Source organism: Acidovorax bellezanensis (assembly GCF_025421555.1).
GTDB classification, from domain to species: Bacteria; Pseudomonadota; Gammaproteobacteria; order Burkholderiales; family Burkholderiaceae_C; genus Comamonas; species Comamonas bellezanensis.
In genome coordinates this window covers 446743-504173 of record NZ_JAODYH010000004.1, presented here as the reverse complement: position 1 = coordinate 504173, position 57431 = coordinate 446743, and the positions used below count along the sequence as shown (strand labels likewise).

Here is a 57431-nt window from a genome sequence, read left to right as displayed (position 1 = left end):
GGCGTACAGTTCCAGCGTCATGCGGGTGGTGGAGCGCGCGGCGTGCAACTCCTGGCGCACGGCAAGCGGCGCCACGGGCACGGGCTTGATCAGCTCTATGCTCAGGCGCGTGAGCTGCCAGCCCGGCTCGGTCATGGCGCTTTCGGCCAGATGCACGAGCAGGGCGCTGGGCGCGCCGCCATGCTGGGCGCGCGCATCCCAGGGGCCGCGCGCCAACACGCTGGGCTGCCACAGCAAACCGTCCTGGGCATAGACGGCACTGGGCAGATCGGTGGTCTTGGGCGTCACAATCGTGGCTTGCATGTCTTGTCTCCGTTCTTGTTGCATATCCCGCCCAGGCACCGGCCTGGAAGCAGCGACGGGAGCTTTTCAAAATTCTAGGCACAACAGCGCCTTGAGGTGTTCGGATTCCGCCCCATGCCCTCCCACCGTATTACCAGCCCCTCGGTCCCCCGCAGAAAGCCCCGCCAGTCGCGCGCGCTGCACACTTCGCTGGCGCTGCAGCAGGCCTTTGTTCGGCTTTTGGTGGAGCAAGGGTATGCGAGCATTACGATCCGTGAAATCGTCGCCCTGGCCGGCACCGGCCTGGGCAGTTTCTACGAGTACTTTGCCAGCAAGCAAGATCTGGCGCGGGTCTGCCTGCATCTGCGCACCAAGACCTTGCTGGTGGCCTTGCGCGCCGCCGGGGCCGAGGCCGCGGGGCGCCCGCTGCACGACATGGTCGACGCGGTCATCGCCTCCCAGTTCGCGGCCCACAAGGGCGAGCCGCAGGAGTGGGGCGCGCACTACCTGCTCGAGCGCCATTACTCCAGCGCCGAGGCCTACCGCGCCATGTACGAGCGCTTCGTGAACGAATGGGGCACGGTGCTCGAAGCCGCGTCGGATCTGCCCGCGGACTTCCCCGCGCGCGAGGCCGCACGCGTGGTCCAGACCATGCTCTACGGCCTGTTCGCCCACACCTATATCCGCACACCGGAGCGGCCCGATGTGCCGGCGCTGGAGCGCCAGGTGCGTACGGCCATACACGCCTACCTGGACGCAATGACCGGTCGCTGACAGGCCGCGTGCCGGGCGCCAAACCATGGGAAAGCGGCTGGTAGGCGCGCGCGGCAACGCACATTATTTTTCTTGCATCCCCCCCGTGTTTACCTAGTTTCAGGGATCGACGACGGTATTTCGACTGTGTCTAATAGTTACATGTGTTTGTGAATGCCGGGAATTCACTGGCAATTTTGTACCGGGTTCCATGCGGCAGGCCTGCGATGCGCTGCGCCAGATGGTGCTGCGCCAACTGAGGGTTTGAAATGCACCAATTCACTACCATGGGCACCGACGCCCTCTATCCCATCAAGGAATGCGATCGCCCCGCCAACCCGCTCCAAGCCTGGGGCACGGCCGGCTTGCGCTGGCTGGGGCGGCAATGGCGCGGTCCGCTGTGGCGTACGCGCCGCATCCTGGCGCAAGTGCACCGCGAGACCCAGGCCCTGGGCAGGCTGGACCTGGCCGGAGTGCGCGAGCGCGCCGCGGCCGTGGGTTTCGATCTGCGCTGCAACGGCATGAACGAAGCCAGCGTCGCGCGGGCCTTCGCCCTGATCCGCCAGGCCGGGCAGCTGACGCTGGGCAAGGCGCATTTCGATGTGCAGCTGCTGGGCGGCTGGGCCATGCTGCAAGGCATGGTGGCCGAAATGAACACCGGCGAAGGCAAGACGCTGACGGCAACGCTGCCGGCGGCGACCGCGGCCATGGCGGGTTTGCCGGTGCACGTCATCACCATCAACGACTACCTGGTCGAGCGTGATGCCCAGCGCATGGCGCCGCTGTACGCCGCCCTGGGGCTCAGCGTGGCCTGGGTGAGCATGGAGATGGGCATTCCCGAGCGGCGCCAGGCCTACCAGGCCGATATCGTCTATTGCTCGCACAAGACCCTGGTCTTCGACTACCTGCGCGACCTCATCGTGCTCGACCAGGGACAGAACGAAGACCCGCTGCGGCTGGCGCGCCTGCGCGGCGGCGCGGCGGGCCTGGAGCCGCTGTGCCTGCGCGGCCTGTGCTTTGCCATTGTCGATGAAGCCGACAGCGTGCTGGTCGACGAGGCGCGCACGCCGGTGACCATTTCCGGCCAGCAGGAGGCGGACGACAGCGATGTGCCGGCACAGGCCATGGGCCAGGCCTTGACCGCGCCGCGCACCACGCTCAAAAGCATCAGCTATCAACGCTTTTTCAGGCATTACCTGCACCTGGCCGGCATGACGGGCACGGCCGCCGAGATCCGGGCCGAACTGGGCCGGGTCTACAACCTGCCGGTGGTGCGCATCCCGCCCCACCGCGAGCCGCGGCGCCTGCGCGCACCGGACCGGGTGAGCCGCAGCACCGAGGAAAAATGGCAGGCCGTGTGCGAGCGCACGCGTGAGTTGCATGCGCGCGGCGTGCCGGTGTTGATAGGCACGCGCTCGGTGGCGGCGTCCGCGCAGGTCAGCCAGGTCCTGGCCGCGGCCGGCTTGCCGGCGGTGGTGCTCAATGCCAAGCAGGATCAGGATGAAGCCACCCTGATTGCCCTGGCCGGCACCATGGGCAGCATCATGGTCGCCACCGACATGGCGGGGCGCGGCACCGACATTCCACTGACCCCGCCGGCCCGCGCGGCGGGCGGCCTGCACGTCATCCTGACCGAGCGCCATGCGTCGGCGCGCATCGACCGCCAGCTCGAAGGGCGCAGCGGCCGCCAGGGCGACCCCGGCCACACCGAAGCCATTTTGTGCCTGGAGGACGCCATCCTGGATGGCTTCAGGGACAGCCTGCGGGGGCGGCTGGGGCAGGCGCTGCTGGCGGTGGAATGGGCGGGTTGGAACTGGCTGGCCGCACGCTGGATCGACTACGCCCAGGCCTGCATGGAAAGGAAGCTGGCCCGGGAACGCCGGCAAATGGTGTCCGCGGATGAAGAATTTGCAAGCGCACCGGTCTGTTCCAGACAGGGCGGTTGACGGCCTGCGAGGCACAAGGGCAATGCGATCCTGCAGCATCCAGTTCCAGGTCGGTGGCACCGGCGCCTAGTTCAGCCATGGGCGCCAGGCCATGTGCAGGCCCAGCAGGGCCAGGCCGAGCAGAAAGCAGCGCCGAAACAGCGTTGGCGACATGGCTTGGCGCAGATGCTGGCCGGCCCACATGCCCAGCAGCGCGGGCGCCAGCAGCAGCAGCGATTCACCCGCGGCGCGCAGCGGGTAGCTGTCGTTGAGCACCAGGGCCACGGCCAGGGCCAGCGTGGACACCGTGAACGACAGGCCCATGGCCTGGATCAGCGCGTCGCGCTGCAGGCCCAGCGCCTGCAGATAGGGCACGGCCGGCACCACGAACACGCCGGTGGCGGCGCTGATGGCCCCGGTCAGCAGGCCGACCAGCGGGCCCAGCCAGCGGTGCACGCTGGCGGGAATCCGGGCCTGGGCGCCGCTCAGGCTCCACAGCGCATAGGCCAGCAGCACCCAGCCCAGGGCCGCCGTGGCCCAGCTGCCGCTGGGCGCGCCCAGCAGCAGAGCGGCCAGCAGCGTGCCGCCACAGACGCCCAGCAGCAGGCCGGCCAGGCGGCCAGTCATCGATGGCAAGCTCGGCCAGGGGCGCAGCTGCCAGATGTTGGTCACCAGGGAGGGCACGACCAGCCAGGCCGCGGCCAGGGGCGGCGCCACCAGCAAGGCCAGCAGGGCCATGGACAGCGTGGGCAGGCCCAGGCCGACCACGCCCTTGACCAGTCCGGCCAGAAAAAATACCGCGAAAGCCGCTGCCATCACCCAGGGCGCATGCCCGCCCGCGAATCCATTGCCCAGTTCCATGCTGTATTTCCTTTGGCCGGATTCTGGGCGTGGCGCCCGCGGCGCGAAATGCGGATGATGCGAAGCCAGCCTCAGGCCAGGCCGAGGGCAAAGCGTGCTACCGTGCCGCGCATGCGATTCGACCTCACCGACCTGCAGCTTTTTCTGCACGTGCACGAAGCGGGCACGATCACCGCAGGCGCGCAGCGCTCCCATCTGAGCCTGGCGGCGGCCAGCGAGCGCATACGCGGCATGGAAGACCTGCTGGGCCTGCCGCTGCTGCTGCGCACGCGCCATGGCGTGCAGCCCACGCCGGCCGGCCAGACCCTGCTGCACCACGCGCGCACGGTGCTGCAGCAGATGGAGTGCCTGCGCGGCGAGCTCAACGCCTACGGTGCCGGACTCCAGGGCCAGGTGCGCGTGCTGTGCAATACGGCGGCGCTGAGCGAATACCTGCCGCAGGCGCTGAGCAGCTTTTTGCACCGTTTCCCGGCGATTTCCGTGGACCTGGAAGAGCGGCTGAGCCACGAAATCGTCGATGCGCTGCGCGCCGGCCTGTGCGACATCGGCGTGGTCTCGGACTGGGCCGATCTGGCGGGGCTCACGACGTTTGCCTTTCGCCAGGATCCGCTGGCGCTGGTCGTGCCCCTGGACCACCGCCTGGCCGCGCAGCGCAGCATCACGCTGGCGCAGGTGCTGGACTGCGAATTCGTCGGCCTGGTCCAGGGCGCGGCCTTGCAGGAGCACATCGCCCAGCAAGCCCGCCGGCTGGGCCGGCCGCTGCACTACCGGGTGCGCGTGCGCAGTTTCGAGACCGTGTGCCGCATGGTCGGTCTGGGTATCGGCGTGGGCATCGTGCCCCAGGCGGCGGCCATACGCCATGCGCGATCGGCCCGGATCAAGCGGCTGGCGTTGAGCGATGACTGGGCGGCGCGGCAGTTGCTGCTGTGCGTGCGCCAAGGGGAGCGGCTGTCGCCCCATGCCCAGCAACTGGTGGAACATGTGCTCGCCGAGCCACGGGCCTGAATCTGGCCAGAGCTTGCGTTAGCGCAAGCATTTCAGCCGGGATGCCTGTGCTTTGCCATTGTTTGCTTGCGTCCTGGCGCACTCTTGGCTTAGATTGGGTCCTACGCCGACGTCAGAGCTCGGCCCGTTCCCCACGTGCTGCACTGGATGTCGGATGCACCACGCCCTGCGTGCCCCCTGTTTTTCTCCCCTAGAAAGGCTTTCATGCGAAGCAACACCCTCTCCACCCTGGCGCTTTCCCTGTCGCTGGTTTTTGGCGGCCTGGCCGCGGCCACCCCGGCCATGGCCAAGGACAGTGTCGCCCAGGTCCAGGCCATGGTGGCGCAGACCAAGGTCACGCTGGCCCAGGCCGTGCAGGCCGCATTGGCAGTGGTGCCGGGCAAGGCCATCGATGCCCAGCTCGACGATGACAAGGGCCAGGTGCGCTACGAAGTCGAAATCATCACCCCCCAAGGCCACAGTGTCGAAGTCTGGGTGAACGCCACCACCGGCTTGGCGGTGCAGCATGAAGACGACGGCCCGGCCAAGCGCAAGGAGCGTGAACGCCTGGAAGCGAGCAAGATCACGCTGCTGCAAGCCATTGCCGCGGCCCAGAAGCACACCCCGGGTACGGTGGTCGACGCCGAGCTGAGCAATGACTGGGGCCAGACGGCCTTCGCCGTGGACGTGCTCACGGCCAAGGGCCGGCTGATGGAAGTCAAAGTCAGTCCCGACGACGGCCGCGTGCTGCGCTCCAAGCCCGACTGAGCCCGCATCGGGCGCTTTCGCCTGATGGCCTGTGACTTCCTCCGGCCGGGAGATGTCGGTTGCCGGCCCCGTTTTCGCGATGCCGTCATCTGCACGGCCTAAGGTTTGACCACACCGGCGCAGGGCATGGGCCCGCGCGGTGCCTCGGTATGACCCCGTCCAGCCACCGCCTTGAGCGCACAGCCAGACACCAACCATGTAGCAGCCGCTGCATGGCTTCTGCGTAGTTCTTCTGAAGACGAAAGGGTGCAAGATGACGCAAGTAAAAAAAATGAGCGTGGCCCAGTTGACCATGCTGACCGTGGTCAACATGCTCGGCTCGGGCATCGTGCTGCTGCCGACCAAGCTGGCCGAAGTCGGCGCCATCTCCATTCTTTCCTGGCTGGTCACGGCCACGGGCTCGCTGGCCCTGGCCTACGCGTTTGCCCAGTGCGGCATGCTCAGCCGCAAGTCCGGCGGCATGGGCGGCTATGCGGAGTACGCGTTCGGCCGCTCGGGCAACTACCTGGTCAACTACACCTACGGCACTTCGCTGCTGATCGCCAATGTGGCCATCGCCATCACGGCCGTGGGCTACATCACCGAGCTGTTCGGCATGCACCTGAGCCCCCTGGGCGTGGGCCTGATGACGATTGCGCTGCTGTGGGTCACGACCATCGCCAACTTCGGCGGCGCCGGCGTCACGGGCAAGATCGGCGGCGTCACCGTCTGGGGCGTGATCCTGCCCGTGGTCGGTGTCTCCACCTTCGGCTGGTTCTGGTTCAGCCCCAGCACCTATGCCGCGGCCTGGAACCCGCATGGCCTGTCCATTTTTGAAGCGGCCAGCTCCTCGGTGGCGATCACGCTGTGGGCCTTTCTGGGCCTGGAGTCGGCTTGCGCCAACGCCGACGCCGTGGAGAACCCCGAGAAGAACGTGCCGATTGCCGTGCTGGGCGGCACGATTGGCGCGGCCGTGATCTACATCCTGTCGACCAACGTCATGGCCGGCATCGTCTCCAACCCGGAACTGGCGGCTTCCACCGCGCCTTTCGGCCTGGTCTTTGCGCAGATGTTCACGCCCCTGGTCGGGCAGATCATCATGGGCCTGATGGTGCTGGCCTGCATTGGCTCGCTGCTGGGCTGGCAGTTCACCATCGCCCAGGTGTTCAAGAGTTCGGCCGACACCGGCTACTTCCTGCCGATTTTCGCCAAGGTCAACAAGGCCGGCACGCCCATCGTGGCCATGATGATCCTGCTGGCGGCGCAAACCGGCCTGGCGCTGCTGACCATCAGCCCGGACCTGACCAAGCAGTTCGACACGCTGACGAATCTGGCCGTGGTCACCAACATCGTGCCTTACATCCTGTCGATGGCCGCGCTGATGACGATTCTGAAAGTCTCGGAAGTGCCGCCCAAGAAAGCCATGCTGGTGACCGTGGTCTCCTGGGTGGCGTCGGCCTTCAGCTACCTGGCGCTGTACAGCTCGGGCACCGAAGCCCTGATGCTGGGCGGCACGGCGACCATCATCGGCTTCACGCTCTACGGCTTCGTGAGCACCCGCATGCTGCGCCTGGACAAGGAGCGCGCAGCCAAGGGCCAGCCGGCCTGAGCCCCTTTTCGATTTCTGATTTTCACTACCGCAACGGAGCCTGACCATGTTTTTCAAAGCCTTGGACTACCCGATCGTCATCATCGACAGCGAGTTCGAATCTCCGCGCCTGCGCGGCACCATCATTCGCGCCCTGGCCCAGGAGCTGGAGGGCTCCAACCAGCGCATCATGGCCAACCTCACGCTGGACGATGCCCGCGTCGCGGCGCGCACCTATCTCGCGGCGTCGGCCGTGCTGATCTCCATCGACGCCGACAAGGACATGGCCCAGCAGTTCGAGCAGATCCAGGAACTGCTGGAAGAGAATCTGGCGCGCCACCCCCATTTGCCGGTGTTCTTCTACGGCGAGCGCGGCTCGGTAGAGAAAGTGCCGACCCACCTGGTGAAGTACGCGCGCGGCTACTTCTATCTGTTCGAAGACACCAAGAGCTTCATCGCCCGGCAGGTGATGCGTTCGGCCGAAGAGTACATGGAGCATTTGCTGCCGCCGTTCTTCAAGGCCCTGGTCAAGCACACGGCCCAATCCAACTACTCCTGGTACACGCCAGGACATGCGGGCGGCGTGGCGTTCACCAAGTCGTCCGTGGGCCGCGCTTTCCACCAGTTCTTCGGTGAAAACACGCTGCGCAGCGATTTGTCGATTTCCGTTCCCGAGCTGGGCTCGCTGCTCGACCATACGGGCCCGATCCGCGAGGCCGAAGCCGCGGCCGCGAAGAACTTCGGCTCCGACCACACCTTCTTCGTCACCAACGGCACGTCCACGGCCAACAAGATCGTCTGGCATGGCACGGTGGCGCGCGGTGACGTGGTGTTTGTCGACCGCAACTGCCACAAGTCGCTGCTGCATTCGCTGATCATGACCGGCGCCATTCCCGTGTACTTCGTTCCCAGCCGCAATGCCCACGGCATCATCGGCCCGATCAGCGAAGACCAGTTCTCGCCCAAGGCCATGCAGGCGCGCATCGCGCAAAGCCCGCTGGCCAGCCAGGCCATGAAGAACGGCGCCAAGCTGCGCATTGCCGTGGTGACCAATTCCACCTATGACGGCCTGTGCTACAACGCCGAAGCCATTGCCAGGAAGATTGGCGGCGCCGTCGATTTCCTGCATTTCGACGAAGCCTGGTATGCCTACGCGGCCTTCCACCCGTTCTACGAGCATTACTACGGCATGGCCAAGGGCAAGCCGCGCGAGCAGGACGCCATCGTCTTCACCACCCATTCCACCCACAAGCTGCTGGCCGCCTTCTCGCAGGCGTCCATGGTGCATGTGCGCAACAGCCGCAAACGCCAGATGGACATGGGGCGCTTCAATGAATCCTTCATGATGCACACCTCGACCAGTCCGCTGTACTCGGTGATCGCTTCCTGCGACGTGGCGTCCAAGATGATGGAAGGCCAGGCCGGCGAATCCCTGGTGCAGGAAATGCACGACGAATCCCTGGCGTTTCGCCGCGCCATGCTGCAGATCGAGGCCGATCTGGACAAGAAGGACTGGTGGTTCAAGGTCTGGCAGCCCGAACTCGTGGCCAAGAACCTGCGCAAGGCTTCGGCCCATATTCCGCCGGCCCAGGCCAAGGATTGGCAGCTGCGCCCGGACGCCAAATGGCACGGCTTTGACAAGCTCAGCGACGACTTCGTCATGATCGACCCGATCAAGGTCACGCTGACCATGCCGGGACTGGACATGGACGGCAGCATGGCCAAGCAGGGCATTCCCGCCAGCGTGGTCAGCAAATTCCTCTGGACGCGCGGCATCGTGGTGGAAAAGACTAACCTCTATTCGCTGCTGGTGCTGTTCTCCATGGGCATCACCAAGGGCAAGTGGGGCACGCTGGTGGCCGAGCTAATGAGCTTCAAGCAGCACTATGCGGCCAATACCCCGCTGACGCTGGCGCTGCCCGATCTGGTCGCGAGCTACCCGGACGTCTATGCCAAGACCGGCCTGCGCGACCTGTGCGATCAGCTGCACCAGTTCAACGTGAGCCATGCCGTGCCCAAGGTCATGCGCGAAATGTACGTGGAGCAGCCCGACATGGCGATGATTCCCGCCGAAGCCTACAACCGGCTGGTGCAAGGCCAGGTGGAGAAGGTCGAGACGTCGCAGCTCAAGGGCCGCATCGCCGCGACCATGCTCGTGCCCTACCCACCAGGCATTCCGCTGATCATGCCCGGCGAGCAGTACAACGAGAAGGCCGAAGCCATCTTCAAGTACCTGCGCATCGCCGAGGCCCAGGACGCGCAGATCCCGGGCTTTGAATCCGACATCCACGGCCGCGAAGTGGAAGTCGACGCCGCCGGCCAGCGGCGTTATCTGGTGGAAGTGCTCAAGGCCTAGGGCACCGCCTGTCGCCCAACGCCCTTCGACACCATCCACGGTCGGAGGGCGTGCGTCCCGCGCAGCTGCTTGCCGGCGGGACCGGTCTTTTTCCCTGGCCGGCACGCCGATCATGGCGGGCCGCCCAGCGCCCCAGCTTTCCCCTCCCCCGATTGACCGAGACCCTCCACAGCGCCAGGCGGCATGCCTGCGTTGGCGCGGCGATGCGCCTAGGGCCACCAAGCCTGGGTACAGCGTTGCGCAGAAAAAATTGGCGTTAGTAACGCCGCCGGGAAAAAAATCTGCATTTATTTTAATTTTGTTACAAAATACACAGTCGTTTTCTTTTTGGTTGCCAAGGCATTGTGCTAAGGGTCCATTGGGGGACTTCGCACTTTATGAACAAAACATATGGCAGCGTTTGGCACTCCTCACTTGGCACCCGGGCGACCGTTTCTGAATTCACCCGGGCCTGCGGCAAGCCCAGCGCCGTGGCCGTGGCACTGGCGCTGCTGTGCTCTTCGGTAGCCGCCCAGGGCGTCTCTTTCTGGGACGGTGGCGACTCGGCAAAGTTTGGCAACAACCTGGTCGATGGCGGCTCGGGCAGCTGGACCGCCGGCGGCAGCAACTGGACGGGCGCGGACGGAGCGAGCAATGCCCCCCTGGGGGCCACGCCAGGCTTTGTCGTGTTCAAGGGCCCTTGGGGGCCGTGGGGCCCGGGAGGACCGGGGGATCCGACACTCAAGGCGACGGTGAGCGTGGGCGGGGCAGGGGAAGCGCTGGCCGTGACGGGCATGCAGTTCGCGAGCCAAGGCTATGTGCTGCAGGGCGGCACCGTCGCGCTGTCCGGCCTGCCGGGCACACGCGCCACCATCCAGGTGGGCGACGAGAGCGCGGCCTATTACAGCGCCACCATCCACTCGGTTCTCACCGGCAGCGCAGCGCTGGAAAAGACCGGCAAGGGGGAGCTGATTCTCAGCGGCGTCAATACCTATGGTGGCGGCACGCTGGTACAGGACGGTTCCGTCGTGGCCGGCGTGACCGGGGCGCTGGGCCAGGGCCCGGTGACGGTCAACAGCAACGCCGCGCTGACCTTCCAGGGCAGCAGCAGCGCGGAAAGCCTGGCCATCGGGCTGGCCGCCAGCGCTCCCGGCGTCAATGGCGGTTTTGTGCAGTTCAAGGACGACAGCTCGGCGGGCAGCGCCCGATTCATCTCCCTGGACGGAGCCACGGTCGAGTTCAGAGACAATGCCAGCGCCGGCAGCGCACAGTTCGACAATCGCGCAGGCGGCAATACCGATTTCACCGGCCAAAGCAGTGCGGGCACGGCCCGCATCGAGAACGGGCCCGGCGGGCAGGTCAATTTCCTGGATACAGCGTCCGCCGGACATGCCACCCTGGTCAACCAGTCGGGCGGGCTGGTGGACTTCTTCGACAGCAGCACGGCCGAATCCGCCACGGTGGTCAACAATCAGGGCGGCACGGTGCGCATCGATCACCTTGCGACCCCGGGGATGGAGATCGGCGCGCTGTCGGGTGCGGGCAATGTGCGCCTGGGCAACAAGGCCTTGACCACGGGGGGCCTGGGCACGAGCACCACCATCTCCGGCGTGATCTCGGGCGTGGGCGGCTCCTTGCGCAAGACCGGCGCCGGCACCCTGACCCTCACGGGCGCCAATACCTACGGTGGCGGCACGACCGTCGCCGCCGGCACCCTGGTGGGCAGTGCCACGAGTTTTGGCACGGGCGCCATCGTCAACAACGCCACCCTGGAACTGGCGCAGGCCGGCAATGGCACGCTGAGCAACCAGCTTTCGGGCAATGGCGCCTTGATCAAGTCCGGCGACGGCACGCTGCTGTTCATCGGTGACGGCACGGGCTTTACGGGCAGCATGCAGGTCCTCGGCGGCACCCTGGCGGCGAATGGCCAATTGGGCGGCATGGTGACCGTGGGCGCCGGTGCGCGCCTGCGCGGTTCGGGCACGGTGGGCAGTGCGCACTTGCTCTCCGGCGCGGTGCTGGCCCCGGGCAACTCCATAGGCCTGCTGACAGTCGCCGGCGACCTGATCCTGGACGCGGGCGCGAGTTACGAAATCGAAGCCCAGGCCGACGGCCAGAGCGACCGGGTCCAGGTCAGCGGCAAGGCCAGCCTGGGCGGTGCCTCGGCCGTGGTGCTGGCGGCCAACGGCCAATGGAATCCGCTGACGCGCTACTCCATCCTCACCGCCGCGGGCGGGGTGACGGGCCAGTTCGGCACGCTGTCGTCCAATTTTGCCTTCCTCACGCCGACCCTGGCCTACAGTGCCCAGGAAGTCACGCTGAGCTTGCTGCGCAACGATGTGGATTTCGCCGCGGTCGGGGCAACCGCCAACCAGCGCGCTGCGGCTGCCGCGGCCCAGGGCGCGGGCACGGGTGCCTTGTACCGGACGCTGGTGCAGCTGGATGCGCCCACGGCGCGTTCGGCGTTTGATCAGTTGTCGGGGGAAATCCATGCCAGCCTGCGCACGGCGCTGATCGAGGACAGCCGGCTGGTGCGCGACGCGGCCGCAGACCGCCTGCGCCTGGCGCAAGGCGGCGTGGCGGTGAATGCCAGCCAGACGGCGCAGGCCGCGAACGGCGGCGCGGGCTGGGCCCAGGCCTATGGCAGCTGGGGCAAAACCGACAGCAACGGCAATGCGGCGCAGATGGACCGCTCGACGCGCGGCCTGCTGGTCGGCGGCGACCAGCGCTTCGGCGACTGGCGCCTGGGCGCTTTCGCGGGCGGCGGCCGCAGCAAGGTGGACTTGGATGCGCGCAATGCCTCGGCCTCGGTCAACAGCGTGCATCTGGGCCTGTATGCCGGTACGCAATGGGGCGCCCTGGGGCTGCGCTCCGGCTTGGCCTATTCGCAGCACCGCATGGACACGGCCCGGCATGTGGCGTTCACCGGCCTGCGGGATACGGCGCAGGCGGACTACGACGCCCGGTCGACGCAGCTGTTTGGCGAGCTGGGCTGGCAAATGGGAGCGGGCATGACCACGTTCGAGCCGTTTGCCAACCTGGCCTATGTGAGTCTCAAGACCGACGGCTTCCAGGAGCGCGGCGGCATCTCGGCCTTGAGCGCAAGCAGCCAGCGCACGGGCACGACCCTGACCACCCTGGGCGTGCGGGCCAGCACGCAGTGGACGGTCGGGCACACGCCGTTGACCGCCCGCGGCCTGCTGGGCTGGCGCCATGCCATGGGCGACGTGGCGTCTTCGGCCTCACTGGCCTTTGCCGGCGCCGGCGCTTTCTCGGTGACGGGCGCGGCGGTGGCCAAGAACACGGCGGTGCTGGAAATGGGCCTGGACATGGCCTTGCAGCGCGACCTGACGCTGGGCCTGGCCTACAGCGCCCAGACGGGCAGCCATTACCGCGAGCAAGGCGCAAAGCTCAACCTGCTGTGGAAGTTCTGAGCCAGCGCGGCCTGTGAGCTCCATCCGTCCGTAGTGGTCGGCCAGCACGGCCGCCACCATCTGCCCGGCCACCACGCAGACCGGAAAGCCGGCCGCGCCCAGCCGCGGCGCCGCAGTTCGGTCCGGCCTTGGTGCAGGTTGGCGCCAGTTCACGCCGCCCCTGGCGCTGCCTTCTTTCGCCGACCAGCAGGGCTGGCATAGGCGCCGCGACAGCGACCCGGCCCACCGTTGCTTGCGCCAGGTGGTGATGCAGTGCAGTAGCATGGCGCAGTGACGCGGGACCGGCGATGCCTGCCATCTGCATGTGCGATGGGCTGGCTGCGCTACCGTCAGACCCCTTTGGGACGCAAGTGCGTCGACAATGGAGGGTTGTCCAGAATGCATTGCCTGGAAGATGCCCGGCACACCTGTCGCAGCCCCCGCACGGGCCAAAATACCATGACCTTCCACTTTTTTGCTGCTCCATTCAGTCATAGCCGATGAATCTCCAGTCCGTCACCAAAATGGATTTGAGGCGCTTGATTCTTGTCCTGACGCTTGCAAGCGCGCTCATCTCACTGGCCAACACGCTCTACGCCAGCTACCAGGTACAACGCCAACAATTGATCGATGCCACGCTGGAGAGCAACCATGCCTACGCGACCAAGCTGGCCGCGAGCACCGACGACTTCTTTGCTTCGGCGATGCAGCAACTGGGCTATGGCGCCAAGGTGATGGCCAAGGATTTCTCGGACCGGCACTTCCTGAATGCCGAGGCCGAGCGGCTCCTGCTGCAGACCGACAGCTTCAACTCCATCGTCATCATCGACGGCAAGGGCGAAGTCTTGTCGACATCGCCGCAATCGCTGAATCTGGTGGGCCAGGTGCTGGAGACGCCGGGGGCCATGGCCTCCATCACCAGCCGCAAGCCGGTGATCAGCGAGCCCTATATCTCGGCCGTCGGCAACCTGATCATCTTCATTTCCCACCCGGTGTTCGACGCCAGGGGACGCTATCTGGGGGCGATTTCGGGTTCCATCTATCTCAAGCGCAAAAGCATACTCAACCGTCTGCTGGGATCGCACTACTACGAGGACGGCTCCTACCTGTACGTGGTCGACCAGAAGCGCCGATTGATCTACCACCCGGTGGTCGACCGGGTCGGCACGACGGTCGCCGGCAATACCGTGATCGACGATGTCATCGCCGGCATTGCGGGCAAGAAGCAGGTGCAAAACAGCATGGGCACGGAGATGCTGGCCGGCTACAGCATCATTCCGGCCACCGGCTGGGGCATCGTGGCCCAGCGGCCCAAGTCGGCCACGCTGGCTTCGCTCGACACGCTGACGCTGGGCGTGCTGAAGAATTCCTTGCCGGTGATGGCGATTTCGCTGCTCATCATCCTGTGGTGCGCGCGCATGATTTCCAAGCCTCTCAAGCAGTTGGCCAACGGGGCCAGGACCATGGACAACCCGTTGACGGCCCAGCAGATTCAAGGCGTCAAGTCCTGGTACTTCGAATCCGCGGAGCTCAAGAAAGCCATGCTGCTGGGCATTGGCCTGCTGCAGAAGAACATACACAAGCTGCGCCAGGATGTGCAAACCGATCCGCTGACGGGTCTGGGCAACCGCAGAACCCTGGAGCAATGCCTGCAAAATTGGGAGCAGGATGAAACGCCTTTCTCCGTGATCAGCGTAGACGTCGATTTCTTCAAGCTGATCAACGACAGCTATGGCCACGATGCGGGCGATCTGGTGCTCAAGAAGCTGGCCCAGCACATGCGGGACTGCGCACGCGCCGACGACGTGTTTTGCCGCGTTGGCGGCGAGGAGTTCCTGATCCTTTTGCCCAAGGCGGATCAGCAGGAAGCCTTGCAGGTGGCGCAGCGTCTGCGCCAGCAAATCGAGCACGCCGATATGTCGCCCGTGGGCCGCGTGACCATCTCGCTGGGCATTGCCAGCTGGCCGGCCTCATCCCACGACGTGGCCCAGGTGCTCAAGCAGGCCGATCAAATGCTCTACCTGGCCAAGCGCAACGGCCGCAACCGCGTGGAGATGGGCTGAGCGGCCTCAATCTTCCCAGGGCAGCTTGTCAGAGTGGTCCTGGGCCACGCTCTGCGGCCCGGTGAACACGGCAGGGCCCGCCGGCTTGGGCGGCACGGCTTTGGGGGCAGGCTTGGCACGCGGCAGGGCAGTGGAAGAGGGCGCGGCCCCCGCGTCGCTGCCAGGCTGCTCCAGGCCTTCGGGCCACCAGAGCTTGAACAACTGTATATCCAGGCCGTGCGGCACATACCAGCTACGTGCTTCGGGGTTCCAGCGTGCCCCCAGGCCTTTGGCCTGGTCCTTGGACGCAAACGGGACATTGAGTTGGAGTTGGACTTTGTTCATGGGCCAGGATCTTAGGGCCTGAGCGGCGGGTTTTCAGCAGTAGCAGGCGCTGGCGTGCATTCAGCAAGGCCGGTGCCCAGGATGCTGAGCGTGCTCTATACAGCGGCAGGGCGGCTGCTCCCAAGCAAGACCACAAGGTATTGATGCCCTGCCCCATGATTTGAATCCAGCTTACATGAAATATAAACCTCCTTCACACTCTTGCAGTTCTCACTTCAGCGCTGTCATGTAAGCAACATAAGAGGCCTGGTCTGCATTTTCCCTGGCGGGTAGACCTGTACCACGAATGCGTTGCATGGCGCACTTTGGGCGCCCGGCAGCACCTTCGCCACGCGAGCCTGCCAGACCCGGAAATGGCCAGACACCCGACAGTTGGCGAGTCCGGGACGATCTGGCCGGCGGCCGCCGGTGCCCGCGCCGAAAACCGCAGGCCCGGTCTTCTTTGTGCCATGTTTTCGTCATATGACGCTGGAACGTCAGCGAGAATCTGCGCCGCAGCGCGGGCTGTCACAGAGGGCGCGCAGGCCACATTCCTCACCAGCAAAGGTTTTTGTCTGGCATGCGGAACACACATCGTTGATCTACATTCAAAAGAATAGCTTGCGCACGCAGGTCAGAGATTGATACTTTTTTAAGGCAAGTGCAGAAAAAACTTGTCAACCTTGCTCTACGGCCTTATGCTTGCGTTCTCAAACATGAGATATGTTGGTTAAAGCCATGGCTAGAGCGATTCAATTCAAAACGTCTGTTGCGACCGTGCTGTCGGGATTGGATGTTTCCGCAAAAAAACTGCAGGAGTTGGTCGGTCGCGAAAAGCCCGCTGGCCAGCACCATATGAAGTACACACCCGCCGACATGCGGGCCGCACGTTACCGTGCCGCCGGCATGGCGGTGCCCACGTCCGATGCCTTGCCTTTGGGCTCGGCCAATCTTCCGCCGGTCATCGTGACCCGCATGACCAAGGGCGGCGTCGGCAAGACCAGCGTTTCCGTCAACGTGGCTTCGTCCCTGGCCATGATGGGTTTTCGGGTGCTGGTCATCGATGCCGATCCCCAGGCTTCTGCGTCCAATCTGCTGGGCGTCGACACCACGGGTTATGAAACCGATATTCGCCACATAGGCCACTTCCTGCGCAAGGCCGAAAAAGAGCCCGATGCTGAGTTGCCTTCGGCCATCAAGCACATCTATGAAGGTGGCTTCCTCGATCTGATTCCCGCGGACATCACGCTGGCCGAAACCGATGCCAGCCTGGTCGCCGTCATGGCCAGCCATGCACGCGCGCAGTTGTTTCTGAACCGGAACAGCGCGTTTCTGTCCAGCAACTATGACGTCATCGTTGTCGATACGGCGCCAGGCACGACGCCCATCGGACTCGCATTTTCTTTCGCCGCTAAAGTTTCGGGCAAGGTCTTGACCATCGTCGAGCCTGAAGGCAGCTGCTTGCGGGCGCTGGACTCATTGGCCTCGAATCTGGCGGAAATCCAGTCGGTGACTGGCGCCGAAGTGGGCATGGAAGTGGTCATCAACAAATACCACCCCAGCCTCAAGCACGTGCGCGAAAGCATGGGCTTTCTCTACTCCAAGTACGGCTCCATGCTGAATGACTCCATCATTCCGCAGTTTTCCGGGTTTGCACGGCAGTTGAATCCCAATGCACGTGAAACCGCGCCTTTGGTCGAAGTCGAACCGAGCTCCGTGGGTGCCGCCGCCATTTATGACGTGGCCAAGAGCTTGATTCGCAGCTATCGAATCACCATGCCTGGCATGCCGGCTGGAGAATAACCATGGCAAAACCGCCTCCAAAGCTTTCGGGCCTGATCAAAAGCGGGTCCGTCGTTCCGACCATCCCCCTGCATGCCTTGCCCGACATGCCGCAGGCAAAACCCGCTTCGGCGGGCATGCCCGCAAACGATGCGGACATGCAGCACGCACAGGTGACACAGGCCAAAGGTTCGGATCGCCAGCTGCAGCAAATCAGCATCCATCTGATTGACGCCAATCCGTTGGCACCGCGCGAAGTCTATACGGCCGAGATGATCCTGCAACGTGCGGAGAACCTGCGCACCCAGGGCCAGCACGATCCGATCCACGTCATTCCCAATCCCAATGCTTCTGGCCGTTTCATCATCTGCGACGGCTGGACACGGGTGCAGGCATGCCGTGAGCACAAGGTGCTGGACTCGCTGCTGGCGGAAATCCACTACGACCTGAGCCTGGAAGCCGCGGCATGGTTTGGCTACGAGCAAAACGAATGCCGGCAGCAACATTGCGACTTCGATCGCGCCATGTTCTATGAAAAACTGATCATCGCCGGAGAGTCCGCGGCCGAGATCTCGCGGCGGGCCAAGCTCTCCAAGACCTTGATGAGTTTTTATCGGGCCTACGCCAAGCTGCCCGAAGACGTGCTCGAACTGGTTCGTCAGTACCCTGACAAGTTTGGCGCCAACTCTGCCTACCAGCTGCTGAAAGTGCATGAAAAATGCGGTCAGCGCCGAGCGGTGTCGCTGGCCCACAAGTTTGCGGCCGAGGATCAGCCGCTGCGCTGGTTGTCCAACCAGGTACAGGCGCTGTTGAACCCCTCGGGTTCCAAGAGCACCAGTCCGTCCAAGCAGATCAAGTACTCCAACGGCTACTACAAGCAGCGCGGTGATATTTTCGAAATGTCCATCGCCGTGCCGGATGACAAGCGCCTGGCGTTTGCCACGGCCTTGGAAAGTCTGCTCGATACCGTGGCCGTCGTCTTGCCGGTAGAGCCGGAACCGCCACAGGATGCGGACAAGCCAGTGCGCAATGACTGAATCCCTGGATATGCATCAAGCCCTGGCAGTTCGCCAGGTGCCAGCCAGCAGACAAATTTTGTCTGCTTTTGGCGTTGCTGCGCGCCAGCGCACGGCATGCGCTGGCCAAGGCGTCCTGCGACGCTCTTCGTTCACTGTTTATACGCATAAACTCCACGCCCCATGCCTGGTGGCGGCTGATCTCGGGCGTCTGCAGCCTGTGACCAGCGTTTATACGTATAAACAGACTCGCTTTTGCCTGCTGGTGGCTGCACGCCGGCAGCAGGCCCAGGCCGAGCACCTGTCAGTCACGGTTTCCGTGCATCAACGCACATCCATCCAGGTGGCAGCCATCTCCAGCCTGGGAATGGCGCACTCGGCGCCTGCTGTTTATACGTATAAACAGGCTCTGGATCGGCAATCAGCGAATCCATGGCCCGCCCCTCCGCCGGGGCAGCGACGGCCTCCACACCGTGTTTATACGCATAAACACCAGCACACGAACCCCGCCCAGAGCGGGGTTCGGTGCGTCTGGGACCTCAAAACTGGAGACCAGCCATGACTTAAGTCCAACCACTTTCGTTCAGACAACAAAAAACCCTCAAAGCGCTAACTTTGAGGGTTCCTTGTGAATCTTGACGATTCTTCCCAAAATCCCTTGATCCGACGGAAATCGGTCAAAAGCTCCCGAATGAGCGAATAGTAAGGGAAACGAGAAGAAGTCGTCAAGGGATTTTCGTGTCCTTTGGAGACCGCGATGGAAAAACTCGCCCCTACTGTTTACCCTTCGATGATTGCGCGCGCCTGCTCAGCCCTCGATGAGTCCCCTCTTTTCCGCGACATGCCGGACGGCTACCTCCGGGTCATTTTTCGCATAATCAAGAAAATCAACCTGATTCGGCTGAATTCGCCCATCGTTGCCAGCCGTGGAACGCTGGCCAAGGAGTCGGGCAAGTCGGTGGAAACCGTGCACCGCGTGGTCAAGTGGCTGGAAGAACGCGGCCTGGTCGAACGAATCCAGACAGCACGCGCCGGCCTGCGCGGCTCCAGCTCGCCGCTTATTCCCACCCTCAAACTGCTGCACGCGCTGCTGTTGACCGACAGCAGCCATGCGGGCAAAGCTCCCGTGGTCGCGCCCGCGCAGCGCCCAGCCGCCACGCCTGCGCCCACCACCGAGGCAGACAGCCGCGCGCAATTCGTGACCTTGGGCAAGCTCAAACTGCCCGCCGATCTGGCTTGGTTGGTGCACAACCAGGGCATGCAGGGCACGGGCGTCCTGCAGTTGATGAAGCTGGCCAAACAGGCCAAGCAGCGCCTGTCGGATGTGGTCAGCGCCACCAAGCAGTATCTGGAGCCGTTGCAAGGCCGCGAACTCTACGCCTACATCCGGGCGCTGCTGAGTTCCGACAAGGACTTTGGTCAACGCGCCCAGGAAGCCGCCAGCGGTGCCTTGGAGCTGCAGCAGAAATCCTATTTGCAGGAAAAAACGGCAGCGTTCGCGGGCCGGACTTTCCAGAGCCGCGATGCCAAGCTGCTGGTCACCGTGGACGCCTCGGGCATGCTCATGGAAGAACGCGAAGGACGCCGTGCCGCACGCCCGATGTGCCAGTCCTTCATCGAAGCCATCGAAGCCGGCCGCCTGGTGGCGCGTCGCGATGCTTTGGCTTGAAAAAAATCACGGGAATTGTGGATAACTTTGGACCGACCAGACGTCACGGCTGACAGCTCTAAATCAGAGTTTTAAAACCACAATCTAAAGAAAACAACCAGCGATGCTCGGCACTTTTTTCGTCAAACCCCATGAACGCCAAATTCCGGCAGGTCATGGCAAAGCAACAGCATGGCGATGCCACTGCGCTGCAGACGTACCGAAAAATTCCGCCGACCAGGAAATGCGACAACGCCAGGCGTTTCGCTCAGTGGTGACGAGGCCTTGGATGAACGCAGGCTGAGCCGTTTTTGCAGCAGCGTGTTGTGCTCGCGCTGGCCATCCGGTGATTGCACAGCCAGCGCAGATGGAACGAGCCCGGCGCGCAATGCATGCAGCCAGGACAAGGCAGGCAGAACCGGCAGTCAGTGAGGTGCAGGGCAGAGATAGTCGCCGCTGAAGCGCAGGCCCTGCGAAGTTTGCGCCGGGTCAGCCGAAGGGAGGAGTGGGCACTGCGTGCAATGCGCTGATGGGTTCAGCGCCGCGAAGGCCCCAGCGCTTCAGAGCTGCAGCAGTTCGTGCGCCAGCAACTCGCCGAGTTCCTGCTGGCGCGCTTGCGGCAGGCGCGGAGTGATCGCGCCAAAGCTGATCGACGCCCAGTGGCTGGTGGATACCTTGAGCGCGCAGCCCACGCCGGACACGCCTTCGGTGATGGTGCTGCAGATGCTGGCGAAATTCTGCTGGCGTGTGGCGTGCACGGCCTGCATCATGCGCAGCCGATCAAAGCCGGCCTTTTCATATTCCAGCGCGTGGCGCTGCAGGATGGCCGCGATCTCCTCGTCATCGAGCGTGGCCATCAAGGCCAGTCCGCCGGCGCCAATCCCCAGCAGTCGTTTTTCGCCCACGTCCGTGGTGAACACGCGCACCGGGAAGTGGCCTTCTTCGCGGTGCAGGCACAAACAGTAATCGCCCTGGCGGACCACAAAGAACACGGTATCGCCCGAGATCCGCGCCAGCTTCTTCAGCAGGCTGCGATAGCGGTCGAGCAAAGGCATGTGGCGCATGCCGGCCGTTCCCAGTTGCACGGCCTCTATGCCCAGGCGGTAGGCCTTGCCGATTTCTTCGCGCTCGGCAAAACCTTCTTCCACCAGGCACGACAGCAGGCGGTGCACGGTGGAACGTTCCAGGCCGGATTGTTCAATGGTCTGCATCAGCGTGAGCCCCAACTCCTGGTGCTTGCCCAGCAAGCGCAACAGCTGCAAAGCGCGGCGCAGGCTTTGCGCCCCCGAGGTAATACCTAGTTTATCCATATTGTGGGAGGAATCTAAAAAAATCGATCAAATTTGGGAATTAACATCCTAGACTGGATTTCTTCCTGCCAGCCATCGATACGGAGAAATCATGGAATTTTCAACGCTTGCCATCGAAAACCACGGCGCGGTGCGCCGCATCCTGCTGGCGCGCCCCGCCCAGCGCAATGCCCAGAGCCAGCAAATGCTCGACGAGCTGATGGCCGCTTTTGATGCGGCCGGGCGTGATGACAGCGTGAACGTGGTGGTGCTGGCAGGCCAGGGCGCGCATTTTTCCGCCGGCCACGATTTGAAGCAGGCCGAGGCCGAGCGCGCCAACTTCACGGTCGAGGAGCGCTGGGCCTATGAGGAGACGCGCTACTTCGACTACTCGCTGCGCATCTGGGACTTTCCCAAGCCGACCATTGCCCAGGTGCAAGGCGCCTGCGTGGCCGGCGGTTTCATGATTGCCAATATGTGCGATCTGGTGGTGGCGTCGGAGTCGGCCTTTTTCTCCGACCCCGTAGGCCATACGCTGGGCGCGGCCGCGACCGAAGTGCTGATCCACCCCTGGGTGATGGGCGCGCGCAAGGCCAAGGAAATGCTGTTCACCGGCGGCAAGATTTCGGCCCAGGAAGCGCATGCCATGGGCATGGTCAACCGCGTGGTCAGCGATGCCGAGCTGGACGCGGCCACGCTGGCCCTGGCCCAGCAGATCGCCAAGGCGCCGCCGTTCGGCCTGCGCCTGATCAAGCGTTCGATCAACCGCACGCTGGACGCGCAAGGTCTGCGCACGGCCCTGGCCGCGCACTTCGACACCCACCAGCTGTCGCATTTGAGCGAAGGCTTTCTCACGGCCCGCGATCGCGGCCTGTCCTCCGCCATCCAGAAGAACACTGCGCCTGCCGCCTGAGCCATGACCCAGCACCGACTTGATCCCTTGCTCAACCCGGCCTCGATTGCCGTGGTGGGCGCCAGCAACAATCCCGCTCGCATCGGCGGCATGCCTCTGGCCCATTTGACGAAGTTTGGCTACCAAGGCGCCATCTACCCCATCAACCCGAAATACCCGGAAGTCTTCGGCCTGCGCTGCTGGCCGGATCTGGAAGCGCTGCCGCAGGCGCCCGATCTGGTCGTGCTGGCCCTGGCGGCGGCGGACGTCACGCCCATGCTGCGCCGCTGCGCGGCCAAGGGCGTGCGCGCGGTCATCGTCTACGCCGCGGGCTTTGCCGAAGCCGGCGCCGAAGGTGCGGCCCTGCAGGCCCAGCTCGAAGCGTTTGTCGCCACCACGGACATGGTCGTGGCCGGCCCGAATGCCATGGGCTTTGCCAACCTCAACACCCAGGCGCACACCAATTTCGCTTCGGTGTTCAACACCGCGCCCATGCAGAGCGGCCGCGGCAGCGTGAGCCTGCTGACGCAAAGCGGCAATGTCTGCGCCGCGGTGTATGCCATCGCGCGCCGCCTGGGTGTGGACTTCAGTCACTTCATCAACACCGGCAACGAAGCCTGTGTCGACTTTGCCCAGTACCTCGAATACCTGGCCCAGGACGAGGCCACGGAAGTCGGCATCGGCTACATCGAAGAGCTGCGCGACGGCCCGCGCTTCGTGGCGGCCGCGGCTGAGTTCGTGCGCCGCGACAAGCTGCTGATTCTTTACAAGGCCGGCGAGACGGAAAAAGGCTCGGAAGCCGTGCGCTCGCATACTTCGGCGCTGGCCGGCGACCAGCAGATCTACCAGGCGGCCTTTCGCCAGCTCAACATCATCCAGAGCCATGATTTCGCGCAAATGGCCCAGCTGGCCCACCTGGCCGGCTACCGCCAGCGCAGTGCCGGCAAGCGCGTGGCCATCATCACCATTTCGGGTGCGCTGGGCGCCATCCTGGCCGACAAATTCATCGGCGCGGGTCTGGACGTGCCGACCTTGCCGCAGGACTTGCAAGACACTTTGCGCGCCGGCATTCCCGATTACGGCATGGTCTCGAATCCGGTGGACGTGACCGGCAATGTGGTCAACGACCCGGGCTTTGTGCGCACCGCCATGGAAGCGCTGGCGCAAAGCGATGCGATCGACGCCGTGGTGGTCTATGCCCCGGGCTACATGCTGGACCGCATGTCGGACGATCTGTGCGCGGTCGCGGCCCGGTATGCGCGCCTGTTCGTGGCCATCGATACCGGCACGGCCGGCTCGCGCGAGCAGTTGCGCGCGGGCGGCGTGCCGGTGTTCGAAGACATAGGCGTGGCGATTTCGGCCCTGTCGCCTTTCCTGCTGTGGCAGGAGCGCCGCAAGCACAACCGCTGGCTGCAGGTGCGCGCACAAGCCATGCCGGCCCGCCTGGCCTTGCCGGCGGTGCTCGACGAGTACCGCAGCAAGCAGCTGCTGCAATCGCATGGCGTGCCCTCGGTGGCCGAGCAGGTGGCGACGACGGCGGAGCAGGCCGTGGAGGCCGCGCAGGCGCTGGGCTACCCCGTGGTGCTGAAGATTCTCAGCGTGGACATCGCCCACAAGACGGAAGCCGGCGGCGTGCGCCTGCACCTGGCCAATGCCCAGGCCGTGCGCGCGGCGTTTGAAGAAGTCATGGCATCGGCGCGCCGCTATGCGCCCGAGGCGCGCATCGAAGGCGTGCTGCTGCAGAAGATGGAAGCCGGCGTGGCCGAGCTGATCCTGGGCGCGACGCGCGATCCAGTGTTCGGCATGACGCTCACCGTGGGCCTGGGCGGCGTGCTGACCGAACTCTACAAGGACGTCAGCCACCGCGTGCTGCCCGTCGACGAGCGTATGGCCCGCGAGATGCTGGAAGAGCTCAAGTCCTTCCCGCTGCTGACGGGCTTTCGCGGCCGGCCGCTGGGCGATGTAGAGGCTGCCTGCGCCGCGATTGCCGGGTTTTCGAACGCGGTATTGGCGCTGCAGGAGCAGGTCGATGAAGTGGAAATCAACCCCTTGCTGGTAAAGGCCCAAGGCCAGGGCGCGTGCATGCTGGACGCCCTGGTTCTGCCGGCATCTGTGTGAATCGCATAGCAAAAGAGCATCAACAGGAGACAAAAATGATCAAGCAACTATTGACCGGCATGGCCCTGGCGGTCGCTGCCCTGACCGCGGGCGCCCAGGCTTTTCCGAGCCGGCCCGTGACCATCGTCGTGCCGTTCTCGCCCGGCGGCGCGGCCGACATCATGTCGCGGGTGCTGGCCGAGCGTTTGAACAAGCGCCTGGGCCAGCCGGTGATCGTGGAGAACAAGCCCGGCGGCGGCACCATGATTGCTTCGGAGTACGTGGCCAGGGCCGCGGCCGACGGCCATACGCTGCTGCTGGCGGCCTCGTCGCTGGGCATCGCTCCCAGCCTCTACGCCAAGGTCAATTACGACCCGGTCAAGGACTTCACGCCGGTCTCCCAGGTGGCTTCCGTGGTCCATGTGCTGGTGGTCCATCCCAGCCTGCCGGCGAAGAACGTGGGCGAACTGGTGGGCTGGCTCAAGGCCAACCCTAGCAAGGCCAATTACGGCTCGGTGGGCGCGGGCACGTCCACCCATCTGGAAGCGGAATTGTTCAATAGCGTGGCCGGCGTGAAGATGCAGCACATCCCCTACAAAGGCAGCGCGCCGGCCCTGACCGACATGGTCGGCGGCCAGCTGCAGGTGATGTTCGATGCCTATGCCTCGTCGGGCCCGTTCATCAAGGACGGCAAGGTGCGCCTGCTGGCCGTGACCACGGCGCAGCGCTCCAAGTCGCTGCCCGATACGCCCACGGTCGCCGAGTCCGGCCTGCCCGGCTACGAAGCCATGCCCTGGCTGGGCCTGGTCGCGCCGGCCAAGACGCCCACGCCGGTGGTCAACAAGCTGTACGCGGAGCTGCACGAAGTGCTCAAGGAACCCGAAGTGCAGACGCGCTTTCGCAGCCTGGGGCTGGACATCATCGGCAGCAAGCCCGAGGAGTTCAGCAGCTTCCTGCGCGGCGACATCGTGAAGTGGGCCAAGGTCATCAAGGACTCCGGCGCCAAGGCTGACTAGATGAGGCACCCCCTGAGCGGCTATCGCCGCTCCCCCCTCTCATCCTTCGGTGGAGGGGGGCGGCAGCCTCGGTGCGGGGCGGCCCTTCCTCGCTGCCCCCGCTCTGGGGCGCGCCAGTTTTTGAGGCCGTGGATCGTGCCAAGCAAGAAAGACAAATATGCAAGTGGGTTACTCGGCGCAGGATGAGGTGTTTCGCCTCACCTTGCGCGAATGGTTCGAAGCGGAATATCCGCGTTTCAAGGCGGCCTGGCAGGCTGGGCGTGCGGGCGCGGCGCCCGATCCCAATGATCTGGCCTGGCGCCGGGCCTGGGAAGACCATGTCTGCCAGGCCGGCTGGGCCGGACTGGGCTGGCCGCAGCAGTACGGCGGCAAGGCCTGGCCGCTCACGCGCCAGGCGATCTTCCATGAAGAGCAGGCGCTGATCGGCGCGCCGCTGGGCGTGAACATCATCGGCCACGGCATCCTGGCGCCCACGCTGATCCACTTCGCCAGCGATGCGCAGAAGGCGCGCTACCTGCCCGGCATTCTGAGCAATCGCGAGATCTGGTGCCAGGGCTATTCCGAGCCCGGCGCGGGCTCGGATCTGGCGGCGCTGTCCACCCGCGCGGTGCGCGACGGCGACCACTATGTGCTCAACGGCCACAAGGTCTGGACCTCGTTTGCGCACATTGCCGATTACTGCTTCGTGCTGGCCCGCACCGATGCCACGGCCGCGCGCCACAAAGGCATCAGCTTTTTGCTGGTGGACATGAAGAGCCCCGGCGTGCGCGTCGACCCTATCCGCCAGATGACGGGCGAGTCCGACTTCAACGAAGTGTTCTTCGAGGACGTGCGCGTGCCCGTCGATGCCCTGGTGGGCGAGGAAAACGGCGGCTGGCGGCTGGCCATGGCTGCGGCGAGCTTCGAGCGCGGCACCTATTTCATTCCGCGCCAGGTGCGCTTCACGCAGGAACTCGCGGCGCTGACCCGGCTCGCGGCGAACACGGTGCAAGACGGTCGGTGCGCGCTCGATGACCCCCATCTGCGCCGCGATCTGGCCCGGCTGGCCGTGGACAGCCATGTGCTCAAGCTCAAGTCCTATCGCGCGCTGACGAATGCGCTGCGCGGCGGCCCGCCCGGCCCTGAAGGCTCGTCGACCAAGCTGCAGTGGAGCGAGTCGCACCAGAAGCTGCTGGCCACGGCCATGGAAGTGCTGGGCGAGCGCGCCCTGGCCGGGCCCGAGCCCACGGGCAGCGACCCGGAGGCGGCGAACTGGGTACGTGACTACCTGTGGACGCGCGCCGAAACCATTTTGGCGGGCACTTCCGAAGTGCAGCGCAACATCCTTGCCGAGCAAATGCTCGGCCTGCCCAAGAACTGAGCGCCCCATGGACTTTGCTTTGAACGACGAGCAGCAGATGCTGCAGGAATCGGCCCGCCGCTTCTTTTCCGAACGCCACCCGCTGTCGCGTGCCCGCGAGGCCCTGCCCTGGAGCGACGCGGCCCAGCAGACGCTGTGGGCCGACATGGCCGCCATGGGCTGGATGGGCTTGCTGGTGCCCGAAAGCCACGACGGACTGGGCCTGGGCCTGTGCGAAGCCTTTCTGGTGGCCGAGGCCGCAGGCCAGCAATTGCTCAACCTGCCCTGGGCCAGCAGCGCCGTGCTGCTGCCGCTGTGGCTCAAGGCCTCCGATGCGCCACCGGCCGCCCTGCTGGACTGGGTACAGGCCGCCGCCCAGGGCGAGCGGGCTTTCCATTGCAGCCCCGCGAGCAGCCAGTGGCAGGACTATGCCCTGCAGGCCTCGGATGTGATCGCCGTGCAAGGCTGGCACGATGACAGCCTGCCGCTGCGCCTGGCCTTGCAGACGGGGCCACGCCAGTCCGGGCCACATCAGACCGCTCCTGGCGCGCTCGATGCCACGCAATCCATCGCCGCCCTCGCCCCTTCGGATGCCAAGGAATGGCTCACGCTGGACCTCTCGCCGCAGGCGCGCGCCCAGGCCCGGGCGGCCTACCGGCTGGCCCTGGTGGGCGAACTCATTGGCGCGGGCCAGGCGTCGCTGCAGATGGCGCGCAACTACGCCTGCGAGCGCGTGCAATTCGGCAAGCCCATAGGCAGCTACCAGGCCATCAAGCACCAGCTGGCCAACGCCTGGATGGCCATGGACAACGCCCGCCTGGCGGCCCTGTACGCGGCGGCGGCGCTCGACGGCGATCTGCCCGACTGGCGCTTTGCCTGCGCGGCCGCGGAATTGACGGCCATCGAGGGTGCGCAGCAAACGACGCGCACCAGCATCCAGGTGCTGGGCGGCATGGGCTTTACCTGGGAGCACGACGCCCACCTGTACCTCAAGCGGGTGCAGCATGTGGCCACGCGCCTGGGCGGCGCTTCCAGGGCGCTGTCGCAGCTCGAGGCCTTGGCCTGCTGAGCGCGGGTTCTACGCCGTCTTCAAGGCCTGGGCCAGGCGGGCCAGGGACTGCAGCACGGTCTCCACCGACTGCACCGCCCTGGGGTCCTGCAAGGCCCCGGTGGCGTCGAAGGCCTCGTGCGCCCGGCCGAGGGCAAACTGCTGGGGCACCACCACCATGGCAAACGCCATCTGCAGGTACTGGCGCAGGAAGTTCATGGAGCGCAGCGCCCCGCCAGCGCCCGGAGACGCGGACAGCAGGCCTGCGGGCTTGTTGGCGGTCACCGCCAGACCCGCGGGCTGCTCCTGGGTCGCGGGAATGCGCGACAGCCAATCGAAGGCGTTGATCACGAGGGGTGTCGGAAAGCCGTTGTATTCCGGGGTCACCAGCAAGACGGCGTCGCTGGCCTGAATGGCTTGCTGCAGCCGCAGCGCGCCTGCGGGTACCCCGGACAGGGCTTCCAGGTCGGCGTCATACAGCGGCAGGTTCAGCGCGCGCAGGTCCAGCAGCGTTGCTTCCTGCCCTGCCGCGCGGGCTTGCCGGGCCGCGAATTCGGCCAGTCGGCGGTTGAAGGAGCCGTCGCGTGCGCTGCCGGGAATGATGAGAATTTTCAAGGCGTCCATGCTGTGTCCTTTGAATCTGGCGGGCAGTCTACCGTGGTGCAGGCGAAAACACCGGCGGGCCTGTGCATGCCCAGCGGTGGAAATATTTTTGCAGTCCCCTGCATCCAAAGCCCGGCCTGGCGGGTAGTACCTGTAGCAGCCATTCCAGCTGCGCAGTCCCTACCCGTTTCCTTCAGGAGAATTTCCATGAAAACGCCTACGTCCCCTATCGTCGCCCCTGTCGCCTTGCTCACTTCGGCCGTGTTGCTGACGTCGGCGGCGCTGCTCACCGCCTGCAGCTCCATGGGCGGCACGTCGCAGAAGTTCGACCAGGCCAGCGTGCCCGAAAGCGTGCGCGTTCCGGCCGGGCACAAAGTGGCCTGGGAAACCACGGGGCGCGGCCTGATCACCTATGAGTGCAGGGACAAGGCCAATGCGCCGGGCATGGTGGAATGGGTGTTTGTCGGCCCCCAGGCCGACCTGTGGGACCGCGCAGGAAGGAAAGTGGGCACTTACTACGGCCCTCCAGCCACCTGGGAAGCCATGGACGGCTCCAAGGTCACGGCCACGCAATTAGCCGTCGCGCCCGCGGGCGAAGGCAACCTGCCCTACCAGCTGGTGAAGGCCAACCCCGCCATGGGCAGCGGTGCCATGCAGGGCGTAACCTATATCCAGCGCGTGGCCTTGAAAGGCGGCGTGGCACCGGCCATGGCCTGCACCATGGCCGGCAAGGGACAGCGGCAAACCGTGGGCTACCAGGCCGACTATATTTTCTGGAAAAGCTGAGCCGCACAGCGGCGCTGTCTGGCACAGTCAGGGGGTCGCAGCCCCCACTGAAAGCCGCCGTGCCCGTGCCCTTGTCCGAATTTGACTATGAAGCCACGCTGCTGGCCTGCGCTGCCGGCCAGCGCGGCGCCATGCAGCAGCTCTATGAACAGGAGTCGGCGCGCTTGTTGGGTGTGGTGCGGCGCATCGTGCGCGACAGCGCGCTGGCCGAGGACATCGTGCACGATGCCTGCGTCAGCATCTGGACGCGCGCGGCCAGTTTCGACCCGGCCCGAGGCTCGGCGCGCGGCTGGATCTACAGCGTGACCCGCAACCTGGCGCTCAACGCCCAGCGTGACGGCCAGCGCCAAGCCGACATTCCCGAAGAGACCGTGCAGGCCCTGGGCGATCAGGCTTCGCTGGTGGCGTGGCAGGAAGTCATCCACAGCAGCCAGTGGGAAGACAGCGCGGCCCGCGTAGGCCACTGCCTGGGCGAGCTCGAGCCCGTGCGCCGCGACTGCATTCTCTATGCCTATGTCGACGGCCTGTCGCAAAAAGAGATTGCCGAGCGCGTCACCGCACCGCTGGGCACGGTGAAAGCCTGGATCAAGCGCAGCTTGGCGGCCCTTCGCGAGTGCATGTCATGAACCAGAATTCCAATGCCGCTTTCGCGGACCTGGGCCCGGACGAGATCCAGGCCTTGGCGGGCGAATACGTGCTGGGCACCCTGTCCCTGACCGAGCGCCAGGCCGTCGCCGCGCAGCTGGCAACCCACGGCGCATTGCGCGCGGCCGTCGATGCCTGGGAGCGGCGCTTTCTGCCGCTGACCTCCCTGGCCGAGCCCGTCGCCCCTTCGCGCCACCTCTGGCCGCGTGTGGAGCGCAGCCTGGACAACCTGTCGGCGCTGCTCAAGACCGCGGGGCCGGCTCTGAAAAAGAAAGCCACGCCGTGGTGGCGCGACTGGCAGTCGCTGCCGCTGTGGCAGGCCTTGACGGCCGGCGGTTTTGCCGCCGCCGCCGTGCTGGCCAGCGTGCTGGTGTTCCAGGTCGCGGCGCTCAAACCCGACACCCGCTACATGGTGGTGCTGGTGGCGCCGCAGGACAAGTCGCCGGGTTGGGTGATGCAGACCAGCACGGCCAAGCATATCGAGCTGATTCCCCTGGGCCAGTTTGAAATCCCGGCCGACAAGGCGCTGGAACTGTGGACCAAGGCCGATGGCTGGAATGCGCCCATCTCGCTGGGTCTGGTCACGCCCGGCAAGCGCTTGAACGTGTCGCTCGAGCAGATCCCGGGCCTGCAGGCCAATCAGCTGTTCGAGCTGACGCTGGAGCCCAGCACCGGATCCCCCACGGGCAGGCCTACCGGGCCCATCCACTTTATCGGTCGTTCGGTGCAAGTACTCTAGCCCCGCAGCGCGGCGAAAATTTAGCGGCTAAAACGGGGAGATCCTGGCCAATGTTTAGCTAAAATCATGGTTTTGGCTGGCACTTGCCGGCATCACCATCGGGTCCATCAACCTCCCCAGAAAATGGGCGAACGCCATGAAGAAACGGCTCACCGAGGCGCAATTTCTGGTGTGCATCCACGGCCTGGAAGTGGGGCCGCAAACCCTGGAAATTGCCCATGGCGTTCTGGTGTTGGGGCAGTCACAGTCTTCGTTTGTCCAGGCCCTTGGCTTGAGCAAGGGGGCCGTGTCCCAGGCCGTGCACCGCGTGTGGAGCGTTTTCATGCGCCAGAACATTCCTGCAGGGTATGAGCGAGTGTCGGCCGTGCTGCCGGAGCATCAGGCATTCATCGTCAAGAAATGGGCCGAGAACGCACAGGCCAAGAACAACGGATCAAAAATATGAAGACCTTGGTTGTCGCCCAGCAAAAAGGCGGAGTGGGGAAAACGTCCAGTGTGGTTCACCTGGCGTTTGATTTTCTGGAGCGGGGCCTGAGCGTGGCGGTGATCGATCTCGACACCCAGGCCAATGCGTCCTATACCCTGGGGCAATACAAGATCGAAGCTAGGGCCAGCCAGTTCTTCGGCCCGGTGCCGGCCGACGGCTGGGCCGCAGCGGCGGCGGCGCAAGACGAAGGCCCGCGCCTGGTGCTGATCGAGGCCGATCCCGAATTGGCCAACGCGGTCTTTCTGCCCCTGCCCAAGGCCAAGAAGAACGTCAAAGCCAATATCGAGGCGCTGGCCGCCCAGGGCTTCGACATCTGTCTGATCGATACCGCACCCGGCCTGGGCGTGGCCCTGGTCGCCGCGCTGTATGCCGCCGACTGCGTGCTGTCGCCGATCGAACTCGAGGCCTACAGCATCCAGGGCATCAAGATGATGCTCACCACCATCATGAACGTGCGCAAGGAAAACAAGGCCTTGCAGTTCCTGGGCATGGTGCCGTCCAAGGTGGATGCGCGCAATCCGCGCCATGTGCGCCACCTGGCCGAGCTCAAGGCGGCCTACCCCCAGTTGATCGTGCCGGTCAGCATCGGCCTGCGCAGCAGTATTGCGGATGCGCTGGCTTCCGGCGTTCCGGTTTGGAAAATCAAGAAGACCGCCGCCCGCAAGGCCACGCAGGAAGTGCGTGGTCTGGCGGCTTATGTCTTTGAAAAAATGGAGATTGCGTGATGAACGTCGCAGGCAAGAAACAAAACTTTTCCTACGCACCTGTGGCCAAGCCCGCGGTTGCGCCGATGATGGGTGGACTGGGTCTGGAGGACATGGGCGACCTGTCGGCCTTGCTCGCCGGCCCTGAAGCCGCGGCTCCCAGCGGCGGCCCCCTGGCGCTGGACATGGCGCTGATCGATGAAGATCCGCACCAGCCACGGACCCAGGACAACCCCGGATTTTCCGCCCAGAGCCTGGATGAGCTGGCCGCGTCGATCGCGCTGCGCGGCGTCAAGACGCCGATTTCGGTGCGCGACAACCCCAGCGTGGAAGGTCGCTACATCATCAACCATGGTGCGCGGCGCTTTCGTGGCGCGCAGCGTGCAGGCCTGGCCCATATCCCCGGCTTCATCGACAACGATTACAACGAAGCCGACCAGGTGGTCGAGAACCTGCAGCGCAATGAACTGACGGCGCGCGAAATCGCCGATTTCATCGGCCGCGAGCTGGCCAAGGGCATGAAGAAGGGCGAGATCGCCAAGGCCATCAGCAAGTCGCCGGCCTTCATTTCCCAGCACGTGACGCTGCTGGACCTGCCCGATCCGCTGGCCCAGGTCTTCAATTCCGGCCGCGTCAGGGACGTGACCGTGGTCAACGAGCTGATGACGGCGTACAAGAAGACGCCGCAGGAAGTGACGGGCTGGCTGGGCGATGCGAGCCAGGAAATCACGCGCGGCTCGGTCAAGCTGCTGCGCGAGTTCCTCGAGGCCAAGGGCCAGCCGAATGGCGCGGAACGCGATCCGCATACCGTGGACGCGCTGACGGGCAAGACCGACGCCCAGGCGGCCCAGGCCCAGGCCCCGGCCAGCGCCGAGAAAAAAGCGGACAAGGCGATCATCAACGACAAGCTGAGGAAAGCCGTGGTCCATGTGCTGCACAACCAGCGCAGGGCCCACTTGATGCTCGACCGCCGTCCGCCCGCCGAAGGCTTTGCCTGGCTCAAGTACAGCGATGACGGCGCGGAGTTCGAAGCCAGCCTCAAAAGCGTCACGCTGGTGGCCTTGCTGGAAGGCTGAGAAAGCGCAATCGCCGCCGGGGGCTCCGGCGGCTCAGCGGACCAGCCGCCCATCAAAGACGAAAGGCCCTTGCTCCTTGGCCGTGATCAGCCGCGCATCCTGGTGCCTTGGGTTGATCAGGACGTTGAACTCCTGCGGAATGATCACCGAGGGGAGCCGATGCACGGCGCAGGCGTCGTTGCGCAGCCACTGTGACCCGTACTCGCTCGCCGCCCAGCTGTCGGGCAGCATGTCCCAGCCGGGGGGCAAGTCCCGGGCCCATGTGGTCAGGGCACGATCCCAGACGTCTTGTGGGATATGGATGGCGACAAGGGCGCGGCGAATGGGCAGGCCGTCGGCGTTGAAATGCACCACGCTTTCCAGACAGGCGAGCGCGATGGAGCTGGCTGCATAGACCACGGGCATGTCCTTGTGGTTCCAGCGTCCGCCGGTGAGTGCGGCACCCTTGCCATCCAGATCTGTCGCTTTCCAGCCGGGTCCTGACGTGGCAATCCGCCACACAGTGACGCCGGTCGCGTGCTCGCTCATGCGTAGGCCCCGGACACCATTTTGTTGAGCAAGGATTCGACCAGTTCGGCTCCTGTCGCCGTGTCCAGAAACTCGGAGGGCTTGCGGCCATTGAGGGCGGGGTTGGGCTGTTCAATCCAGTGGCCGAACCAGGTGGCCGGGACAAAGCCCTTCGGGTCGCCGTAGTCGCTGACCAGGCGCTCGACCAGGCCTATGAGGCGCATGACGCGCAGCATGCGCTCGCTTTGGTCCTGAGGCAGCATCTCATTGTTTTTGATCTTGCGGGCCACGGTCGATTTCGGCAGGCCCAGGATGGATGCATAGCGCTCGGTGGTCAGCGACAGGTCCGCGGCTACGGTGGGCACATTCTGTGCGGGAATGCCCATTTTCACCCGGTCGATACGCTCCAGAATGGGCAGTGCGAACGCGTCGGTGTAGTCCATCACCATGCGGGCGCGTCCCGCGGCCGGCCGTGTTTTGGCGGTGGGATGAAGCGGGTGGGCAGTGGTGGCCATGGCGGTCCTTTTATTCCATACGAGAATTATAAAATCTCATTTGGAATTTTAGACCCAATGGGCAAGCCCGGCACGGGTGGGCACATTGCCAGCCTGGTCATGCATGGAGCGCTCTGGCTGGCAGGCCTGCCGAAAGACCCATCCGCTGGGGCGATCGAGGGACTTGCGGCCCCCATCGCCCGCAGCATCACAGCAGGCGAAACGCCAGGATGGCCACCAGCGTGGGCGGCAGCGCCGCGATCAGCAGGCCCAGCGGGTTGATGCTGCTGTCCTCGAACTTGCCGCGCAGAATCGACACGCCCGCCGGGTTGGGTGCATTGGCGATCACCGTGAGGCCGCCGCCCGTGACGGCGCCGGCCACCAGGGCGATCTTGAATTCATCGCTCAGGCCTTCGACCAGCGAGCCCAGATAGGTCAGCGCGGCGTTGTCGGTGATGGCCGTCAGTGCCGTTGCGCCGAAGAACACGGCCGTGGAGTCCATGCCCATCAAAATGGGTTCCAGCCACCACTGCTGCTGTCCGCCCAGCACCACCAGGCCGGCCAGGAAGAAGGCCACCAGCAAGGCTTCGCGCAGGATCAACTTGTCCTGGTGGCGTTCATAGGCGGTGACAAAGCCCATGAAGAACAGAAACACGCCCATGAAGACCGCGGGGTGGTGGGCAAACACCACGACCAGCACCAGGAACATCAAGTGCACCAGCACGACGGACAGCGGCATCCTGGGCGCATCGCTGTCCGGCAGCGCGGCCATGTGGCCGAGTTCGCGGCGAAACAGCAGCATGGCGACAGCGGCGTTGGTGCACACGGCGACGGCGGCTTTCCAGCCGAAGTTGCTGACCATGAACCACATGTCCCAGTTCCACTTGCTGGCCACCATCAGCACGGGCGGCGCGGCGAACGGCGTGAGCGTGCCGCCGATGGAGATGTTGACGAACAGCACGCCGATGGTGGCGTACTGCAGGCGCTTGGAGATGGAGCGCGAGAACAAGGTGTCGCGCAGCATCAGCGCCGCCAGCGTCATCGCCGCCGGCTCGGTGATGAAGGAGCCCAGCATGGGCACGAAGGCCAGCACCAGAAAGTACATGGCCATGCCCCTGGGCAGGGGCACGCAGCGCGCGAGAAAGCGCACCAGCGAGCCGGCGAATTCCAGAATGGGCCGCGTGGCCGCGATCACCATGATGGCGAAAACGAACATGGGCTCGGTGAAATTGCGGGAGTCGAGATAGGCCGTGGCTTCCTGCGTGCCGCTGACGGCAAACATGAACACCATCAGCACCATGGCCCAGAAGCCGAAGACGACTTCGACTTCGCCGAGCAGATGCCAGATGCCGGCATGGCGCGGCTGGGTGTGCGCCAGGTGTTCGAAGAACTTGGTCGAGAAGGTGTGCAGGACGGCCACCGCAAACAGGGTGGCGCCTATGACTTGAATCCAGGTCGGTGTATTCATGGGCGTGAGTATGCGGCGAGGCGGCCCGACCTTCGCACATACCTGCCTGATCGCCGGAATTGACGATGACACCCAGCGGTCATTGTAACTGACCGTGCCGTGCTCAATCTGCCGCGCGGAAGCTGTTCACATGCCGCACAAAGCTCGCATCGAGCTCGTCCAGCGCGTTGATCCCCAGCAAGGCCATGTTGCGGTGCACCTCATCGTGCAGGATCTGGATGGCATGCCGCACGCCCGCGGCCCCGGCCACGGCCGCCGCGTAATTGAACGGCCGGCCGGCGAACACGCAACGCGCGCCCAGGGCCCGTGCTTTGAGGATGTCGCTGCCGCGGCGCATGCCGCCGTCCATCATCACCACCATGCCGGGAACGGCCTGGCAGATTTCTCGCAGCACATGCAGGGGCGAGACGGCGCAATCGGCCTGGCGGCCGCCATGGTTGGAGACGATGATGCCGTCCACGCCGGCGTCGCGGGCGATCACCGCATCCTGCCAGCGCAGCAGGCCCTTGATCACCAGATTGCCCTTCCACAGGTCCCGGATCTGCCGCAGGTGCTGCCAGTTGAGATGGTCCCTGGCCACGAAGTCGCGCTGCACGCTGGCCGAGAGAATGGGCGCACCCCGCTCGGCGCGCCAGTTCTCGAAATGCGGCATGCCGTGCTGCAGCAGCGTTCTGGCGAAGGTGCCGAAAAGCCAGGCGGGGCGGGAGATTCCGTCCCAGGCCAGGCGCAGGCTGGGGCGCAGCGGGGAGCTGAAGCCGTTGCGGATGTAATTCTCGGGATTGACCATCACCGGCAGGTCCACGGTCACGACCAGGGTCTTGAAGCCGGCGTTGCGGATGCGGTTCACCAGCTCGACCACGCGGCCCGCATCGCCGGGCAGATAGGCCTGGAACCAGGTGCGCGGCGCGGCCTTGGCGACCTCTTCCATGGGAATCAGCGAGGCGCCACTGAGCACGGCCGGGATATTGGCCGCCTGGGCGGACTGCATCAGCGCCAGATCGCCGCGGTAGGCATACATCGCACCCAGGCCCACGGGCGAGATGCCGAAGGGGCTGCTGTACTGCTCGCCGAACAACTCAATGCCTTGCTGGCGGTCCGCAACGCCTTCGAGCATGCGGGGCAGCAGCACATAGTCGCTGAAGGCGCTGCGGTTCATCTGCAGGCTGGTTTCATCGTCCGCGCCATTGCGGATGTAGCTGAACAAGGGGCGGGGCAGTTTCTGGCGCGCCAGGGCTTCCAGATCTCGCAGGGCATGGATTCGTTTCAGGAGGCGTTGGCTCATGTCGGTGCGCGGTGAAAGTGTCTATGGCGGAAATGCTACGCCGTTGTCTCGTGGAAAAATAGCGAATAAATTAGACGCTTGTTGTTTCCAATAAGCGATCGTTCAAGAAAGGCCGGCGTGACCCTCAAACAACTCGAAGCCTTCTTCTGGGCGGCCCGGTGCAGCAGTTTCGCGGTGGCGGCCGAGCGCTTGAATCTATCGACTTCCAGCCTGTCCAAGCGCATTGCGGAACTCGAAGCTTCGTTGGGGCAGCTGCTTTTCGACCGCAAGCATTACCGGGTCAGCCTGACGCCAGCGGGGGCTGCGCTGCTGCCGCGCACCCAGGTGCTGCTGGACGAAGCCGCGGCGATGCGCGAGCTGGTGCAAGGCTGTGATGTGGTGCAAGGCGAACTGCGCTTCGGGGTCGGCGAGCTGTCATCGCAAACCTGGCTGCCGCGCATGATGTCCCTGGCCGCCAAGGAGTACCCGGGCCTCCAGCTGGAGCCGGTGATAGACACCGGCGTGCAGATGGAGCAGCGGCTGGAGAGCGGGGAGCTGGATTTCGCCATCATCGCCGGGGCTTCGGCGCGCAACGCATTGCGCTCCTATGCCATAGGCAGCGCGCATTTCACCTGGGTGATCGCTCCGGGGCTCCCGGCCGAGGATTTGGCACAGGCCTTGCAGGACTGGCCCCTGGTGACCATGCCGCAGGGGGCGGGCACGCACCGTATGCTCGAGGAATGGCTGGGGCGCACGGGTGGCGTGGTGCACCGGCGCCTGAGTTGCAATACCTGGGGGGCGGTCGCCAGCCTGCTGGTCGAGGGCATAGGCCTGGGCTTTTTGCCGCAGAGCTGGGCGCAGCCACTGATCGCCCAGGGCAGCCTGATCGCGCTCGGTGCCTGGCCCGCGCTCAACGCCTTGCACTATTCCTTTCAGGTGCGTGCCGATGACCAGCGCCTGGTGCTCGCACAGGTGCAGCGTCTGCTGGAGCGCTGTGTGAATTTCGACGTCCCCATTCGCTTCTTCCAGTCCCATGAATTCCCTGGAACTTGAGTTTTTCGTGCGCGTGGCGCGCATGGGCAGCATCTCGCGCGCCGCCCTCGCGGTGGGCATGGAGCAGTCGACCATGACGCGCCACATCGCACGCCTGGAGCGGCAAGTGGGCGTGCGCCTGTTCCATCGCAGCGGCCGCGGGGTCGAGCTGACCAGTGCGGGCGTGCTGCTGCTGCAGGAGGCTCAGAGCGTGGCCGATGCGCTGGCGCGCGCGCGGCAGGTGGCCGGCGGGCTGGGGCCGCACGGGCCGGCGCGGCTGGTGGTTGCCGCCCAGCCCACGCTGGCACAGCGGGGGCTGCCCGCCATCGTCCGGGCGCTGCGCGCGCGCTTTCCACGCATGCAAATCAATTTGCGCGAAGGCCTGGGCAACCAAGTGGTGGGCTGGCTGGCCAGCGGCGAAGTGGACCTGGCGCTGCTTTATGTGCCCAAGGAGCCCGGTCTGGTGGAAGTCGATGTGCTGATGCATGAACCGCTGTATCTGGTCAGTCCGCCGGCCGCGCCCGGGGAGCGCGGCACGGTGCCAGGGACGGGGGCGGAGGCCGAAGTGACGCAGCAGCAGGTGTTGCGTCAGCCGCTGATTCTGCCCAGCACGGCGCATGGCCTCAGAGCGATCGCCGAGGCCATGGCCCAGCGCTGCGGCCTGCCGCTGCAGGTGATGATCGAATCCGACGGCTCCTCGGCCGTGACCCGGCAACTGGTGCGCGCGGGCCTGGGCAGCACCTTGCTGCCGCTGGCGGCCGTGGCCGATGAGGTGGCCCGCGGCGAGATGCGGGCCCAGCGCATAGTGCAGCCCGATATCGTGCGCGACATCGCCCTGGCCACGGCCCGCAACCGCCCGCCTCCCTTGGCGCATTGGGAAATGCAGCAGGTGATTCGCCAGGCCATGGGCGTCCTGGTGTGCCAGGGTCTGTGGCCGGGCGTGGACCAGATGGCCGCTGCGGCCGGTTGAAGCCAGGGGCATGCACCCGGTGCATATCAGAAATGCCAGCCAGGCTTGAGGGCCAGGCCCGGCCTGCGCCTAGACTCGATTTCCAGACTCTAGGACGACTGATGACTGCCACTTCCCCTCTCGCGACTCCCCCACGCAGCGCCGGGCGCGCACTGGTCGAATCACTGCAGCAACACCGGGTAGAGCGCATCTTCTGCGTGCCCGGCGAAAGCTATCTCGAAGTGCTGGATGCCTTGCACGATGCGCCCGACATCGACCTGGTCGTCGCCAAGCACGAAGGGGCGGCCGCCTGCATGGCCGAAGCCGACGGCAAGTTGACCGGCCGGCCCGGCATCTGCATGGTCACCCGCGGGCCGGGCGCGACGCACGCCAGCGTGGGCGTGCACATTGCCCAGCAGGACTCCACGCCCATGATCCTGTTCATCGGCCAGATTGCACGCAATCATGTCGGGCGCGAGGCCTTCCAGGAAGTCGACTACCAGTCCATGTTCGGCAAGCTGGCCAAGTGGGTGGTGGAAGTCACGGATGCCGAGCGCATGCCCGAGATCCTGGCACGGGCCTTCCACCTGGCGGTCTCGGGACGCCCCGGACCCGTGGTCGTGGCGCTGCCCGAGGACATGTTGCTGCAAGACTGTACGGTGCCGGTCTGCGCCGCGACGCCCGTCGAGGAAGCCACGCTGTCGGCGCAGACGCTGGAGCGGATCACGCAAGCCCTGTCCCAGGCCCAGCGTCCCTTGGTGATGGTCGGCGGCCCCGACTGGACGCCGGCCGCCCGGCAGGCCTTGCAAACCTTCGCTAGCCAATGGCAGCTGCCCGTGGCCTGCGGCTTTCGCCGCCAGGATGCCCTGGACAACAACGACGCCCACTATGTCGGCCACCTGAGCCTGGGCATGAATCCCAAGCTCATCCAGCGCATCAAGGATTGCGACCTGATTCTCGCCATCGGCACCCGTATCGGCGACATAGAAACCGATGGCTACACCTTGCTGCAGCCGCCCAGGATCGCGCAGCGCCTGATCCATATCCACGCCGATCCGGCCGAGCTCGGGCGCGTGTTCCAGGCCGATCTGGCCGCGGCCTGCACCGCCGGCTCCGCGCTGCGCTCACTGGCCGCCACCGCGCCCGGCAGCCCACCGCCCTGGCAGGCATGGACGGCACAGGCCCGCAATGACCACCAGGCTTTCGTCACGCCGCCCGCGCCGCACCCGCAGCTGCAAGGCCCCGACCTCGCGGCCGTCATGCAGCACATGGCCGAAGTGCTGCCGGCCGACAGCATCGTGACCAACGGTGCCGGCAACTACGCTGTCTGGCTGCACCGCTTTTATCGCTACCGTGCGAGCCGCACGCAGCTCGCGCCGACCTGCGGTTCCATGGGTTATGGCCTGCCGGCCGCCGTGGCCGCCGCCCTGAGGCACCGGGACCGCGATGTCATCTGCCTGGCGGGCGACGGCTGTTTTCTGATGTACCCGCAGGAGCTGGCCACCGCCCAGGCGCACGGCGCCCGTCTCACGGTGCTGGTGATCAACAACGGCATGTACGGCACGATTCGCATGCACCAGGAGAAGCTCCATCCCGGCCGGGTCAGCGGCACGCAGCTCAGCGGTCCGGACTATGTGCAGCTGGCCAAGGCCTTTGGCGCGCATGCCGAGCGTGTGCAGCGGACCGAGGATTTCGCACCGGCCTTTGCGCGCGCACGCCAGCACGACGGCATCTCGCTGCTGGAGCTGTGCACCGATCCGCAGCAGATCACGCCCGCGATGCGCCTTTCGCGCTGAGGGGGCCGGCGCTCAATGCGCCAGCACCCAAGCCGCCACGGCCATGGCGGCGAGGGCCAGGCAGGCGGCCAGCAGGTGCAGCCTGGCCCCACGCTGCGCATCCTGGAGCATGGCCGCGATGCGCTCCTGGGCGGCGTCCATCTCGGCGCGCATGGACGTGGCGGCATGGCTGCTGGCGTCCTGCATGGCCTGGGCCATGGCGTCCTTGCCGGCCGTGAGGGCCGCGTTCAGCGTGCGCTCGGCCTTGTCCCTGGCGTCCAGGCTCCAGCGCGTGGACAGGCTTTCCAATTCCTGCTGGTATTGGTCGAGCAGGGCTTGCTGTGCCTGGAGGCTGTCTTGCAGCAGGCGCTGGTGCAGGGTGTGCATGGCCAGCATAGTGTCGTCGCGCACGAGCGCCAGTCCGTGCTGGGCGGAGGTCTCCTGGGCCGGCGCGGCGAGGGAATCGGAAGAGGTTTGCATCACAACACCATGGCTGGGGCGATAGGCTGCATTCTAGGTTTGCCCTAATTCAATTCGTTATAACGATTGTTTCCATGTGATGTTTTTTGCGAGCAATGGTTTTTAGCCGCTAAAAAAACCTGCGCAAAACGGGCATTCACCGCTGGCAATTTCAGCGATCAATTCATGCCCATTGAAATGGGAAAGCACGAGAAATATTTCGTTATAACGAATCTCCGTGGCTATACTGCGGCCCCATACGGGCTGCAGCTTTGCTGGAATCCACTCGGTTGAGGCGCCATGGCGGGCGCTGCTGACAGGGGGCGAGGAAGTCTTGGCGTTGCCGGTGGACGAACCTACTGACCGGCGTGGTGCACGCCAGGCGGTGGGCCTGAACAAGGCAGCGCCCCATGAGTAAACGCTTCAACAACGCGGTAGGCCCCCAGGTGCGGGCCGGCAAGCAACGGTCTGGGCGGTGGCTGCCCGTGCTGCTGGCCCTGGCCGCGGGAATGCAGGCGGCCACGCAGCTCCTGGCCCATGACTTCCAGTACCAGCGGGTCCTGGGCGTGCATTTTCACCAGCTCTATCCGCCCTGGGCCGGCGTGCAATGGGCGGCGCAGTGGAGCGCGCAATACCCAGATGCCTTTTTGCGCGCCGCCAGCCTGGGCACGACGGTGGCGAGCGCCGGACTGTTGGCCGTGGCGGTGCTCAGGATGCTGCAGGCCCATTCCTCGCGGGCCAATGCCTACCTGCACGGCTCCGCGCGCTGGGCGAATGCCGGCGACATACGCCAGGCCGGATTGATGGCGCGGCGGCGCACCTGGCGTGAGTTGCTGCGCGGCCAGCCGCCGAATCCCAACGATGGGGTGTATGTCGGCGCCTGGCAGGATGCATCGGGGAAAGTGCACTACCTGCGCCACAGCGGCCCGGAGCATGTGCTGACCTACGCGCCCACGCGCTCGGGCAAGGGCGTGGGGCTGGTGGTGCCCACGCTGCTGTCGTGGCCGCACAGCACGGTGGTCACCGACCTCAAGGGCGAGCTGTGGGCCATGACGGCCGGCTGGCGGCAAAAGCATGCCCACAACAAAGTCATCCGTTTCGAGCCCGCGGCCCTGCAGGCCGGCCTGTGCTGGAACCCTCTGGATGAAATCCGCCTGACGCCCGAGCATGAAGTCGGCGATGTGCAAAACCTGGCGACCTTGATCGTCGACCCCGATGGCAAGGGCCTGGAAAACCACTGGCAAAAGACCAGCCAGGCCTTGCTGGTCGGCGTGATCCTGCATGCGCTGTACCAGGCCCGGGCCGAAGGCGGGCGGGCCACGCTGTCCGGCGTGGACGCCATGCTGGCCGATCCCCAGCGGGACGCGGCCGAACTGTGGGCGGAGATTACGAGCTGCCAGCATGTCGACGGCCAGGTCCATCCGGTGGTCGCGTCGGCGGGGCGCGACATGCTGGACCGGCCCGCCGAAGAGGCCGGATCGGTGCTGTCCACCGCGAAGTCGTATCTGGCGCTGTACCGCGATCCGGTGGTCGCGCACAACCTCAGCTGCTCGCAGTTCCGCATCCGGGACTTGATGCAGCACGACAGCCCGGTGAGCCTGTACATCGTCACGCAACCCAACGACAAGGCGCGCCTGCGCCCCCTGGTGCGGATCATGCTCAACATGGTGGTGCGGCTGCTGGCCGACAAGATGGAGTTCGAACGGGTGAGCGTGGGGCGCCATGCTGCGCGGGCGATGGTGCGCGCCAAGCCCCTTTACAAGCACCGGCTGCTGGCCATGCTGGACGAGTTCCCCAGCCTGGGCAGGCTGGAAATCCTGCAGGAGTCACTGGCCTTCGTGGCGGGCTATGGCCTCAAGTTCTACCTGATCTGCCAGGACCTGAACCAGCTCAAAAGCCGCGAAACCGGCTACGGGCCGGATGAAACCATCACCTCCAACTGCCACATCCAGAATGCCTACCCCCCCAACCGCATGGAGACGGCCGAGCACCTGTCCAAGCTGACCGGGCAGACCACGGTGATCAAGGCGCAGATCACCACCAGCGGGCGGCGCACCAGCGCTGTTCTGGGGCAGGTCTCGCGCACCACGCAGGAGACGCAGCGGCCACTGCTGACGCCGGACGAATGCCTGCGCATGCCCGGGCCCAAGAAGAACGCGCAGGGACAGATCACCGAGGCCGGCGACATGGTGATCTACGTCGCCGGCTGCCCTGCCATTTATGGCCGCCAGCCGCTGTACTTCCAGGACGCCACGTTTGTCGCCCGCGCGGCCGTGCCCGAGCCTCGGGCCAGCGATGTGCTGCGTCCTGTGTCCGACTTTTCCGCGCAGGTGCGGCTATGAATGCGCAGCTGGCTTGGACGCGGCGCATCGCTGCGGCGGTGACCTTGGTGCGGTTGGGCAGCTTGCTGCTGGGCGTCGGCTGCAGCCCGGTGGGGCTGCGCGTCAACACCACGCCCAGCATTCCCGTGGGCCTGTACCGGGTCAGCCGCGCGCCCGTCGCCAAGGGGGCCTACGTCATGTTCTGCCCGCCGCAGACGCGGACCTTCGCGCTGGCCCGGCGGCGGGGCTACGTGGGTGCGGGGCCATGCCCGGGCGGCTACGGCTATCTGATGAAAAAAGTTTCAGCGGCTAAAGCCGACGTCGTCAGCTTTGCCGCGGACGGTGTGCGCGTGAACGGAGCCCTGCTGGCGTTCAGCGCGCCCCTGCGGGTCGACCAGGGCGGCCGCGCCTTGCCGCGCTACCGCGCACCCCAGCGGGGACTGAAGTCTTCCGAAGTGCTGCTGATGTCGGACGTGAGCCGCACCTCGTTCGATGCGCGCTATTTCGGCCCGCTTTCGGTGGCGCAGATCGAAACCGTGATCGTGCCGGTCTGGACCTGGTCGTGAGGTGTGCATTCAAGCAAAAGCATTGGTTGGCGAGGCCCTGGCAGCCGCCAGGGCGGGCTCCAACTTCGACGGCGCAGTGCGCCAAAACCACGTGAAGGAGAGATGGAAATGAGCCGAATCAAAGTGCAAGGACCCACGCCGCCGGAAGTTCTGGAGGCCGTGGAAAAGAAGGCGCGGGAGGCCAGGATACCGGGCCATTACGCCGATTTTTCACTCGAAGAAGCCGCATGGGTTGGCGCGTGCGGGAACGGCGCCTTGAGCGAGCAGGACGTGCTGGACAGCACCGGTGACTTGAAAAACGCCGTCATCTGACGGTGGCCCAGGGGTTGCGCAGCGCACCCGCTCACCGGGTTTGCGCTGCGCCAGGAATGCAGTCGACGAACTGCAGGCAGGAGACAGATATGGAATCGCGAGAACCGTTTTTTGTCGCTGTGGCTGAAAGATTGATTGCGCAGCTGGAGGCGGGGACAGCGCCCTGGCAAAAGCCGTGGAAGCCCGGCGAGTCACCGGCACAGCTGCCCATCAATCCGGTGACAGGCAAGCATTACCAGGGCATCAACATGCTCCAGCTCATGGCTCATGGGTATGCGGATCCGCGCTGGATGACTGACACGCAGGCACATACCATGGGCGCCCAGGTACGTCCGGGCCAGTTCGGAACGCCGATCCAATACTGGAAGTTCAGCGAGGAACTAGTCCAGACCGATGAACAGGGCCAACCGCTTCTTGATGCACTGGGCGCACCGATGAATGAGCGGGTCCAACTCGAGCGCCCACGGCTTTTGTTGGTCACGGTCTTCAATGCCGAGCAGATAGACGGCCTGCCGCCTTGGCCGCTGAACCCCCAGCCGGACTGGCGTCCGGTAGCCCGGGCAGAAAAAATTCTCAAGGCTTCGGGCGCGGTGATCCTGCACGGTGAACACGACCGGGCGTTCTACCGCACTGAAACCGACAGTATCCATCTGCCGGCCAAAGCGCAGTTCGCCACACCGGACGATTACTATGCGATTGCACTGCATGAGCTTGGGCACTGGACGGGCCATGCTTTACGCTTGGACCGCGACCAGTCCCATCCCTATGGCAGCGCAGGCTACGCCCGGGAAGAGCTGCGTGCGGAAATCGCCAGCATGATTCTGGGCGAGGAACTGGGCATAGGCCATGATCCCGCGCAGCATGCGGCCTATGTGGGCAACTGGATCAAGGCGCTGCGAGACGATCCGCTGGAGGTTTTTCGGGCGGCCGCCGACGCGGAAAGAATCTACGAGTATGTGCTGGGCCTGGAGCAGCAGCAGGAGCTGCTGCAGGACCAGGAGGACTGGCAGGAGGCAGCCATCGTCGTTGCGGCACCGGTGCCAAACCACACTCCCGACGCCGCGCAGCAGCCGGCACAAGCCCAGGAGCAGACCGCCGCGCAGGTGCTGCGCCAGATGCTCGAGCTGCTGCCCGCAACCCAGCCCACGCCCTATATGCAGGCCAAAGGCATTTCACCGCAGCCCGGCGTGTTCACCGACCGCACGGGACGGGATACCTATGTGCCGGTGATCGATGCCAAAGGCAAGCAGTGGTCGCTGCAAACCATTGCAGCGGACGGCAGTCAGCATTTCCCGCCGGACAGCCGCAAGGAGGGCTGCTTCCACGCGGTGGGCGGTATGGCCGCGCTGGCCCGGGCGCCGGCCCTGGTGATTGGCGAGAGCTACGCCAGCGCGGCCAGCCTGTCGCAGACGCTGGGCTTTGCGACCGTGGCCGCGTTGGATGCGGGCAACTTGCCGGCCGTGGCCCAGGCCTTGCACGCGAAGTTTCCGCACAAGCCGGTGGTGATCGCGGGCGACGATGACCGCCACCTGGAGCTGACCCGGGGCAGCAATCCGGGCAAGGCCAAGGCCCAGGAAGCCGCCAAGCTCACTGGCGGCACGGTCCTGCTGCCGATTTTCGGGCCGGGAGAAAACAGCTATCCCGCGGGGCTTGCGGCCATCACGCCGCAGGTCTGGCGCGCGCACCTACGCACGGGCAATGCGCTGGGCGCACCACAGCTGGCGGCCCTGGCGCGCATGCAGGGCAAGACCGACTTCAACGATCTGGCCCAGACCAGCGTGCTGGGTCAGGACGGCATGGACCGCCAGGTGCGCGGCGTGGTCCGCAGCCTGATCGACAGGCAGGTGCAGCAGCAGCGCGCGCAGCGGCAACTGGCGCCGATGCAGCGCGCCGCGCGGCTGGGCGCGGGCTGATCCGGCCGCGCCGGGCCGTCACGTGCGGGACGGCATGCGTGGGTGGGCGATGTTCCAATATTTTTCAAGAGGGCTGCTGGTCGAGCGGCCCACAACCTTCAAAGGATGAAGAATGTTTGCTGAACCTTCCGCGAAAACCGCTGACCTGCTGCAGCGCATGCGCCAGTTTTTTGATGAACACATTTATCCCAACGAAGAGCGTTACCACCGCGAGATGGATGCGTTCCGCCGCGCTGGCAATGCCTGGCAGGTGCCAGCGTTGATCGAGGAACTCAAGCCGCTGGCGCGCGCGGCCGGTCTGTGGAACATGTTCCTGCCGCACGAGCACCGCGGCGTGCCCGGCATCTCCAACCTGGATTACGCCCCGCTGTGCGAACTCATGGGCCGTGTCTCCTGGTCGGGTGAAGTCTTCAACTGCTCGGCGCCCGACACCGGCAACATGGAAACCATCGAGCGCTACGGCAATCATGCACAGAAGGAACAGTGGCTGGAGCCGCTGCTGCGCGGCGAAATCCGTTCGGGCTTTCTGATGACCGAGCCGGCCGTGGCCTCGTCGGACGCCACCAACATCCAGTGCACGATCCGCCGCGAAGGCAACGAGTACGTGATCAACGGCCGCAAGTGGTTCTCCTCGGGCGCAGGCAGCCCGCGCTGCAAGATTTTCATCGTGATGGGCAAGACCGATCTGGACGCGCCGCGCCATGCGCAGCAGTCCATGGTGCTGGTGCCGCGCGACACCAAGGGCGTCACGGTGCTGCGCCACCTGTCGGTGTTCGGCTATGACGATGCGCCCCACGGGCACATGGAAGTGCTGCTGGAAGACGTGCGCGTGCCGGTGGAAAACATTCTGCTGGGCGAAGGCCGGGGCTTCGAGATCGCCCAGGGGCGCCTTGGCCCCGGACGCATCCACCATTGCATGCGCTCCATCGGCGCCGCCGAGCGCGCCCTGGAGATGATGTGCGACCGACTGCGCGCGCGCGTGGCTTTCGGCCGCCCGCTGGCCGAGCAGTCGGTATGGCATGAGCGCATCGCCGAGTCGCGCTGCCTGATCGACCAGGCGCGCCTGCTGACGCTCAACGCGGCCTACAAGATGGACACCGTGGGCAACAAGGAAGCGCGCGCGGAAATCGCCATGATCAAGGTGGTCGCACCGAACATGTCCTGCAAGGTGGTCGACTGGGCCATCCAGGCGCATGGCGCGGCCGGCGTGAGCCAGGACTTCTGGCTGGCCGAAGCCTATGCGCACCAGCGCACCGTGCGCATCGTCGACGGCCCGGATGAAGTGCACCGCAACGCCATCGCCAAGCTGGAACTGGCCAAGCGCGCGCCGGCACGCGGCTGAAGCCGATCACAGGGCGGTGCGCGAGCGCTGTCCTGGATCACCGAACCCTCCTTTTGGAGGGTTTTTTTATGCGCGGGCAAGGCTTTCCCTAGCCCTCGATGTCGCCGGTGATGGGCAGCACCAGTCCGGTGATGTAGCGGGAGCAACTGGGCGCGGCCAGGAAGACATAGGCCGGGGAGATTTCCTCGGGCTGCGCCGCTCGGCCCAGGTGGGTGTCGCTGCCAAATCGGGCCAGGGCATCGCCGCTGAGGTCCGCGGGATTGAGCGGCGTCCACACCGGGCCGGGGGCGACGGCATTGACGCGAATGCCTTGGTCCACCAGGTTCAATGCCAGCGACTTGGTGAACGCATGGATGGCGCCCTTGGTGGCGGAGTAATCCAGCAAATGGGCGCTGCCGCGCAGACCCGTCACCGAGCCGGTGTTGATGATGCAGTCGCCGGCCGACAGATAAGGCAATGCCGACTGGGACATGTGGAGGTAGCCGTAGAGGTTGGTGCCAAAGGTCTGCGCCACCCTGTCCGGCGTGAGATCCGCCAAGGAAGCCGCATGCTCCTGGAAGGCCGCATTGTTGACCAGAATATTGAGGCCGCCGAACTGCTGTACCACCTGTTGGACGCTGTGGGCGCAGAACTTCAGGTCCTGGACGTCGCCGGAGATCGCCAGGCTTTTGGCGCCTTCGGCTTCGATCAACTCACAGGTTTTCCGGGCATCCGCATGTTCATCGAGGTAGCAGATCGCGACATTGGCGCCCTCCCTGGCAAACAGGATGGCGACCGAGCGTCCTATGCCTGAGTCGCCTCCCGTGATCAAGGCCGACATGCCGGCGAGTTTGCCGCTGCCGCGGTAGTCGGGCGCCGCATACTGGGGCGCAGGGCGCAGCGGGTTTTCATGGCCGGGCTTGTCCAGATGCGGCAATGGCTGCGCCTCGATTTTTTTCGCTTTCCTGTCCTTCTTGTCCTGCTGGCTTTGAATGGACTGTTGTTTGGCAACGGTTTTCTTGACCGATCTGCGGGATTTCTTGCCGGATTTTTTCATGACGCAATGCCCTTCTGTGACGAAGAAGACTCAGAGGCCGGCATCCGGGGTGCGCTGCGACAGCGGTGTTTCAGGTGGATCGCAGTGTGCGCTCACTGTGGTGGTGTGAGGCTCTTGCATTGGATTCACGTTGGCGCGGATGTGAATTCAATGTAGGTCGGCAGCAGGCCCGTGGGTGTAGGCAGGCGGCGGAGTTTATCTTTGCAATCACTATTACATGCAGACAAACGCCGGGCCGCCGTCCGCGGCCGTGCCGGGCGGTGCACGCCTTATGCGCTGGGGGGCGAAGCGGCGGGCAGGCGCAGATAGACTTCAAATCCCGGGTGCAGATTGGCGAAGTGCAGGCTGCCGTTGTGCAGTTGCACGATGGCCTGAACGCTGGACAGTCCCAGGCCGTGGCCGGGTTGCTGTTCATGGGCGCGGAAGAAACGGTCGGTGAGGCGGTGCAGTCGATCGGGCGGCACGCCAGGGCCGTTGTCCTGCAGGCGCAGGTGGATCGTATCGCCGGTCTGCTGGGCCGTGATGTGCAGCCAGCCGCCGGGCTGCTGGCAGGCATATTTGAGGGCGTTTTCCACCAGATTGGCCAGGGCGCTGGCCAGCAGGTCGGCATCGCCCAGCGCGAAAGGGTGTCCCTGCACGGTCACTTGCAGGCTGGACTGGAATTCCTCGGCCACGGGCGCGTACAAGTCCTCGATATCGGCGAGCAAGTCATGCATGTCCACCGGCGAAAGCTCCTGGCGGCGCATGCCCGATTCCAGCTCGGCAATCTGCAGCAGCTTGTCGAACACCGTACCCAGGTCTTGCACTTCCTGCTCCAGGCGTTCGAGCAGGCTTTGCTGGTGCTCCCCCGTCAGGTGGCGGGCGCTGCGCAATTGCAGCAACACCCGCGTGAGCGGCGTGCGCAGGTTGTGGGCAATGGTGTTGGAGACATGGCGCACGCCGTCCATCAACTGCTCGATCTGGTCGAGCATCTTGTTGATGTCGCGGCCCAAGCGCGTGAATTCGTCGTCGCGTGTGGACAGGGGAATGCGCTGCCCCAGGTCGCCGCTGGAGACCTGCAGCATGACGTGGCGGATATTGGCGGCGCGGTCGTCCACCAGGCGCCGAAAGCCCACGCCGCCCAGGACGGCCAGGATCACCACGATCACGGCCGCCGCCAGGCTGGCGCGGATGAAGCGTTCCTCGATGTCGCGCAGCGATTCCATATCGCTGCCGACGATCAGGATGTTGCCATTGTTCAGCTGTGCCACGGCCACGCGGCCGGTGATGGTGCGGCCGGATTGGCGCAGGTGCAGATCGCGCAGGCCGAAGGTGTGCAGGCCGCGCTGCGGCAGGATGCTGGCATTGCCCGCGAGAACCTTGCCGTCTGGATCGGTCAGGATGGCAATTTCCGTCTGACTGTCGACCCCATCGCTGAGCAGGCTGTGGATTTCATGCTGCAGCGAGTCTTCGCCGTATTGCTGGGCGTGGATTTGCAGGCGCTTGAGGTCCAGATTGGCCTGGCGGTCCACGCGCGCGCTCAGCACGCCCACCATTTGTATGTAGAAGATGGCCAGCACCACCATCATGGTCAGCAGCAGCAGGCCGCCGTAGTACAGGGCCAGGCGAAAGGCGATGGAGCTCCAGGGACGGCCGGCCGCCGTGACGGGGGTCACAGGGCCGGGGCCTGGGTGGACAGGCAATAGCCGACACCGCGCACGGTGTGGATCAGCGGCGTATCAAAGCCTTTGTCCACCTTGTTGCGCAGCCGGCTGATGTGCACGTCGATGACATTGGTCTGGGGATCGAAACGGTAATCCCAGACCGATTCCAGCAGCATGGTGCGGGTGACGGTGTGGTTCACATGGCGGGCCAGAAAGGCCAGCAGACGGAACTCGCGCGGCTGCAGCTGCAAAGTGTGGCCGCTGCGCTCGGCATGGCGGCTGAGCAGGTTCAGTCGCAGATCCGCCACTTCCAGCATGGGCGTGGACACCGGGGATTGCACGCGGCGCAGCAGGGCTTCGAGACGCGCCTGCAGCTCCGAAAAGGCAAACGGCTTGGTCAGATAGTCGTCGCAGCCGGCTTTGAGGCAGCGCACCCGCTCGTCGGTGGCGGACAGCGCGCTGAGGACCAGCACCGGCGTGGTGTTGCCCGTGCTGCGCAGCGCCTGCAGGATCTTGAGGCCGTCGAAACCGTCGGGCAGCATGCGGTCGAGCACGATGGCATCCCAGTGGCCGGTCAAGGCCTGGGTCAGACCTTCCACGCCATTGGGACACACGCACACTTCCGCCTGAAGCTCGCGCATGCCTTCGGCGAGGAAGTTGGCATTGTGGGAGTCGTCTTCGATGATGAGAAAGCGTGGCATGGATCGGACGTGAAAAAACTCCCTACTATAGACATGACATGGGCACGCGGCCCATGTCGCCAGGCTTATCCCCCTATCAGGGGGAGTTGGCCGCGCGCGGCATCCAGCTCCCACTGGGCCTGCCAGACGCGCAGCGTCAGATCCAGGTACTCCTGCTGGTGCTCGGCGACCGAGCCCATCGCATCCAGCCATTCCAGGATGGAGCTCTGGCCGAGGCGGTACGAATCCTGGGCCATCTGGCGCAATGGCGCAAGCTGGGTCAGTCCGCGCGACTCGTAGGTCTGCAGCGTCTTGCGCAGCAGGTTGCGCTGACTCAAGGCCTGCTGCAAACGCTGGCGGGCCAGTTGCTGCGCGGCGTCTTCTTCCAGCACGGCCTGGTCATGCGCCAGCTGGGCGTGTGCCACGGCGCCTTGCTTGCGGTCAAACAGCGGCAGCTCGACCGAGATGCCCACCTGGTTGTAGCCGTAGCGGGAGCCATCGGTGCGGCCGCGCACGCGGCTCACGCCGACGGTGGGCGTGGGCAGGGCTTCGCGGGCCTGCTGGCGCGTGAACTGTTCGGTCTGCACCACCTTGGCATGGGCGGCCTGCAATTGCGGCAGCAAGGGCTGGGCGCTTTGCCACATGCTCTCCAGCGACGGCTCCTCACTGGCGGGCTTGACAGTCGTGACGGGCAGCAGGCTGCCCAGGGCCTTGGGCGCCCAATGCGGCTGGGCCAGCAGCTCCGCCAGCGCGGAACGCGCAGCCAGCACTTCGGATTCCTGCTGTTCCAGCTGGGCCTGTAGCTGGGCCAGTTGCAGGTCCACGCGGGCGCCGTCGTATTTGCTGCGCGCGCCCAACTCGATCTGTCCGCGCACCACCTTGGCGGCCTGCTCCAGCTGCTCCATGGATTGCTGCTTGGCGGCCAGCTTTTCCTGGGCCACCAGCAGCGTGGCAAAACGCTGGGCGGCCTGGCTCAGGATGTCCTGGGTCTGGGCCGCTCGGTCGGCCTGGGCGGCGGCGGCGGCCAGCCGGGCGGCTTCGGTGCGCATGGAAATCTGGCCGAAGATGGGCAGGGGCTGCTCGACGCCAAATTCCTTTTCATCGGGCTTGCGCCCATAGTGCACGCTGGGGTTGGCCCAGGTGGACGCCGTGCGGACATCGGCCTGGTCCATGCCCTGCTGCAGCGGCATGGCGCGCAGTGCCGGGTTGTAGTTGCGCACCAGGGACAGGAACTCCACCAGGCCCAGGGATGGCGGCAGGCGGGGGGCGCTGGCCTGGGGGCCGACGGCAGCGGCCCCAGGGGCCTCCACACTGTCTGCGGCCAGGCAGGCGCCTGCCGCCATGAGGGCGACGGCAGCCGCTATGGTTTTAATGGATTTCATCCAACTCGTCCGGTTTCTTCAAGGTTTTAGGGCCCAGCCAGGCATAGAGCACGGGCAGCAGCACGAGCGCCACGAGAGGCAGTATCAGCATGCCGCCGACGATCACGGAGGCAAAGGGGCGCTGGGTTTCACTGCCCACGCCGGTGGACATGGCCATGGGCAGCAGACCCAGCAGGGCCAGCATGGCCACCAGCAGCACCGAACGCATGCGCTCGGCCGTGCCTTGCACCAGCGCTTCCATCAGCGGCATTTCCTGGCGCCTGAGGGCTTCGACCGAGGAAATCACCAGCAGGCCGACCAGTGCCACCTGGCCGAGCAAGGCGATGAAGCCAATCGCGGCACTGATGGACAGCTCGATGCCGGTCAGATGCAGGGCGGCAATGCCGCCGACCATGGTGAAGGGCGCGCACAGCAGGATCACGAAGGAGCTGCGTGCCTGGCCCAGTGCGGCAAAGAGCAGACCGAAGACGATCAGCAGCGACAGCGGCACCACGATCTGCAGGCGTTTGGAGGCCCGCTGCTGGTTTTCCCACTCGCCGCCCCAGACCGCCTGGTAGCCTTCGGGCACCTTGACGTTGGCCTTGAAGGTGGCCAGCGTGTCTTTCACCACCGAGCCGATGTCCCGGCCTTCCACGTTGAACTTCATCGCCATGTAGCGGATGTTGTTCTCGCGGAAGATGGAGGCATTGCCGATCTTCACCTGGATGTGACCCACCGAATGCAGCGGCACCGAGCCGCCGTTGGGCGTGGGGATGGCGATGTCGCGCATGCTGGCTTCGTCCATGCGGTTCACATAGGGCAGGCGCACGCGGATGGGCACGCTGTGCTCTCCTTCCCACAGCGTGGTGGCCACGTCACCGGCCAGGGCCAGCTCCAGCGTCTTCTGCGCGGTTTCCATGGCGATGCCTTGGCGGGCCAGGGCGGCGCGGTCGAATTCCACGTGCAGCTGGGGTGCTGGCGCATCGCGGTACAGGTCCAGATCCACCACGCCGTCGATCTTGCGCACATGGTCCATGGTCTGCTGCAGCACGGCGCGCAGTTGCGGAATTTCCGGGCCGAACACCTTGAGCACCACCTGGCCGCGGGCGCCGGAAGTGGATTCCTCCACGCTGTCGCGGATGGGTTGCGAGAAGTTGAAGGCCACGCCCGGAATCGCGATCAGCTGGCCGCGCATCTCTTCGATCAGCGCGGGCTTGGTCAAGCCCTTGCGCCATTCCTTGAGCGGCTTGAGGCGGATCAGCACCTTGGCCATGTTCAGCGTTTCGTTGTCGGTGCCCGATTCAGGGCGGCCCTGTTCGGAGCTGACCGAAATCACTTCCGGGAACTTGCGCACCAGGCTGCGTACTTCGGCCAGCACTTCCTGGCCTTTTTCCAGCGAAATCGAGGCCGGCATCTGCACCAGCACATAGGCGTCGCCTTCGTCCAGCTCGGGCAGGAACTCCGTGCCCAGGCGCGAGACCGACAGGCCGGCGACGGCCAGAATGGCCACCGCCACCAGCACCACGACGCGCTGGCGTGAGACCAGGCCCAGCGTGCGACGAATCCAGTGCTGGTAGCCATGGTCCATGCGCTCGAACACCGCCGGCTCGGCCACCATCACATGCTTGGGCTTGAGCAGCAGCGCGCACAGCGCTGGCACCAGACCCAGGGCGAACACCAGGGCACCCAGCAGCGCGAAGCTGTAGGTGATGGCCAGGGGGCGGAAGATGCGGCCTTCAATGCTTTCCAGCGAGAACACGGGAATCAGCGCCGCGATCACGATGGCCATGGCGAACAGCGTGGGCTTGGCCACGGCAATCGCCGAGTCGATGATGATGGCGCGCATTTCGCGCTGGTTGCTGGGCTTGCGCAGGCGGGCGTTGCGGATGATGTTTTCCGCCAGCACCACGGCGCCGTCGACCATGATGCCGAAGTCGATGGCACCCATGGAAATCAGATTGGCCGGCATGCCCAGCAGGTGCAGGCCGATGAAGGCCACCAGCAGCGACAGCGGAATCACCGTGGCCACGATCAGCGAGCCGCGGATGCTGCGCAGGACCAGCCACAGCATGCCGATGATCAGGCAGGCGCCGAACAGCAGGTTGTGCTGCACCGTGGCCAGCGTGTGGCCGACGAGATCGGAGCGGTCGTAAGTGACGTCCATCTGCATGCCTTCGGGCAGCAGACCGTGGTTGAGCTGCTCCACTTTTTCGTGGATGCCGTCGAGAACCACCGACGGGTTCTCGCCGCGCTTGAGCAGCACGATGCCTTGCACCACGTCGTTTTCATCGTCCATGCCCACCGAGCCCTGGCGCGGCGTGTGCGACTGGATCACCGTGGCCACGTCGCCGATGGTGATGGGGCCGCCGCCGCGCATCTGCACCACCACATCCTTGATGGACTGGGGCGAGCTCAGCAGGCCGATGCCGCGGATGATCAGCGACTGCTCGCCCCGGCGCAGCAGGCCACCGCCCACGTTGCGGTTGGACTTTTCCAGCGCGTCGGTCACATCGGTCAGGGACAGGCCCAGGCGGTAGAGCTTCTCGGGATCCACTTCGACGTGGTATTCCTTGACGAAGCCGCCGACGCTCACCACATCGGCCACGCCTTGCACCTGCTTGAGCACGCGCACGATGTTCCATTCCTGCTCGGTGCGCAGCTGGTCCAGCGTATGGCGATCGCTCTTGAGGTGGTAGTAGAAGATCTTGCCCAGCGGGGTGTAGTCGGGCGCCATCTCGGGCGTCACGCCCGGGGGCAGATTGGCCTGCGGCAGGCGCTGGGCCACTTCGGCCCGGGCCTTGAAGCTGTTGGCCTGGTCATTGAAGACCAGGTTCACCATGGACAGGCCGAAATAGCTTTCCGAACGCAGCGACACCAGGCCGGGCGTGCCGTTGAGCTCACGCTCGAGCGGCAGCGTGATCTGGCGCTCGACCTCTTCCGGCGCCAGGCCCGGGGCCTGCGCGATGATGCCGACCTGGACATTGGTCACGTCCGGGTAGGCTTCAATGGCGGTGTGCAGATAGGAGTAGATGCCGTAGATGGCAATGAAGATGGTGGCGCACAGCACCACCAGACGCCGGTGAACGACGAAATCAATAAACGCGCGCAGCATGTTGTGAACCGCTTTTCTTACAGCAGCTGGCTGGCGGCGCCATCCAGCAACAAAGCGCCGCGCACCACGATGCGCTCACCGCTGTTGAGGCCCGAGACCACCGGCACCCAGCCGCGCACGGGCGGGCCCAGTTTCACGTCGCGCATCTCGAACGCATGCTCGGCGGTCTGCACGAACACCACGCTGCGGTTTTCATCCTTGATCAGCACGGCGCCCATGGGCACCATCATCTGGGCCGAGCGTTCCACGACGATGCCCACGCGCGCCTGCATGCCGGCGCGCAAGCCTTCGGGCAGGGCGCCGGTCAAGCCCAACTGCACCGGGGCACGGCGCGATTCGGCATTCACGACGGCACCGACTTGCACCAGCTTGGCGGACAGCGGCGTGGACTGGTTGGGCAACTCCACCTGAGCGGCGTTGCCGGCTTTCAGGCTGGACAGGTCGGCTTCGAACACGTCGGCCACCACGCCCAGCGATTGCGGGTTGCCGATGGCAAACAGCGCGGCGCCGGCTTCGGCCAGCGCGCCCATGCTGGCCTGGTGCTGGGCGACGACGCCGGCATGCGGTGCGCGCACCACGATGCGGTCGCCGCCATCATTGCCCAGCAAGGCCGAGGTGCCGGCGGCGCGCGACAGCTCCTGCGCGGCTTCCTTGCTGCGGGCCAAGGCGGCACGCAGCTCCATGTCGGTGCCGACGCCGCGCGCGCTCATGTCCTGGTGGCGCTGCAGTTCGGCCTTGGCCGTGTCGAGCGCCAACTGGGCGGCCCGCACTTCGTGGCGCATGCGCAGGGCATCGGCACTCACCAGCGTGGCCAGCGGGGCGCCGGCCTTGACGGTCTGCCCCAGCTGCACATGGATGGCGACGACGCGGCCTTGGGCCGGCGCCGCCACGGTGTCGATCTGTCCTGGTGGATATTCCAGGCGCGCGGGCGACCACAGCATCTGGCCGGATTGCGGCGCCTGTACGGCCACCACCTCCAGCATGCGCATGGCGGCCGGGGCGACCGTGACGGCCTTCAAGGCCGCAGGGGGGGCGCTGAACGCGGGAGCCGCACACAGGGTGCTGGCCAGCAGGACTGCAACGCGGTGGCGCTGGAGCCAGGCGGGCAGCGCAACATAGAAGGAAGAGGGGACCATATCTCGCATGCGTGGGCTTTCGCTGTGAGGTGCAGGCAATGGAGCGTCCTGCACCCGGATCATCGTGGGGATGATAGAAAGCCGGTCTAGCGCGCGGGATGAACTTTAGATGACGGTTTGGTAAGGATGGGACGAGGCGCTGAGCCCGGTTCCCGGGCCCGCAGGACGGGCAGATCGCTGCAGCGCATCTGCGTTCCTGGCGCAGCTCCCGGAGCTCTTGCGGCGCCAGGCCTCGTTCGCCCCGGGCCGGGTCTTCGGGGCAGGGCCGGCAGCATGGCGCCGGCGTTGGCGAGCGCAGCACCTGTCTGCATATACAGTCGATTGGGCGTCATTTCCCGTCGGACGGCGCAGGCTGCCTTATTTTTGAGCATCCGCCGCAAAGCCAGCACTGGCGCGGCTTGCGGGAGTTGTTCAGGCAGTTGTTCACAAGTTTGGACGCGGTTTGCGGGGATAAGCCCAGGTGCTTTTCCGGGCCAGGCCTTGTGGCGCCCTGCTGACCCATGAGACCGCGGCGGAGCACTGAGGTCCGCTGGCAAGCGGCATCTGACTTGAAATTGCTTGATCCAAGTCAATGAGGATAGGCGTTAGTAGCCTGTTTGGATGGAGCTTGTTACGTTTGTGAAATAATTCTGACATCGATTTACATGTGCAACGGAGTGAGTCCTTGCGTCAGGAGTTTTTCGCCGCGCCGCAAGGCTGGACCCCAGCCGGCCGCGCAGCTGTCCAGAACAGCGCTGCTCGCGCCGAGGGCGCCAGTCCGATCTCCCGTTCGCCCGCCATGACGGCGAACGCACTGCCTCCATAAATCACCAGGGCCAGGCCCACCACCACCGGTTTTGACGGCATCGCCGCTGGCCCGCGCGCGGGCAGCGGCGTCCTGCGCCTGCGCATCCTGCGGCATCGCCGTCGGCGAAACAGTTATCTATCCACTTCCTCTGCAAGACCCGTGAAATATTTCCAAAACCTCCAAATAGGTACGCGGCTGACCATCATGCTCAGCCTGTTGATTCTGATCACCATCGCCATTGGCGCCGAAAGCGCGGTGAAAGCCTCCTCCGTGCAAAGCGCGCTGGAAGACATCACCCAGCGGCGCATGGTGCTGAACGAACATTTCAATGACCTGCGGCAGGAAGTGAATCGGCAGGCGCGTTACCTGCGCAACATGGCCTTGCTGACCCAGCCCGAGCAGATCCAGGCCGAGCGCGATGCCATCGCGGTGTCGCGCCAGAAAACGACCGCGCTGTTTGCCCAGTTGGACCGGGACGTGCACACGGCCAGGGGCCGGGAACTGCTGACCCAGGTGGCCGCGGCCCGCGACCAGTTCGTCAAGGGCGTGGACCGCTATTTCGAGCTCATGGATCAGGGCAACAAGGAGGACGCTGTCCAGCAACTGATCAACGGCCTGCGTCCCGTGCAACTGGCCTATCTCAGTATCCTCAATGAGTCCATTCAATACCAGGTGGGCGCGGCCAAGTCTTCTTCCATTGCAGCGGTGGCGCAAGTCGAGGCCTTGAAGCTGAACATGGCGGTGGCGACCGGGCTGGCGATGCTGATTTCGGTGTTGCTGGGTACCTGGATCGTGCGCTCCATCACCCGCCCCATCCAGCAGGCCGTGGAGGTCGCGCGTGCCGTGGCTGCCGGCC

49 protein-coding genes and 1 pseudogene (2 of these 50 only partly in view) are annotated in these 57431 nt (G+C 65.2%); 32 read left to right on the top strand and 18 right to left on the bottom strand.

Features of this window, described 5'->3' with window-relative positions:
- Window positions 1-303: the 5' end (the start) of a thioesterase family protein gene (locus N0K08_RS10505; protein ID WP_261500235.1), read on the bottom strand. Its footprint begins 564 nt before the window's first position; only the first 303 of its 867 coding nucleotides appear in the window; the start codon lies at window positions 301-303; its stop codon lies beyond the left edge, outside the window.
- A 114-nt stretch (window positions 304-417) separates the two neighbouring features.
- On the opposite strand from N0K08_RS10505, the gene N0K08_RS10500 reads away from it, so the two are divergent.
- Both N0K08_RS10500 and N0K08_RS10495 read left to right on the top strand, forming a co-directional pair.
- The gene (locus N0K08_RS10500) at window positions 418-1056 is read left to right on the top strand and encodes a TetR/AcrR family transcriptional regulator (protein ID WP_261500234.1); all 639 of its coding nucleotides are present in this window, start codon (window positions 418-420) and stop codon (window positions 1054-1056) included.
- 248 nt (window positions 1057-1304) lie between these two features.
- Entirely contained in the window at window positions 1305-2981 is a 1677-nt protein-coding gene (locus N0K08_RS10495) for a preprotein translocase subunit SecA (RefSeq protein ID WP_261500233.1), read from the top strand.
- A 66-nt stretch (window positions 2982-3047) separates the two neighbouring features.
- On the opposite strand, the gene N0K08_RS10490 is transcribed toward N0K08_RS10495, so the two are convergent.
- Entirely contained in the window at window positions 3048-3821 is a 774-nt protein-coding gene (locus tag N0K08_RS10490) for a sulfite exporter TauE/SafE family protein (RefSeq protein ID WP_261500232.1), read from the bottom strand.
- 111 nt (window positions 3822-3932) lie between these two features.
- Here N0K08_RS10490 and N0K08_RS10485 point away from each other — a divergent pair, with 111 nt between their 5' ends.
- From N0K08_RS10485 to N0K08_RS10465, 5 genes are all read left to right on the top strand, one after another.
- Window positions 3933-4826 (top strand): LysR family transcriptional regulator, encoded by an 894-nt coding sequence (locus N0K08_RS10485; protein ID WP_261500231.1) that lies wholly within the window; start codon window positions 3933-3935, stop codon window positions 4824-4826.
- 204 nt (window positions 4827-5030) lie between these two features.
- Entirely contained in the window at window positions 5031-5573 is a 543-nt protein-coding gene (locus N0K08_RS10480) for a PepSY domain-containing protein (protein WP_261500230.1), read from the top strand.
- 253 nt (window positions 5574-5826) lie between these two features.
- Complete coding sequence (gene potE, locus N0K08_RS10475) at window positions 5827-7161, top strand: putrescine-ornithine antiporter (RefSeq protein WP_261500229.1); 1335 nt, start codon at window positions 5827-5829, stop codon at window positions 7159-7161.
- A gap of 46 nt (window positions 7162-7207) precedes the next feature.
- Window positions 7208-9496: an Orn/Lys/Arg family decarboxylase gene (locus N0K08_RS10470; protein ID WP_261500228.1), complete on the top strand. Its 2289-nt coding sequence runs from the start codon at window positions 7208-7210 to the stop codon at window positions 9494-9496.
- 377 nt (window positions 9497-9873) lie between these two features.
- A complete protein-coding gene (locus N0K08_RS10465; protein WP_261500227.1) occupies window positions 9874-12909 on the top strand; it encodes an autotransporter domain-containing protein in 3036 nt (1011 codons plus the stop codon).
- A gap of 54 nt (window positions 12910-12963) precedes the next feature.
- Here the strand turns inward: N0K08_RS10465 and N0K08_RS23315 are convergent.
- A pseudogene (locus tag N0K08_RS23315) lies at window positions 12964-13173 on the bottom strand (hypothetical protein); the annotation flags it as partial.
- A 254-nt stretch (window positions 13174-13427) separates the two neighbouring features.
- On the opposite strand from N0K08_RS23315, the gene N0K08_RS10455 reads away from it, so the two are divergent.
- On the top strand, window positions 13428-14951 hold the full coding sequence (locus N0K08_RS10455) for a sensor domain-containing diguanylate cyclase (RefSeq protein WP_315967995.1): 1524 nt from the start codon (window positions 13428-13430) through the stop codon (window positions 14949-14951).
- A gap of 6 nt (window positions 14952-14957) precedes the next feature.
- Here N0K08_RS10455 and N0K08_RS10450 read toward each other — a convergent pair whose 3' ends face one another.
- Window positions 14958-15275, bottom strand: a complete 318-nt coding sequence (locus tag N0K08_RS10450) for a DUF5710 domain-containing protein (RefSeq protein WP_261500225.1) — start codon at window positions 15273-15275, stop codon at window positions 14958-14960.
- A gap of 834 nt (window positions 15276-16109) precedes the next feature.
- Here N0K08_RS10450 and N0K08_RS10445 point away from each other — a divergent pair.
- The 3 genes from N0K08_RS10445 to N0K08_RS10435 all read left to right on the top strand — a co-directional run bounded on the left by N0K08_RS10445 (window position 16110) and on the right by N0K08_RS10435 (window position 19721).
- A complete protein-coding gene (locus N0K08_RS10445) occupies window positions 16110-17057 on the top strand; it encodes a ParA family protein (protein ID WP_261500224.1) in 948 nt (315 codons plus the stop codon).
- 2 nt (window positions 17058-17059) lie between these two features.
- The gene (locus N0K08_RS10440; RefSeq protein ID WP_261500223.1) at window positions 17060-18073 is read left to right on the top strand and encodes a ParB/RepB/Spo0J family partition protein; all 1014 of its coding nucleotides are present in this window, start codon (window positions 17060-17062) and stop codon (window positions 18071-18073) included.
- Between the two features lie 736 nt (window positions 18074-18809).
- Window positions 18810-19721, top strand: coding sequence for a helix-turn-helix domain-containing protein (locus tag N0K08_RS10435; RefSeq protein WP_261500221.1), 912 nt, complete (start codon window positions 18810-18812; stop codon window positions 19719-19721).
- Window positions 19722-19843: 122 nt separating this feature from the next.
- On the opposite strand, the gene N0K08_RS10430 is transcribed toward N0K08_RS10435, so the two are convergent.
- Window positions 19844-20107, bottom strand: a complete 264-nt coding sequence (locus tag N0K08_RS10430; protein WP_261500220.1) for a hypothetical protein — start codon at window positions 20105-20107, stop codon at window positions 19844-19846.
- 153 nt (window positions 20108-20260) lie between these two features.
- Window positions 20261-21010, bottom strand: a complete 750-nt coding sequence (locus N0K08_RS10425) for an IclR family transcriptional regulator (RefSeq protein WP_261500219.1) — start codon at window positions 21008-21010, stop codon at window positions 20261-20263.
- A 91-nt stretch (window positions 21011-21101) separates the two neighbouring features.
- Here N0K08_RS10425 and N0K08_RS10420 point away from each other — a divergent pair, with 91 nt between their 5' ends.
- The 5 genes from N0K08_RS10420 (at window position 21102) to N0K08_RS10400 (ending at window position 27402) form a co-directional block, all read left to right on the top strand.
- Entirely contained in the window at window positions 21102-21902 is an 801-nt protein-coding gene (locus N0K08_RS10420) for an enoyl-CoA hydratase (protein ID WP_261500217.1), read from the top strand.
- 3 nt (window positions 21903-21905) lie between these two features.
- Window positions 21906-23999 carry an acetate--CoA ligase family protein gene (locus N0K08_RS10415; protein ID WP_261500216.1) on the top strand — a complete coding sequence of 698 codons (2094 nt, stop codon included), beginning with the start codon at window positions 21906-21908 and terminating at the stop codon, window positions 23997-23999.
- 35 nt (window positions 24000-24034) lie between these two features.
- Window positions 24035-24994: a Bug family tripartite tricarboxylate transporter substrate binding protein gene (locus tag N0K08_RS10410; protein WP_261500214.1), complete on the top strand. Its 960-nt coding sequence runs from the start codon at window positions 24035-24037 to the stop codon at window positions 24992-24994.
- Window positions 24995-25151: 157 nt separating this feature from the next.
- Complete coding sequence (locus N0K08_RS10405) at window positions 25152-26354, top strand: acyl-CoA dehydrogenase family protein (protein ID WP_261500213.1); 1203 nt, start codon at window positions 25152-25154, stop codon at window positions 26352-26354.
- Between the two features lie 7 nt (window positions 26355-26361).
- Window positions 26362-27402 carry an acyl-CoA dehydrogenase family protein gene (locus tag N0K08_RS10400; protein WP_261500212.1) on the top strand — a complete coding sequence of 347 codons (1041 nt, stop codon included), beginning with the start codon at window positions 26362-26364 and terminating at the stop codon, window positions 27400-27402.
- A 9-nt stretch (window positions 27403-27411) separates the two neighbouring features.
- Here N0K08_RS10400 and N0K08_RS10395 read toward each other — a convergent pair whose 3' ends face one another.
- Window positions 27412-28005, bottom strand: a complete 594-nt coding sequence (locus N0K08_RS10395) for an NADPH-dependent FMN reductase (protein ID WP_261500211.1) — start codon at window positions 28003-28005, stop codon at window positions 27412-27414.
- Window positions 28006-28191: 186 nt separating this feature from the next.
- Here N0K08_RS10395 and N0K08_RS10390 point away from each other — a divergent pair, with 186 nt between their 5' ends.
- From N0K08_RS10390 to N0K08_RS10365, 6 genes are all read left to right on the top strand, one after another.
- Complete coding sequence (locus N0K08_RS10390) at window positions 28192-28770, top strand: DUF3455 domain-containing protein (RefSeq protein WP_261500209.1); 579 nt, start codon at window positions 28192-28194, stop codon at window positions 28768-28770.
- A gap of 59 nt (window positions 28771-28829) precedes the next feature.
- On the top strand, window positions 28830-29396 hold the full coding sequence (locus N0K08_RS10385; RefSeq protein ID WP_261500208.1) for a sigma-70 family RNA polymerase sigma factor: 567 nt from the start codon (window positions 28830-28832) through the stop codon (window positions 29394-29396).
- A complete protein-coding gene (locus N0K08_RS10380) occupies window positions 29393-30154 on the top strand; it encodes an anti-sigma factor (protein ID WP_261500207.1) in 762 nt (253 codons plus the stop codon). Before N0K08_RS10385 ends, N0K08_RS10380 begins: the two co-directional genes overlap by 4 nt.
- Window positions 30155-30290: 136 nt before the next feature.
- On the top strand, window positions 30291-30599 hold the full coding sequence (locus N0K08_RS10375; RefSeq protein ID WP_261500206.1) for a transcriptional regulator KorA: 309 nt from the start codon (window positions 30291-30293) through the stop codon (window positions 30597-30599).
- Window positions 30596-31366, top strand: coding sequence for a ParA family protein (locus N0K08_RS10370; protein ID WP_261500205.1), 771 nt, complete (start codon window positions 30596-30598; stop codon window positions 31364-31366). Before N0K08_RS10375 ends, N0K08_RS10370 begins: the two co-directional genes overlap by 4 nt.
- Window positions 31366-32421: a transcriptional repressor gene korB gene (locus N0K08_RS10365; protein ID WP_456301228.1), complete on the top strand. Its 1056-nt coding sequence runs from the start codon at window positions 31366-31368 to the stop codon at window positions 32419-32421. Before N0K08_RS10370 ends, N0K08_RS10365 begins: the two co-directional genes overlap by 1 nt.
- A 33-nt stretch (window positions 32422-32454) precedes the next feature.
- Here the strand turns inward: N0K08_RS10365 and N0K08_RS10360 are convergent, their stop codons facing one another.
- The 4 genes from N0K08_RS10360 to N0K08_RS10345 all read right to left on the bottom strand — a co-directional run bounded on the left by N0K08_RS10360 (window position 32455) and on the right by N0K08_RS10345 (window position 36172).
- Window positions 32455-32949: an RES family NAD+ phosphorylase gene (locus N0K08_RS10360; protein WP_261500203.1), complete on the bottom strand. Its 495-nt coding sequence runs from the start codon at window positions 32947-32949 to the stop codon at window positions 32455-32457.
- On the bottom strand, window positions 32946-33443 hold the full coding sequence (gene parS, locus N0K08_RS10355; RefSeq protein ID WP_261500202.1) for a type II RES/Xre toxin-antitoxin system antitoxin: 498 nt from the start codon (window positions 33441-33443) through the stop codon (window positions 32946-32948). Before parS ends, N0K08_RS10360 begins: the two co-directional genes overlap by 4 nt.
- Before the next feature lie 187 nt (window positions 33444-33630).
- Entirely contained in the window at window positions 33631-34890 is a 1260-nt protein-coding gene (locus tag N0K08_RS10350) for a putative Na+/H+ antiporter (protein WP_261500200.1), read from the bottom strand.
- 103 nt (window positions 34891-34993) lie between these two features.
- Window positions 34994-36172, bottom strand: coding sequence for an alpha-hydroxy acid oxidase (locus N0K08_RS10345; RefSeq protein ID WP_261500198.1), 1179 nt, complete (start codon window positions 36170-36172; stop codon window positions 34994-34996).
- Between the two features lie 117 nt (window positions 36173-36289).
- On the opposite strand from N0K08_RS10345, the gene N0K08_RS10340 reads away from it, so the two are divergent.
- The 3 genes from N0K08_RS10340 to N0K08_RS10330 all read left to right on the top strand — a co-directional run bounded on the left by N0K08_RS10340 (window position 36290) and on the right by N0K08_RS10330 (window position 39928).
- The gene (locus N0K08_RS10340; protein WP_261500197.1) at window positions 36290-37204 is read left to right on the top strand and encodes a LysR family transcriptional regulator; all 915 of its coding nucleotides are present in this window, start codon (window positions 36290-36292) and stop codon (window positions 37202-37204) included.
- Window positions 37185-38153, top strand: coding sequence for a LysR family transcriptional regulator (locus N0K08_RS10335; RefSeq protein WP_261500195.1), 969 nt, complete (start codon window positions 37185-37187; stop codon window positions 38151-38153). The genes N0K08_RS10340 and N0K08_RS10335 overlap by 20 nt, the downstream gene beginning before the upstream one ends.
- A 101-nt stretch (window positions 38154-38254) precedes the next feature.
- The gene (locus tag N0K08_RS10330; RefSeq protein WP_261500193.1) at window positions 38255-39928 is read left to right on the top strand and encodes a thiamine pyrophosphate-binding protein; all 1674 of its coding nucleotides are present in this window, start codon (window positions 38255-38257) and stop codon (window positions 39926-39928) included.
- A gap of 12 nt (window positions 39929-39940) precedes the next feature.
- Here N0K08_RS10330 and N0K08_RS10325 read toward each other — a convergent pair whose 3' ends face one another.
- Window positions 39941-40387 (bottom strand): conjugal transfer protein TraM, encoded by a 447-nt coding sequence (locus tag N0K08_RS10325; protein WP_261500192.1) that lies wholly within the window; start codon window positions 40385-40387, stop codon window positions 39941-39943.
- 217 nt (window positions 40388-40604) lie between these two features.
- Here N0K08_RS10325 and N0K08_RS23310 point away from each other — a divergent pair, with 217 nt between their 5' ends.
- From N0K08_RS23310 to N0K08_RS10300, 6 genes are all read left to right on the top strand, one after another.
- Window positions 40605-40784, top strand: coding sequence for a hypothetical protein (locus N0K08_RS23310; RefSeq protein WP_408642939.1), 180 nt, complete (start codon window positions 40605-40607; stop codon window positions 40782-40784).
- Window positions 40777-42708, top strand: coding sequence for a type IV secretory system conjugative DNA transfer family protein (locus N0K08_RS10320; RefSeq protein ID WP_261500191.1), 1932 nt, complete (start codon window positions 40777-40779; stop codon window positions 42706-42708). The genes N0K08_RS23310 and N0K08_RS10320 overlap by 8 nt, the downstream gene beginning before the upstream one ends.
- A complete protein-coding gene (gene traF, locus N0K08_RS10315) occupies window positions 42705-43253 on the top strand; it encodes a conjugative transfer signal peptidase TraF (protein ID WP_261500189.1) in 549 nt (182 codons plus the stop codon). Before N0K08_RS10320 ends, traF begins: the two co-directional genes overlap by 4 nt.
- Window positions 43254-43361: 108 nt before the next feature.
- Window positions 43362-43565, top strand: a complete 204-nt coding sequence (locus N0K08_RS10310; protein WP_261500187.1) for a hypothetical protein — start codon at window positions 43362-43364, stop codon at window positions 43563-43565.
- Between the two features lie 89 nt (window positions 43566-43654).
- On the top strand, window positions 43655-45478 hold the full coding sequence (locus N0K08_RS10305; protein WP_261500186.1) for a zincin-like metallopeptidase domain-containing protein: 1824 nt from the start codon (window positions 43655-43657) through the stop codon (window positions 45476-45478).
- 112 nt (window positions 45479-45590) lie between these two features.
- On the top strand, window positions 45591-46820 hold the full coding sequence (locus N0K08_RS10300; RefSeq protein WP_261500185.1) for an acyl-CoA dehydrogenase family protein: 1230 nt from the start codon (window positions 45591-45593) through the stop codon (window positions 46818-46820).
- Window positions 46821-46908: 88 nt separating this feature from the next.
- Here N0K08_RS10300 and N0K08_RS10295 read toward each other — a convergent pair whose 3' ends face one another.
- The 6 genes from N0K08_RS10295 to N0K08_RS10270 form a co-directional block, all read right to left on the bottom strand.
- On the bottom strand, window positions 46909-47856 hold the full coding sequence (locus tag N0K08_RS10295) for an SDR family oxidoreductase (protein ID WP_261500184.1): 948 nt from the start codon (window positions 47854-47856) through the stop codon (window positions 46909-46911).
- A gap of 269 nt (window positions 47857-48125) precedes the next feature.
- A complete protein-coding gene (locus N0K08_RS10290; RefSeq protein ID WP_261500183.1) occupies window positions 48126-49511 on the bottom strand; it encodes a sensor histidine kinase in 1386 nt (461 codons plus the stop codon).
- Entirely contained in the window at window positions 49508-50200 is a 693-nt protein-coding gene (locus N0K08_RS10285) for a response regulator transcription factor (RefSeq protein ID WP_261500182.1), read from the bottom strand. The genes N0K08_RS10290 and N0K08_RS10285 overlap by 4 nt, the downstream gene beginning before the upstream one ends.
- Before the next feature lie 65 nt (window positions 50201-50265).
- Window positions 50266-51561: a TolC family protein gene (locus N0K08_RS10280; RefSeq protein WP_261500181.1), complete on the bottom strand. Its 1296-nt coding sequence runs from the start codon at window positions 51559-51561 to the stop codon at window positions 50266-50268.
- Entirely contained in the window at window positions 51548-54652 is a 3105-nt protein-coding gene (locus N0K08_RS10275) for an efflux RND transporter permease subunit (RefSeq protein ID WP_261500180.1), read from the bottom strand. The genes N0K08_RS10280 and N0K08_RS10275 overlap by 14 nt, the downstream gene beginning before the upstream one ends.
- Before the next feature lie 17 nt (window positions 54653-54669).
- Window positions 54670-55788 carry an efflux RND transporter periplasmic adaptor subunit gene (locus tag N0K08_RS10270; protein ID WP_261500179.1) on the bottom strand — a complete coding sequence of 373 codons (1119 nt, stop codon included), beginning with the start codon at window positions 55786-55788 and terminating at the stop codon, window positions 54670-54672.
- 946 nt (window positions 55789-56734) lie between these two features.
- On the opposite strand from N0K08_RS10270, the gene N0K08_RS23240 reads away from it, so the two are divergent.
- On the top strand, window positions 56735-57431 hold the start of the coding sequence (locus N0K08_RS23240; RefSeq protein WP_315967994.1) for a methyl-accepting chemotaxis protein. Its footprint extends 911 nt past the window's final position; 697 of the gene's 1608 nt are visible here — the first part of the coding sequence; its start codon is at window positions 56735-56737; its stop codon lies off the right edge, out of view.

Coding starts and splice junctions, on each gene's coding strand:
- N0K08_RS10500 (WP_261500234.1), top strand. CDS start 418: ATGCCCTCCCACCGTATTACCAGCCCCTCGGTCCCCCGCAGAAAGCCC.
- N0K08_RS10495 (WP_261500233.1), top strand. CDS start 1,305: ATGCACCAATTCACTACCATGGGCACCGACGCCCTCTATCCCATCAAG.
- N0K08_RS10490 (WP_261500232.1), bottom strand. CDS start 3,821: ATGGAACTGGGCAATGGATTCGCGGGCGGGCATGCGCCCTGGGTGATG.
- N0K08_RS10485 (WP_261500231.1), top strand. CDS start 3,933: ATGCGATTCGACCTCACCGACCTGCAGCTTTTTCTGCACGTGCACGAA.
- N0K08_RS10480 (WP_261500230.1), top strand. CDS start 5,031: ATGCGAAGCAACACCCTCTCCACCCTGGCGCTTTCCCTGTCGCTGGTT.
- potE (WP_261500229.1), top strand. CDS start 5,827: ATGACGCAAGTAAAAAAAATGAGCGTGGCCCAGTTGACCATGCTGACC.
- N0K08_RS10470 (WP_261500228.1), top strand. CDS start 7,208: ATGTTTTTCAAAGCCTTGGACTACCCGATCGTCATCATCGACAGCGAG.
- N0K08_RS10465 (WP_261500227.1), top strand. CDS start 9,874: ATGAACAAAACATATGGCAGCGTTTGGCACTCCTCACTTGGCACCCGG.
- N0K08_RS10450 (WP_261500225.1), bottom strand. CDS start 15,275: ATGAACAAAGTCCAACTCCAACTCAATGTCCCGTTTGCGTCCAAGGAC.
- N0K08_RS10445 (WP_261500224.1), top strand. CDS start 16,110: ATGAAGTACACACCCGCCGACATGCGGGCCGCACGTTACCGTGCCGCC.
- N0K08_RS10440 (WP_261500223.1), top strand. CDS start 17,060: ATGGCAAAACCGCCTCCAAAGCTTTCGGGCCTGATCAAAAGCGGGTCC.
- N0K08_RS10435 (WP_261500221.1), top strand. CDS start 18,810: ATGGAAAAACTCGCCCCTACTGTTTACCCTTCGATGATTGCGCGCGCC.
- N0K08_RS10425 (WP_261500219.1), bottom strand. CDS start 21,010: ATGGATAAACTAGGTATTACCTCGGGGGCGCAAAGCCTGCGCCGCGCT.
- N0K08_RS10420 (WP_261500217.1), top strand. CDS start 21,102: ATGGAATTTTCAACGCTTGCCATCGAAAACCACGGCGCGGTGCGCCGC.
- N0K08_RS10415 (WP_261500216.1), top strand. CDS start 21,906: ATGACCCAGCACCGACTTGATCCCTTGCTCAACCCGGCCTCGATTGCC.
- N0K08_RS10410 (WP_261500214.1), top strand. CDS start 24,035: ATGATCAAGCAACTATTGACCGGCATGGCCCTGGCGGTCGCTGCCCTG.
- N0K08_RS10405 (WP_261500213.1), top strand. CDS start 25,152: ATGCAAGTGGGTTACTCGGCGCAGGATGAGGTGTTTCGCCTCACCTTG.
- N0K08_RS10400 (WP_261500212.1), top strand. CDS start 26,362: ATGGACTTTGCTTTGAACGACGAGCAGCAGATGCTGCAGGAATCGGCC.
- N0K08_RS10395 (WP_261500211.1), bottom strand. CDS start 28,005: ATGGACGCCTTGAAAATTCTCATCATTCCCGGCAGCGCACGCGACGGC.
- N0K08_RS10390 (WP_261500209.1), top strand. CDS start 28,192: ATGAAAACGCCTACGTCCCCTATCGTCGCCCCTGTCGCCTTGCTCACT.
- N0K08_RS10380 (WP_261500207.1), top strand. CDS start 29,393: ATGAACCAGAATTCCAATGCCGCTTTCGCGGACCTGGGCCCGGACGAG.
- N0K08_RS10375 (WP_261500206.1), top strand. CDS start 30,291: ATGAAGAAACGGCTCACCGAGGCGCAATTTCTGGTGTGCATCCACGGC.
- N0K08_RS10370 (WP_261500205.1), top strand. CDS start 30,596: ATGAAGACCTTGGTTGTCGCCCAGCAAAAAGGCGGAGTGGGGAAAACG.
- N0K08_RS10365 (WP_456301228.1), top strand. CDS start 31,366: ATGAACGTCGCAGGCAAGAAACAAAACTTTTCCTACGCACCTGTGGCC.
- N0K08_RS10360 (WP_261500203.1), bottom strand. CDS start 32,949: ATGAGCGAGCACGCGACCGGCGTCACTGTGTGGCGGATTGCCACGTCA.
- parS (WP_261500202.1), bottom strand. CDS start 33,443: ATGGCCACCACTGCCCACCCGCTTCATCCCACCGCCAAAACACGGCCG.
- N0K08_RS10350 (WP_261500200.1), bottom strand. CDS start 34,890: ATGAATACACCGACCTGGATTCAAGTCATAGGCGCCACCCTGTTTGCG.
- N0K08_RS10345 (WP_261500198.1), bottom strand. CDS start 36,172: ATGAGCCAACGCCTCCTGAAACGAATCCATGCCCTGCGAGATCTGGAA.
- N0K08_RS10335 (WP_261500195.1), top strand. CDS start 37,185: ATGAATTCCCTGGAACTTGAGTTTTTCGTGCGCGTGGCGCGCATGGGC.
- N0K08_RS10330 (WP_261500193.1), top strand. CDS start 38,255: ATGACTGCCACTTCCCCTCTCGCGACTCCCCCACGCAGCGCCGGGCGC.
- N0K08_RS10325 (WP_261500192.1), bottom strand. CDS start 40,387: ATGCAAACCTCTTCCGATTCCCTCGCCGCGCCGGCCCAGGAGACCTCC.
- N0K08_RS10320 (WP_261500191.1), top strand. CDS start 40,777: ATGAGTAAACGCTTCAACAACGCGGTAGGCCCCCAGGTGCGGGCCGGC.
- traF (WP_261500189.1), top strand. CDS start 42,705: ATGAATGCGCAGCTGGCTTGGACGCGGCGCATCGCTGCGGCGGTGACC.
- N0K08_RS10310 (WP_261500187.1), top strand. CDS start 43,362: ATGAGCCGAATCAAAGTGCAAGGACCCACGCCGCCGGAAGTTCTGGAG.
- N0K08_RS10305 (WP_261500186.1), top strand. CDS start 43,655: ATGGAATCGCGAGAACCGTTTTTTGTCGCTGTGGCTGAAAGATTGATT.
- N0K08_RS10300 (WP_261500185.1), top strand. CDS start 45,591: ATGTTTGCTGAACCTTCCGCGAAAACCGCTGACCTGCTGCAGCGCATG.
- N0K08_RS10295 (WP_261500184.1), bottom strand. CDS start 47,856: ATGAAAAAATCCGGCAAGAAATCCCGCAGATCGGTCAAGAAAACCGTT.
- N0K08_RS10285 (WP_261500182.1), bottom strand. CDS start 50,200: ATGCCACGCTTTCTCATCATCGAAGACGACTCCCACAATGCCAACTTC.
- N0K08_RS10280 (WP_261500181.1), bottom strand. CDS start 51,561: ATGAAATCCATTAAAACCATAGCGGCTGCCGTCGCCCTCATGGCGGCA.
- N0K08_RS10275 (WP_261500180.1), bottom strand. CDS start 54,652: ATGCTGCGCGCGTTTATTGATTTCGTCGTTCACCGGCGTCTGGTGGTG.
- N0K08_RS10270 (WP_261500179.1), bottom strand. CDS start 55,788: ATGGTCCCCTCTTCCTTCTATGTTGCGCTGCCCGCCTGGCTCCAGCGC.